The organism is Amycolatopsis sp. lyj-108 (assembly GCF_046549005.1).
In the GTDB taxonomy this organism is placed as follows: domain Bacteria; phylum Actinomycetota; class Actinomycetes; order Mycobacteriales; family Pseudonocardiaceae; genus Amycolatopsis.
Genome location: NZ_JAJPWQ010000002.1, coordinates 1 through 55,461, shown reverse-complemented (window position 1 = coordinate 55,461; position 55,461 = coordinate 1). Strand labels below are relative to the sequence as shown.

Annotated in this window: 55 protein-coding genes (1 of these 55 only partly in view); 21 read left to right on the top strand and 34 right to left on the bottom strand. The window is 68.7% G+C overall.

Annotated elements, in window-relative coordinates; genetic code table 11:
- On the top strand, positions 1 to 272 hold the 3' portion of the coding sequence (locus ACLJO0_RS06560; RefSeq protein ID WP_410577030.1) for a YciI family protein. It extends 136 nt beyond the left edge of the window; the window shows 272 of its 408 coding nt (coding positions 137–408); its start codon lies off the left edge, out of view; the stop codon is at positions 270 to 272.
- An 8-nt stretch (positions 273 to 280) separates the two neighbouring features.
- Positions 281 to 1,423 (top strand): RNA polymerase sigma factor, encoded by a 1,143-nt coding sequence (locus tag ACLJO0_RS06555; RefSeq protein WP_410577029.1) that lies wholly within the window; start codon positions 281 to 283, stop codon positions 1,421 to 1,423.
- On the opposite strand, the gene ACLJO0_RS06550 is transcribed toward ACLJO0_RS06555, so the two are convergent.
- Positions 1,413 to 1,916, bottom strand: a complete 504-nt coding sequence (locus ACLJO0_RS06550; RefSeq protein ID WP_410577028.1) for a MarR family winged helix-turn-helix transcriptional regulator — start codon at positions 1,914 to 1,916, stop codon at positions 1,413 to 1,415. The genes ACLJO0_RS06555 and ACLJO0_RS06550 overlap by 11 nt on opposite strands.
- Before the next feature lie 538 nt (positions 1,917 to 2,454).
- Here ACLJO0_RS06550 and ACLJO0_RS06545 point away from each other — a divergent pair.
- Positions 2,455 to 3,372 (top strand): neutral zinc metallopeptidase, encoded by a 918-nt coding sequence (locus ACLJO0_RS06545; protein ID WP_125790465.1) that lies wholly within the window; start codon positions 2,455 to 2,457, stop codon positions 3,370 to 3,372.
- Between the two features lie 83 nt (positions 3,373 to 3,455).
- Here ACLJO0_RS06545 and ACLJO0_RS06540 read toward each other — a convergent pair whose 3' ends face one another.
- A complete protein-coding gene (locus tag ACLJO0_RS06540) occupies positions 3,456 to 5,003 on the bottom strand; it encodes a M28 family metallopeptidase (RefSeq protein WP_410577027.1) in 1,548 nt (515 codons plus the stop codon).
- A gap of 80 nt (positions 5,004 to 5,083) precedes the next feature.
- On the opposite strand from ACLJO0_RS06540, the gene ACLJO0_RS06535 reads away from it, so the two are divergent.
- Positions 5,084 to 6,061 carry an NAD(P)H-quinone oxidoreductase gene (locus tag ACLJO0_RS06535; protein ID WP_410577026.1) on the top strand — a complete coding sequence of 326 codons (978 nt, stop codon included), beginning with the start codon at positions 5,084 to 5,086 and terminating at the stop codon, positions 6,059 to 6,061.
- Here ACLJO0_RS06535 and ACLJO0_RS06530 read toward each other — a convergent pair.
- The gene (locus ACLJO0_RS06530) at positions 6,058 to 7,257 is read right to left on the bottom strand and encodes a cysteine desulfurase-like protein (protein WP_034309809.1); all 1,200 of its coding nucleotides are present in this window, start codon (positions 7,255 to 7,257) and stop codon (positions 6,058 to 6,060) included. The genes ACLJO0_RS06535 and ACLJO0_RS06530 overlap by 4 nt on opposite strands.
- Before the next feature lie 134 nt (positions 7,258 to 7,391).
- On the opposite strand from ACLJO0_RS06530, the gene ACLJO0_RS06525 reads away from it, so the two are divergent.
- A complete protein-coding gene (locus tag ACLJO0_RS06525) occupies positions 7,392 to 7,997 on the top strand; it encodes a bacterial proteasome activator family protein (RefSeq protein WP_410577025.1) in 606 nt (201 codons plus the stop codon).
- A 69-nt stretch (positions 7,998 to 8,066) separates the two neighbouring features.
- Here ACLJO0_RS06525 and ACLJO0_RS06520 read toward each other — a convergent pair whose 3' ends face one another.
- From ACLJO0_RS06520 to ACLJO0_RS06505, 4 genes are read right to left on the bottom strand one after another with little or no spacing between them, the layout of a single operon-like run.
- Positions 8,067 to 9,221, bottom strand: coding sequence for an epoxide hydrolase family protein (locus ACLJO0_RS06520; protein WP_410577024.1), 1,155 nt, complete (start codon positions 9,219 to 9,221; stop codon positions 8,067 to 8,069).
- A gap of 39 nt (positions 9,222 to 9,260) precedes the next feature.
- Positions 9,261 to 10,838 carry a hypothetical protein gene (locus tag ACLJO0_RS06515; RefSeq protein ID WP_410577023.1) on the bottom strand — a complete coding sequence of 526 codons (1,578 nt, stop codon included), beginning with the start codon at positions 10,836 to 10,838 and terminating at the stop codon, positions 9,261 to 9,263.
- Positions 10,835 to 11,806: a spore coat protein gene (locus ACLJO0_RS06510; RefSeq protein WP_410577022.1), complete on the bottom strand. Its 972-nt coding sequence runs from the start codon at positions 11,804 to 11,806 to the stop codon at positions 10,835 to 10,837. Before ACLJO0_RS06510 ends, ACLJO0_RS06515 begins: the two co-directional genes overlap by 4 nt.
- Positions 11,803 to 12,549, bottom strand: coding sequence for a cytidylyltransferase domain-containing protein (locus tag ACLJO0_RS06505; protein WP_410577021.1), 747 nt, complete (start codon positions 12,547 to 12,549; stop codon positions 11,803 to 11,805). The genes ACLJO0_RS06510 and ACLJO0_RS06505 overlap by 4 nt, the downstream gene beginning before the upstream one ends.
- Before the next feature lie 49 nt (positions 12,550 to 12,598).
- Between ACLJO0_RS06505 and pseB the strand changes: the two genes are divergently transcribed.
- The gene (gene pseB / locus ACLJO0_RS06500; protein WP_038507572.1) at positions 12,599 to 13,582 is read left to right on the top strand and encodes a UDP-N-acetylglucosamine 4,6-dehydratase (inverting); all 984 of its coding nucleotides are present in this window, start codon (positions 12,599 to 12,601) and stop codon (positions 13,580 to 13,582) included.
- Positions 13,575 to 14,708: a DegT/DnrJ/EryC1/StrS family aminotransferase gene (locus ACLJO0_RS06495; protein ID WP_410577020.1), complete on the top strand. Its 1,134-nt coding sequence runs from the start codon at positions 13,575 to 13,577 to the stop codon at positions 14,706 to 14,708. The genes pseB and ACLJO0_RS06495 overlap by 8 nt, the downstream gene beginning before the upstream one ends.
- A gap of 80 nt (positions 14,709 to 14,788) precedes the next feature.
- Here ACLJO0_RS06495 and pseI read toward each other — a convergent pair whose 3' ends face one another.
- Genes pseI through ACLJO0_RS06475 form a run of 4 tightly spaced genes read right to left on the bottom strand, consistent with a single transcriptional unit; the run spans position 14,789 to position 17,437 of the window.
- Positions 14,789 to 15,844, bottom strand: a complete 1,056-nt coding sequence (gene pseI, locus ACLJO0_RS06490) for a pseudaminic acid synthase (protein WP_410577019.1) — start codon at positions 15,842 to 15,844, stop codon at positions 14,789 to 14,791.
- A 30-nt stretch (positions 15,845 to 15,874) separates the two neighbouring features.
- Positions 15,875 to 16,327 (bottom strand): GNAT family N-acetyltransferase, encoded by a 453-nt coding sequence (locus tag ACLJO0_RS06485; protein WP_410577018.1) that lies wholly within the window; start codon positions 16,325 to 16,327, stop codon positions 15,875 to 15,877.
- Between the two features lie 3 nt (positions 16,328 to 16,330).
- Positions 16,331 to 16,771 (bottom strand): hypothetical protein, encoded by a 441-nt coding sequence (locus ACLJO0_RS06480; protein ID WP_410577017.1) that lies wholly within the window; start codon positions 16,769 to 16,771, stop codon positions 16,331 to 16,333.
- Positions 16,772 to 16,807: 36 nt separating this feature from the next.
- A complete protein-coding gene (locus ACLJO0_RS06475; protein ID WP_410578179.1) occupies positions 16,808 to 17,437 on the bottom strand; it encodes a hypothetical protein in 630 nt (209 codons plus the stop codon).
- Between the two features lie 144 nt (positions 17,438 to 17,581).
- Here ACLJO0_RS06475 and ACLJO0_RS06470 point away from each other — a divergent pair, with 144 nt between their 5' ends.
- From ACLJO0_RS06470 to ACLJO0_RS06460, 3 genes are read left to right on the top strand one after another with little or no spacing between them, the layout of a single operon-like run.
- Positions 17,582 to 18,526 carry an ABC transporter permease gene (locus tag ACLJO0_RS06470; RefSeq protein WP_410577016.1) on the top strand — a complete coding sequence of 315 codons (945 nt, stop codon included), beginning with the start codon at positions 17,582 to 17,584 and terminating at the stop codon, positions 18,524 to 18,526.
- 3 nt (positions 18,527 to 18,529) lie between these two features.
- Positions 18,530 to 19,360 (top strand): ABC transporter ATP-binding protein, encoded by an 831-nt coding sequence (locus tag ACLJO0_RS06465; RefSeq protein WP_410577015.1) that lies wholly within the window; start codon positions 18,530 to 18,532, stop codon positions 19,358 to 19,360.
- A complete protein-coding gene (locus tag ACLJO0_RS06460; protein WP_410577014.1) occupies positions 19,357 to 20,265 on the top strand; it encodes a glycosyltransferase in 909 nt (302 codons plus the stop codon). Before ACLJO0_RS06465 ends, ACLJO0_RS06460 begins: the two co-directional genes overlap by 4 nt.
- Before the next feature lie 52 nt (positions 20,266 to 20,317).
- Here ACLJO0_RS06460 and ACLJO0_RS06455 read toward each other — a convergent pair whose 3' ends face one another.
- The 4 genes from ACLJO0_RS06455 to ACLJO0_RS06440 form a co-directional block, all read right to left on the bottom strand.
- Positions 20,318 to 21,781 carry a hypothetical protein gene (locus ACLJO0_RS06455; protein ID WP_410577013.1) on the bottom strand — a complete coding sequence of 488 codons (1,464 nt, stop codon included), beginning with the start codon at positions 21,779 to 21,781 and terminating at the stop codon, positions 20,318 to 20,320.
- Between the two features lie 9 nt (positions 21,782 to 21,790).
- Positions 21,791 to 22,342, bottom strand: a complete 552-nt coding sequence (locus ACLJO0_RS06450; protein ID WP_125790480.1) for a DUF3558 family protein — start codon at positions 22,340 to 22,342, stop codon at positions 21,791 to 21,793.
- Positions 22,343 to 22,348: 6 nt separating this feature from the next.
- Entirely contained in the window at positions 22,349 to 22,825 is a 477-nt protein-coding gene (locus tag ACLJO0_RS06445; RefSeq protein WP_233611257.1) for a hypothetical protein, read from the bottom strand.
- 139 nt (positions 22,826 to 22,964) lie between these two features.
- Complete coding sequence (locus tag ACLJO0_RS06440) at positions 22,965 to 23,729, bottom strand: ESX secretion-associated protein EspG (RefSeq protein ID WP_410577012.1); 765 nt, start codon at positions 23,727 to 23,729, stop codon at positions 22,965 to 22,967.
- Positions 23,730 to 23,844: 115 nt separating this feature from the next.
- On the opposite strand from ACLJO0_RS06440, the gene ACLJO0_RS06435 reads away from it, so the two are divergent.
- Positions 23,845 to 24,087, top strand: a complete 243-nt coding sequence (locus ACLJO0_RS06435) for a hypothetical protein (protein WP_016330689.1) — start codon at positions 23,845 to 23,847, stop codon at positions 24,085 to 24,087.
- Here ACLJO0_RS06435 and ACLJO0_RS06430 read toward each other — a convergent pair.
- The 3 genes from ACLJO0_RS06430 to ACLJO0_RS06420 form a co-directional block, all read right to left on the bottom strand.
- Positions 24,084 to 25,097, bottom strand: coding sequence for an acyl-CoA dehydrogenase family protein (locus tag ACLJO0_RS06430; RefSeq protein WP_410577011.1), 1,014 nt, complete (start codon positions 25,095 to 25,097; stop codon positions 24,084 to 24,086). The two genes, ACLJO0_RS06435 and ACLJO0_RS06430, sit on opposite strands and share 4 nt — an antisense overlap.
- Before the next feature lie 185 nt (positions 25,098 to 25,282).
- Positions 25,283 to 27,208 carry a glycosyltransferase gene (locus ACLJO0_RS06425; RefSeq protein ID WP_410577010.1) on the bottom strand — a complete coding sequence of 642 codons (1,926 nt, stop codon included), beginning with the start codon at positions 27,206 to 27,208 and terminating at the stop codon, positions 25,283 to 25,285.
- Positions 27,209 to 27,214: 6 nt separating this feature from the next.
- Entirely contained in the window at positions 27,215 to 27,706 is a 492-nt protein-coding gene (locus tag ACLJO0_RS06420) for a GtrA family protein (protein ID WP_410577009.1), read from the bottom strand.
- A gap of 101 nt (positions 27,707 to 27,807) precedes the next feature.
- Between ACLJO0_RS06420 and ACLJO0_RS06415 the strand changes: the two genes are divergently transcribed.
- The 4 genes from ACLJO0_RS06415 to ACLJO0_RS06400 are packed head-to-tail and all read left to right on the top strand — an operon-like array spanning position 27,808 to position 31,265.
- Positions 27,808 to 29,178, top strand: coding sequence for an FAD-binding oxidoreductase (locus tag ACLJO0_RS06415; protein WP_125780596.1), 1,371 nt, complete (start codon positions 27,808 to 27,810; stop codon positions 29,176 to 29,178).
- Complete coding sequence (locus tag ACLJO0_RS06410; RefSeq protein ID WP_410577008.1) at positions 29,175 to 29,930, top strand: decaprenylphospho-beta-D-erythro-pentofuranosid-2-ulose 2-reductase; 756 nt, start codon at positions 29,175 to 29,177, stop codon at positions 29,928 to 29,930. Before ACLJO0_RS06415 ends, ACLJO0_RS06410 begins: the two co-directional genes overlap by 4 nt.
- 46 nt (positions 29,931 to 29,976) lie before the next feature.
- The gene (locus tag ACLJO0_RS06405; protein ID WP_410577007.1) at positions 29,977 to 30,684 is read left to right on the top strand and encodes a hypothetical protein; all 708 of its coding nucleotides are present in this window, start codon (positions 29,977 to 29,979) and stop codon (positions 30,682 to 30,684) included.
- Positions 30,684 to 31,265 carry a hypothetical protein gene (locus tag ACLJO0_RS06400; protein ID WP_410577006.1) on the top strand — a complete coding sequence of 194 codons (582 nt, stop codon included), beginning with the start codon at positions 30,684 to 30,686 and terminating at the stop codon, positions 31,263 to 31,265. The genes ACLJO0_RS06405 and ACLJO0_RS06400 overlap by 1 nt, the downstream gene beginning before the upstream one ends.
- Before the next feature lie 75 nt (positions 31,266 to 31,340).
- Here ACLJO0_RS06400 and ACLJO0_RS06395 read toward each other — a convergent pair whose 3' ends face one another.
- The 5 genes from ACLJO0_RS06395 to glf form a co-directional block, all read right to left on the bottom strand.
- Positions 31,341 to 32,846, bottom strand: a complete 1,506-nt coding sequence (locus tag ACLJO0_RS06395) for a hypothetical protein (protein ID WP_410577005.1) — start codon at positions 32,844 to 32,846, stop codon at positions 31,341 to 31,343.
- 38 nt (positions 32,847 to 32,884) lie between these two features.
- Positions 32,885 to 33,277 (bottom strand): hypothetical protein, encoded by a 393-nt coding sequence (locus ACLJO0_RS06390; protein WP_410577004.1) that lies wholly within the window; start codon positions 33,275 to 33,277, stop codon positions 32,885 to 32,887.
- A 98-nt stretch (positions 33,278 to 33,375) separates the two neighbouring features.
- Complete coding sequence (locus tag ACLJO0_RS06385) at positions 33,376 to 34,335, bottom strand: decaprenyl-phosphate phosphoribosyltransferase (protein ID WP_410577003.1); 960 nt, start codon at positions 34,333 to 34,335, stop codon at positions 33,376 to 33,378.
- Positions 34,332 to 34,847, bottom strand: a complete 516-nt coding sequence (locus ACLJO0_RS06380; protein ID WP_005149609.1) for a phosphatase PAP2 family protein — start codon at positions 34,845 to 34,847, stop codon at positions 34,332 to 34,334. The genes ACLJO0_RS06385 and ACLJO0_RS06380 overlap by 4 nt, the downstream gene beginning before the upstream one ends.
- The gene (glf, locus tag ACLJO0_RS06375; RefSeq protein ID WP_410577002.1) at positions 34,840 to 36,066 is read right to left on the bottom strand and encodes a UDP-galactopyranose mutase; all 1,227 of its coding nucleotides are present in this window, start codon (positions 36,064 to 36,066) and stop codon (positions 34,840 to 34,842) included. The genes ACLJO0_RS06380 and glf overlap by 8 nt, the downstream gene beginning before the upstream one ends.
- Before the next feature lie 81 nt (positions 36,067 to 36,147).
- On the opposite strand from glf, the gene ACLJO0_RS06370 reads away from it, so the two are divergent.
- Positions 36,148 to 38,169 (top strand): DUF6541 family protein, encoded by a 2,022-nt coding sequence (locus ACLJO0_RS06370; RefSeq protein WP_410577001.1) that lies wholly within the window; start codon positions 36,148 to 36,150, stop codon positions 38,167 to 38,169.
- 278 nt (positions 38,170 to 38,447) lie between these two features.
- Here ACLJO0_RS06370 and ACLJO0_RS06365 read toward each other — a convergent pair whose 3' ends face one another.
- Complete coding sequence (locus ACLJO0_RS06365; RefSeq protein WP_410577000.1) at positions 38,448 to 39,341, bottom strand: LLM class flavin-dependent oxidoreductase; 894 nt, start codon at positions 39,339 to 39,341, stop codon at positions 38,448 to 38,450.
- A gap of 82 nt (positions 39,342 to 39,423) precedes the next feature.
- Here ACLJO0_RS06365 and ACLJO0_RS06360 point away from each other — a divergent pair, with 82 nt between their 5' ends.
- Positions 39,424 to 40,224 carry an HAD family hydrolase gene (locus ACLJO0_RS06360; protein WP_410578177.1) on the top strand — a complete coding sequence of 267 codons (801 nt, stop codon included), beginning with the start codon at positions 39,424 to 39,426 and terminating at the stop codon, positions 40,222 to 40,224.
- 17 nt (positions 40,225 to 40,241) lie between these two features.
- Here the strand turns inward: ACLJO0_RS06360 and ACLJO0_RS06355 are convergent, their stop codons facing one another.
- The 3 genes from ACLJO0_RS06355 to ACLJO0_RS06345 are packed head-to-tail and all read right to left on the bottom strand — an operon-like array spanning position 40,242 to position 44,076.
- The gene (locus tag ACLJO0_RS06355; RefSeq protein WP_410576999.1) at positions 40,242 to 40,976 is read right to left on the bottom strand and encodes a lysophospholipid acyltransferase family protein; all 735 of its coding nucleotides are present in this window, start codon (positions 40,974 to 40,976) and stop codon (positions 40,242 to 40,244) included.
- 53 nt (positions 40,977 to 41,029) lie between these two features.
- Complete coding sequence (locus ACLJO0_RS06350) at positions 41,030 to 42,475, bottom strand: hypothetical protein (RefSeq protein WP_410576998.1); 1,446 nt, start codon at positions 42,473 to 42,475, stop codon at positions 41,030 to 41,032.
- A complete protein-coding gene (locus tag ACLJO0_RS06345; RefSeq protein ID WP_410576997.1) occupies positions 42,472 to 44,076 on the bottom strand; it encodes a hypothetical protein in 1,605 nt (534 codons plus the stop codon). Before ACLJO0_RS06345 ends, ACLJO0_RS06350 begins: the two co-directional genes overlap by 4 nt.
- A gap of 262 nt (positions 44,077 to 44,338) precedes the next feature.
- On the opposite strand from ACLJO0_RS06345, the gene ACLJO0_RS06340 reads away from it, so the two are divergent.
- Both ACLJO0_RS06340 and ACLJO0_RS06335 read left to right on the top strand, forming a co-directional pair.
- A complete protein-coding gene (locus ACLJO0_RS06340; protein WP_410576996.1) occupies positions 44,339 to 46,276 on the top strand; it encodes a DUF6541 family protein in 1,938 nt (645 codons plus the stop codon).
- 117 nt (positions 46,277 to 46,393) lie between these two features.
- Positions 46,394 to 46,720 (top strand): hypothetical protein, encoded by a 327-nt coding sequence (locus ACLJO0_RS06335; RefSeq protein WP_410576995.1) that lies wholly within the window; start codon positions 46,394 to 46,396, stop codon positions 46,718 to 46,720.
- 25 nt (positions 46,721 to 46,745) lie between these two features.
- Here the strand turns inward: ACLJO0_RS06335 and ACLJO0_RS06330 are convergent, their stop codons facing one another.
- From ACLJO0_RS06330 to ACLJO0_RS06300, 7 genes are read right to left on the bottom strand one after another with little or no spacing between them, the layout of a single operon-like run.
- Complete coding sequence (locus tag ACLJO0_RS06330) at positions 46,746 to 47,714, bottom strand: lysylphosphatidylglycerol synthase transmembrane domain-containing protein (RefSeq protein WP_410576994.1); 969 nt, start codon at positions 47,712 to 47,714, stop codon at positions 46,746 to 46,748.
- Between the two features lie 35 nt (positions 47,715 to 47,749).
- Positions 47,750 to 48,991 carry an acyl-CoA reductase gene (locus tag ACLJO0_RS06325; protein ID WP_410576993.1) on the bottom strand — a complete coding sequence of 414 codons (1,242 nt, stop codon included), beginning with the start codon at positions 48,989 to 48,991 and terminating at the stop codon, positions 47,750 to 47,752.
- Positions 48,988 to 50,040, bottom strand: coding sequence for an acyl-protein synthetase (locus ACLJO0_RS06320; protein WP_410576992.1), 1,053 nt, complete (start codon positions 50,038 to 50,040; stop codon positions 48,988 to 48,990). Before ACLJO0_RS06320 ends, ACLJO0_RS06325 begins: the two co-directional genes overlap by 4 nt.
- Positions 50,037 to 51,434: an AMP-binding protein gene (locus ACLJO0_RS06315; protein WP_410576991.1), complete on the bottom strand. Its 1,398-nt coding sequence runs from the start codon at positions 51,432 to 51,434 to the stop codon at positions 50,037 to 50,039. Before ACLJO0_RS06315 ends, ACLJO0_RS06320 begins: the two co-directional genes overlap by 4 nt.
- Entirely contained in the window at positions 51,434 to 52,159 is a 726-nt protein-coding gene (locus ACLJO0_RS06310) for an SDR family NAD(P)-dependent oxidoreductase (protein WP_410576990.1), read from the bottom strand. Before ACLJO0_RS06310 ends, ACLJO0_RS06315 begins: the two co-directional genes overlap by 1 nt.
- The gene (locus ACLJO0_RS06305) at positions 52,159 to 52,401 is read right to left on the bottom strand and encodes an acyl carrier protein (protein WP_410576989.1); all 243 of its coding nucleotides are present in this window, start codon (positions 52,399 to 52,401) and stop codon (positions 52,159 to 52,161) included. Before ACLJO0_RS06305 ends, ACLJO0_RS06310 begins: the two co-directional genes overlap by 1 nt.
- Positions 52,402 to 52,417: 16 nt before the next feature.
- Positions 52,418 to 53,143, bottom strand: coding sequence for a UDP-N-acetylglucosamine acyltransferase (locus ACLJO0_RS06300; protein ID WP_410576988.1), 726 nt, complete (start codon positions 53,141 to 53,143; stop codon positions 52,418 to 52,420).
- Between the two features lie 157 nt (positions 53,144 to 53,300).
- Between ACLJO0_RS06300 and ACLJO0_RS06295 the strand changes: the two genes are divergently transcribed.
- Positions 53,301 to 54,407, top strand: a complete 1,107-nt coding sequence (locus tag ACLJO0_RS06295; RefSeq protein WP_410576987.1) for a DegT/DnrJ/EryC1/StrS family aminotransferase — start codon at positions 53,301 to 53,303, stop codon at positions 54,405 to 54,407.
- Positions 54,404 to 55,363: a Gfo/Idh/MocA family protein gene (locus ACLJO0_RS06290; protein ID WP_410576986.1), complete on the top strand. Its 960-nt coding sequence runs from the start codon at positions 54,404 to 54,406 to the stop codon at positions 55,361 to 55,363. Before ACLJO0_RS06295 ends, ACLJO0_RS06290 begins: the two co-directional genes overlap by 4 nt.
- Positions 55,364 to 55,461 lie beyond the last annotated feature (98 nt).

Here is a 55,461-nt window from a genome sequence, read left to right as displayed (position 1 = left end):
AGACCGGCGAGTTCGTCGGGGAACAGGCCCTGGCCCCCGAAGGCACCTTCGTACGGTACGACGGCGAAGGCAAGCCGCCGGTCACCGACGGCCCCTTCGCCGAGACCAAGGACCTCATCGCGGGTTGGATGATGATCGACGTCGACAGCTACGAGCGGGCGCTCGAACTGGCAGGCGAGCTGTCGGCCGCTCCGGGCGCCGGCGGGAAGCCGATCCACGAGTGGCTCGAACTGCGGCCGCTGTGGGGCGAGCCCCTCGTCATCACGGAGTGAACACCGAGATGGACGAGGCTCTCCTTCGCAGCCTCACACCGAACGTCCTCGGAATCCTCGTCCGCCGCGGAGCCGGCTTCGCGGCGGCCGAGGACGCCGTGCAGGAAGCGCTGATCGAGGCCGTCCGCGTCTGGCCAGGTGATCAGCCGAAGGATCCGAAGGGCTGGCTCGTCACCGTCGCCTGGCGCAAATTCCTCGATATGGCCCGATCGGACGCCGCTCGTCGCCGTCGCGAGGACGTCGTCGAAGAGGAACCGGAACCCGGGCCCGCCCCCGCGGTGGACGACACGCTGCAGCTCTACTTCCTGTGCGCCCACCCGTCGCTGACGCCGTCGTCGGCGGTCGCGCTCACCCTGCGCGCCGTCGGGGGGCTGACCACCCGGCAGATCGCCCAGGCGTACCTGGTGCCCGAAGCGACCATGGCGCAGCGCATCAGCCGGGCCAAACGCACCGTCTCCGAGGTGCGTTTCGACCAGGCGGGTGACGTCGCCACCGTGCTCCGCGTGCTCTACCTGGTGTTCAACGAGGGCTACTCCGGCGACGTCGACCTCGCCGCCGAAGCCATCCGGCTCACCCGGCGGCTCTCGGCCTCGATCGACCATCCCGAGGTGCGGGGCCTGCTCGCCCTCATGCTGCTCCACCACGCCCGGCGCGCCGCCAGGACGACTCCCGGCGGCGATCTGGTGCCGCTCGCCGAACAGGACCGCGGCGAATGGGACACGCGCCTGATCGCGGAGGGCGTCGAAATCCTGCAAGCGGCGCTGGCGCGCGACAGGCTGGGCGAGTTCCAGGCGCAGGCCGCCATCGCGGCGCTCCACGCCGACGCGCCCACCGCCGAGGAGACCGACTGGGTGCAGATCGTCGAGTGGTACGACGAGCTCGCGCGGCTGACCGGCAGTCCGGTCGTCCGGCTCAACCGCGCGGTGGCCGTCGGCGAGGCCGACGGACCGCGCGCGGGCCTGGCCGCGCTGGCGAAACTGGACGATTCACTGCCGCGGTACACGGCCGTGGCGGCGTACCTCCACGAGCGCGACGGCGACCTGGCGACGGCGGCGCGGCTGTACAGCGAGGCCGCCGAAAAGGCGGCCAACCTGGCCGAGCACGCCCACCTGACGCGTCAGGCCGCGCGGCTCAACGCCCTCAAGAAGTGACCGGCGGCAGCCGCGGGAGACCGTCGATCTCCGACAGGTGCTCCAGCACGCGGCCGAAAGCCTGCCCCAGCACCTGCTGCTCTTCGGGGCTCAGCAGGTCGATCAAATGCTCCCGGACGCCCTCGACATGCGTCGGCGCGGCACCCGCCAGCAGGTCCGCGCCGCGTCCGGTCATCTCCGCGACGACGCCGCGTTTGTCCGCCGGGTCACGGGTGCGGCGGATCAGCCCGTCGGCCTCCAGCCGGACCATCTGGTGCGAAAGCCTGCTCTTGGTCGAGCCGAGCATGCTCGCCAGCTCCGTCATCCGCATCCGGTTGTCGGGCTGGAGCGAAAGGCAGACCAGGACCTCGTAGTCGGCGAGCGTGACGTCGTGCCGCTCGGAGAGTTCGCGATGCAGACGTTGCCGCAGCCGCATGGTGGCGACGATGTACGAGCGCCAAGCGACCATCTCCGACTCGGACAGCCAGCGCACTTCCTTCTGCTCCACCGCCATCCACGCAGCGTAGAGCGTTGATCGCACAAGGCGCATACCCGCCGGTCACTTTTCGCTCGGTGAAAAACCCGGCGGGACATTCGCCCGAAGGAGGGTTACGAAAAGGTTGAGACTCGGCGCGAAAAGGCGCATTCTTCTTGTCAGCGGATGGTCGGGCAAGTATCGGGCGATCTCCACGGACGATCGCCGGACTCGCTCCCAGCCGGGAAGGGTCAAGGTGGTGGTATGGCGGGTGATTCTCGCGGTTGACCGCCTGCTGTGTCCCGCGACCGGAACGGAATGGACCGGGTCGGTCGCGACTGCGAACAGCGACGAACGCGGGCATCTCAGATGCGCACGACAATTCTCGCGCATTCGGCGTCACTCCGGCCTGTTTCGGGTTCGCGGCCTCTTCGACCGCCTCGGCAGTGCCCGGCGCCGGCCCGATGATCGCGGCCGACCGGCGACAAGTACAAGACAACCTCGGTAGTCCTGGGTGCGGCCGCGCTGCGTGGCCGCACCCAGGCATATCCGGCCTCTTCCGGCTACGCTTTCCCCCGTGCGATTCGACGAAGGCGCGGGCCTGGACACCTCCGAGGTCGAGGACCTGCGCGGTGGTGGCGGCGGTGGCGGTATCGGCGGCCGGGTGGCACTCGGCGGCGGCGGGCTCAGCGTGGTCGGCCTCGTCATCTACTTCCTGATGTCCCAGTTCGGCGGCGTGAGCCTGAACCCGTCGTCGAGCGGGCTCGGTGGTCTGGGCTCCGGGCAGCAGATGGACAACACGTCGCTGTCGCAGGAATGCAAGACCGGCGCGGACGCGAACCGCAACCACGACTGCGCGATCGTCGCCACCATCAACTCGATCCAGGACTACTGGGGGCAGGAGTTCCAGCGGTCCGGCTCCACGTATCGCAAGGCCGTCACCAACTTCTTCAACGGCGGCGTGAACACGGCCTGCGGCAGCGCGACTTCGGACGTCGGGCCGTTCTACTGCCCCGGCGACTCCGAGGTCTACATCGATCTCGCGTTCTTCAACGAACTCCGCACCCGGTTCGGCGCGCAGGGCGGGCCGTTCGCGGAGGCGTACGTGCTGGCCCACGAATACGGCCACCACGTGCAGAACCTCACCGGAGTGTCCAAAAAGGGCACCGGGAGCGGGCCGACGTCGGGCTCGGTGCGGCTCGAACTCCAGGCCGACTGCTACGCCGGCGTCTGGGCGAACCACGCCACGACCACGCCGACCGAGTCGGGGCGGCCACTGCTCACCGAGCTCACCCAGGAGGACATCAACTCCGCACTGGACACCGCTTCGCGGATCGGCGACGACTACATCCAGTCCAAACTCGGCAGCGGCCGGGTCGACGAGTCGCAGTTCAGCCACGGCACTTCGGCGCAGCGGAAGAAGTGGTTCACCACCGGCTTCCAGACCGGCCAGCCGGCGCGGTGCGACACCTTCGCGACCAACAGCCTGGGCTGAGCTCCCCTCCCCAGACGCTAGGAAAGGACCGTTCCTTGCAAATTTTGCAAGGAACGGTCCTTTCCTAGCACTCGAGAGAGCTACTACGCGGCGACGTGGCCGTGGTGGTCGTCAGCGTGAACGGAAGCAGTCATGCTCCGCTGCTGAGACCGCTCCGCGGCGCGAAGGGCCTTCGCCTTCGTGGCCGAGGCACCCGAGACACCGTTGATGTTCGCGGTGCTGGTCGCGTACACGCCCAGCGCCCAGGCGACGGCGTCCGAGTTGCGCTCGAGCGCGACGCGGTCGACGTTGCCGAGGTTGTCGCAGGCCTGGTGGTAGCACTTGTCGTAAGGAACGTTGGCGCTACCGCCCCACTTCGCGGCCTGTGCGGCGGTCTTCACGCCTTCGGCACCGGTGAACAGGCCGCCGGCCGGGATGCCGACCGCGATGAACTGGCCATAGTCGGAACGACCGGTGAAGTCCGTGCCCTCGACCGGGACACCCTTGCCCAGCTGCAGGTAGTCCACGAGCGTCTGCTCGAGCTGCGCCGAACCGTACGGGCCGGCGCCCGCGCCGACACCGTCGGAGTTGTCACCGTCGTAGGCGAAGTACGCCGCGTTCGGCGAGCCGATCATGTCGTAGTTGTAGTACAGCGCGATGTTGAGCTGCTCTTCGAAGCTCAGCGAGTTGACGTAGTGGGTCGAGCCGACGAGCCCGAACTCCTCGGCACTCCACCAGCCGAAGCGGACGGCATTGTTGGCCTTGGGCTTGCTGCCCAGCTGCAACGCGGTCTCCAGCAGCGCGGCGGAGCCGGTGCCGTTGTCGTTGATGCCGGGGCCCTCGGTGACGCTGTCGAGGTGGGCGCCGAGCATCACGACGTTGTCCTTGCGACCGGTCTTGGTCTCGGCGAGGACGTTGTAGCTGGTCCGCTCCTCCTGGAAGGCGCGCAGGTCGAGGGTGACCGAGGAGCCCGCCTTGCCGGCGAGCGCCTGGCCGTCGGCCTGGGTGATGCCGCCGGTCGGGATCTTGCCCGCGGCCGGGTCGCCGAGGGTGCCGTTGACCGGGCCCGGGACGTTGTTGTAGACGATCGCGCCGACAGCGCCCGCCTCGGCGGCGGTCGCCTGCTTCTGCGCGAAGGAGCAGCCACCGCGCTGGATCAGCGCGATCTTGCCGTCGACCCCGCCGGCGTAGTCCGTGGCCTCACAACCGCTGGTGGCGTCGACCGGGACCACGGCGAGCGGGGCGGTGATTCCACCCGCGGGCGTCGACGGGCTGTAGGACATGATGATGATCGGGACGTCGGCGCCAGCGACCGTCAGGCTCTCCGCGAGGGTCTCCGCGTAGGTGAACGGGAACTCCTGGCGCGTGACCGAGTACCCGGCCTGCTCCAGCTTGGTGGCGATGTATTCCGCGGACCTCTTGTGCCCTTCGGTGCTGGCGGCTCGGCGGCCGCCGGTCGCGTCCGAGATCCGCTGCATGGCGATCAGGTGCCGGTTGACGTTGTTCACGTCGACCTTGCCGACGAGCTGTTTGGCCAGCGCGGGGCCCTCGGGCCCGGTCGCGGCGGTCGCAGCGGGGACCACTCCGACCGTGAGCGCGGCGGTGGCCATCACCACGATCGAGGGAACAATGCTTCTTCGCGAATATGACATGGGCGTCACCTTTATGTGGTTTGCGCCACAGGTCAACCGACGTTCGGCGGACTTTATGACACCGGGATAGGGTCGCTTGTATGTACGCGATCACCATCCGTGAGCCCGGCGATCCCGATGTTCTCGAATGGACCGAGGTCCCCGATCCTGTAGCGGGTTCGGGCGAAGTCGTCATCGAGGTCGCCGCGAGCGCCGTAAACCGCGCTGACCTGCTGCAACGCCAGGGCAACTACCCGCCCCCGCCGGGGGCGAGCGAAATCCTCGGGCTCGAATGTTCGGGCACGATCGCCGAAATCGGCGAAGGCGTCGAGGGATGGCGAATCGGCGACGAAGTTTGTGCTTTGCTCGCCGGTGGCGGCTATGGGGAAAAGGTCGCCGTCCCGGCGGGACAACTGCTTCCGCTTCCCGCCGAAGTCGAATTGCTCGCGGCCGCCGGACTGCCCGAAGTCGCGTGCACGGTCTGGGCGAATGTGGTGATGCACGCCAAGCTGTCCGAAGGCGAGGTCCTGCTCGTCCACGGCGGGGCGGGCGGCATCGGCACGCACGCGATCCAGGTCGCCAAGGCGCTCGGCGCGACGGTCGCGGTGACGGCGGGTTCGGAGGACCGGCTGGAGAGCTGCCGCCAACTCGGCGCCGACATCGCGATCAACTACAAGGAACAGGATTTCGTCGAAGTCCTGCGCACCGAGACCGGCGGCGCGAACGTCATCCTCGACAACATGGGCGCCAAGTACCTCGACCGCAACGTCGACGCGCTCACGACGGACGGGCGCCTCGTGATCATCGGCATGCAGGGCGGGGTCAAGGGCGAGCTCAACATCGGCAAGCTGCTCGGCAAACGCGTGAGTGTCTACGCCGCGGGCCTGCGGTCGCGGCCGCTGGAGCAGAAGGCGGCGATCGTCGCCGACGTCCGCGAACGGCTGTGGCCGCTGGTGGAGCAGGGTTCGGTGCAGCCGATCGTCGGCCAGGTCCTCCCGATGGCCGAGGCCGCGTCCGCGCACCGCGCTTTGGAGGAAGGCACGGTTTTCGGCAAGGTTCTGTTGGCGGCGAAGTCCTAGCGGATCTCTTCCAGCACCCGGACGAGCTGATTGACCTCGAAGACGTTCGAGTAGTGCGCGAGACCGATGCGGACGGCGCCGCCGACTTCGGCGGCGCCGAGCGATCCGAAGACACCGCTCGTGCCGTCGTCGGCGAAGGCGCAGAGGCCCTGGGACGCCAGGTATTCGGCGACCTCGGGCGCCTTCTTGCCCGCGACGGCGAACGCGAGCGCGGGGATCCGGCGCATGGCGTCGCCGATGACCATGACATGCCGCAGCGACCGCAGTTCGGTGGACAGCTGCGCCAGGAGTCCCGCGTGGTACGACTTCGCCGAGCCCAGCGACGTCACCAGCTTCTCGCGCCGCGAGCCCATCGCCGCGTCGTCCAATCCGGCCAGATAGTCGATCGACGCGATCAACCCGGCCAGCAACGGATACGCGTGCGGCCCGAGCTCCATCCTGGCCGGACCGCGGGCGGCCGGGTCGAGCGAGACCGACGGCAGGCGTTCGAGCAGTTCGGGGTCGCGGAAGACCAGCGCCCCCACCGAGGGCCCGCCCCAGGCCTGCGCCGAAACGACCATCACGTCGGCGCCGAGCGCGTTGAGGTCCAGCGGCACGAACGGCGCCGCGTACGTCGCGTCGACGACGACCAGCGCGCCGACGCGTTTGGCGAACTCGATCACCGTCGGGACGTCGGGGCGCGTGCCGACCGAACCGGACGCCAGCGTGACCGCGACGGCCTTGGTGCGCGCGGACACGAGGTTCTCGTACTGCCACGCGGGCAGCTCGCAGGTCTCGATGTCGATCTCGCCCCAGCGCACGACCGCGCCGACCCGTTTCGCCGCGCGGCGCCACGGCGCGAGGTTGGCCTCTTCGTCGAGCCGGGACACGACGACCTCGTCGCCGATCGTCCAGCGATCGGCCATCGCGTCGACGAGACGGCGGATGAGGTCGGGCGCGTTGGGCCCGAGCACGACTCCGGCCGGGTCGGCGCCGACCAGGTCGGCGACCGCCCGGCGAGCGGCCGTGACAATGCTTTCCGCGCGCTGGGAGGCCGGAAACGCTCCGCCCGGTCCGGACACCGGAGCGCGCATGGCCGTGGATACGGCCGAAGCGACCTGTTCAGGTACGAGCATTCCGGCGGCGCCGTCGAAGTGAATCCAGCCGTCACCCAGCGCGGGAAACAACCCACGGATACGAGCGACGTCGAACGCCATGGGGACACCGTACGGAGGTGCGGTTCGGCGCTTTACCCGGGGTTGGCTGCCCGAACACGGGGTGCGACGATTCCCGCTACGCTCGGAGACGGCGCCGAAAACCACACTGCGCTTCGCGCCCGACGTAGGCCAGGATGGAGCACATGACCGACCCAGTTTCCCGCGAATCGAACACCCCCGGTGACGGCGGCGGAGACTCCTCACCCCACGTGGTGGTCGTCGGACCCGACGGCACTCCGGTCGGCACCGCGCGCCTCGCCTCCCCCGGCTCCGGCGAGGAGGCGGGCCAGGAGGAGTCGCTCGGCGACCTCGTCGAAGAACCCGCCAAGGTGATGCGCATCGGCACGATGATCAAACAGCTGCTCGAGGAGGTCCGCGCCGCACCGCTGGACGACGCGAGCCGCACACGCGTGCGCGAAATCCACCAGACCTCGATCCGTGAGCTGGAACAGGCGCTGGCGCCGGAGCTGCAGGACGAGCTGGAGCGGCTGGTGCGCCCGTTCACCGAGGACTCGACGCCGTCCGATGCCGAGCTGCGGATCGCGCAGGCCCAGCTGGTCGGCTGGCTGGAGGGGCTGTTCAGCGGCATCCAGACCGCGTTGTTCGCGCAGCAGATGGCCGCGCGGGTGCAGCTGGAGCAGATGCGGCGTGGGCTCCCTGCGGGTCCCTCCGCGGGCGGTGCCCTGGGCGGCCACGGAGCCGCCGGCGGCGACGCTCACGGGCCCGGCCAGTACCTCTGACGCGCTATGAAAGGTCCTTTCCTTGCAAATTTTGCAAGGAAAGGACCTTTCATAGCAGCCGGCAGGGGGTCAACGCAGCGGCCGGAAGAACGTCCGCAGGTCGCCGATGAGCAGGTCCGGCACCTCCAGTCCCGGGAAGTGACCCCCGCGGTCCGGAGTGGACCAGTGCACGATGTTGTCGGTGCGTTCGGCGAGATGCCGGATCGGGAGGCCGGTGTCCTTCGGGAACACGGCCACCCCGGTGGGCACTGTGGACTTCGGCGGTTCCTCGCCCCAAGCCGGTCCCAGCGCGGCGTAGATCCGCGAAGACGAGTTCGCGGTCCCGGTGAGCCAGTAGAGCATCACGCTGGTGAGCAGGTCGTCGCGGTCGATGGCGTCTTCCGGGACATCACGGGAGTCCGAATAGGACTTGAACTTCTCCACCAGCCACCCGAGCTGTCCGGCCGGTGAGTCGGTGAGCCCGTAGGCAAGCGTTTGCGGTTTGGTCGCCTGGATCATCGCGTAGCCCAGCTCGCCGGTCTGGAAGTCCCTTCCGCGCGCCAGCGCCGCCTCGCCCCGCGCGAGTTCGTCGCCGGTGAGCTCGGCGAGATCGTCCTCGGATTCCGGCACCGCGTGCGGCAGCATCGTCAGATGCGCGCCGATCACCCGCTCCGGGCATCGGACGCCCACGTCGCGCGACACGATCGCGCCCCAGTCGCCGCCGTGCAGCCCGAAGCGCTCGTACCCCAGTCGCGACATCAGCACTCCCCAGGCATCGGCGATCCGGCCGGTACCCCAGTTCGCGTCGGTCGTCGGCCCCGAGAAGCCGAACCCCGGCAGCGACGGCACGACGACGTGGAACGCGTCCCGGGGATCGCCGCCGTACGCACGCGGGTCCGAGAGAGGGCCGGCGACGTCGAGGAATTCCACAATGGACCCCGGCCAGCCGTGCGTGAGCACCAGCGGGATCGCGTCCGGCTCCGGTGACCGCGCGTGCAGGAAGTGGACGTTCGCGCCGTCGATGTTCGTCAGGAAACCGGGGAAGCCGTTGAGGCGTTCCTCGTGGGCGCGCCAGTCGTAGCGCAGGCGCCAGTACTCGGCGAGCTCCCGCAGGTATCCGAGCGGCGTTCCGAGCCCCCAGCCGACGCCGTCGAGCTCGTCCGGCCAGCGCGTGTTCGCCAGGCGGGCGGCGAGGTCGTCGAGGTCACGCTGGGGGACATCGATCCTGAACGGCGAGATGGTCATGCGGACGACGGTAGGAGCGATCGAGGACAGCCACGGTCCTCAGCCGCCCGGCAGTTGGGCACGCAGGCGATCGAGCCAGCGATCGACGGTGTCCTCGTACCGGCCGGGGTCGTTCCGGCGCTGCGCCTCGTCGACGGACGCTGCCACCGCCGCCCGGATCGACGCCGCGTGTTCGGGCAGCGCGAGGACCTCCTGGTAGTAGCCGTCGCGCATCTGGACGTCCGCCACCAGCTGGTAGTCCCTTGCCACTTCCGGGACGACGAGACCGTACGCCCAGCCGGGCGTCTGTCCCGGGCCGCGGGCGGTGACCACGATGACCGTGGGGCGCACGGCCTTGACGACGTCGTTCGGCGAGGCACCGTGGGCGATGGCCTCGTCGTTCAGTCCGATGTAGTCGATCGACTTCCAGCCGCTGTAGTACGGGATCGCCCCCGCGTCGGAGACCGCGAGACTGCGCGCCGACTCGGGCACCTTGGCGTTCGCGAGGCCCTTCCCGATGGCGACGTGGGCGCGTTGCAGATCGGGACCGTAGTTGGCGATCACCGGCAGATCCGCCGATTCCGCGCCGGTGACGGCGACCCAGCCGACCGCGACCGCGCCGGTCACGGCGGCGATCCACCGGCGGCCGAGCTGTGCCATGGCCAGCCCTGCGCCGAGACACAGCACGGGGAACGCGTGGAAGGCGAACCGGTGCAGGTAGTCCATGGTCGGTCCGGACACCGCGTAGGTCATCCCGGTCAGGAGCACGACCGAGCACAGCACCAGGCCCGCGCCCCGGCTCGCCTTCCGGAACAGCAGGAAAGCGGTCAGCACGAGCAGCGGGGCGACCAGCCAGGCGGTCGTCTCCAGCCACACCGAACCGGAGTCGAGATTGCCGAACTTGACGTAGAAGGTGTTCGGGAACGGGTGCCCGAAGTAGCTCCACCGCCAGCCGAAGTACGCGCCGCCGACGACGGCCACCCCGGCCACCAGCGCCCAGGTCCGGCCGCTCCTGCGGCCGAGCCAGCACCAGACGAGGAAGGCCGGGACGGTCGCGAGCACGCCCTCCGGCCGGATCATGCCGGCGAGGAGCAGCAGCACCGGCGGCTCCCACACCCGCACCGGACGGCCTTGGACCAGGTTCACCCCGACGATCGCGGCACGCAGTACGACGGCGGCGAACGCGATGGTCTCCAGGCCCGCGGTGACATGGAAGTAGGACGGCACGAAGAGCACCAGCGCGCCGCCCGCCACGAGCGCGCCGAGCAGGCCCGCGCCGCGGTGCCCCGCCCGGACCAGCATCACGAGGATGCCGATTCCCAAGACGAGCGACGTCACCTTCGCGACGGTCTCCAGCGGCACTCCGATGAGCGCGAAGGGCACGTGCCAGAGCATCCAGAGGAAGTTCGTGAAGCCTTCGATCGGGTCTTCGCCGACGTTCCACACCGGACCGTGGCCGTCGGCCATGTTCGCCGAGTACCGGAAGGTGATGAAGGCGTCGTCGATGGTGAGGAACCACGCCGCCCAGCAGCCGACGAGGAAAAGCGCTCCGAATCCGAGCAGGACGACGAGGAGGCCTCGGCGTCGCTTCGGTTCCGGGACGGCGTCGGCCTCGGTTCGCTCCGCCGTGGTCGTCATCCCGTCACCCTCGTCTTCTCCAGTCGGTCCAGCACCCGGTCCACCCCTCGCCCGTCCACAAGAGCCATCGAAGTCCCGGAGAGACCGTTACGCGCCGACGGGTCCGACATCAGTCCCGCGAGCGTCTCGGTGGCCTGGCCGTCGAGCGCGTCCGCGCCGCCCAGCCCGGCCGCCAGCCCGAGACCGAGTGCCGCCCGGTAGCCCGCGTCCTGGTTCGGGACGAGGCGGACGACCGCGGTGGGCACGCCGAGACAGCACAGTTCGAGGAGGGTCACCCCGGCCGCGCTGATCGCCAGATCCGTTTCCACCAGCAGGCCGAGCAACCCCGGTCCGGGCGGCGCGACCCGGAACTCCTGACCGGGCAGCGGTTCGGGCACGACGGGTTCACCGCGCACGAGCACGTCGGCTTCGAAAGGCAGCCGAGTGTCGCGAAGGGCGCTCAAGAGTTCGCTGACCGTTGCGGCCCATTCCGCGCCGCCGCCGAGCACCACGGTGACTCGCGGCCGTTCGCCACCGGATCGTCGCTCGGAACGCTTCTCCCTCGCCTGCACGACCGCTTCACGCAGCGGCGCGTAGACCACGCCCCTGAGCAACTCCCCCGATCCGTCGTCCGGCCTCGGCCCTGGCTCGAAGGCACAGTCGACGACGAGATCCGCCGCACGCCTGCCGAACACGTCGTCCTCGATGGACACCAGCAGCGCGCCCGCGGCGTTGACCTCTTCGCGCACTTCGCCGAGACCGTAGTGATCCACGACCACCGCGTCGAAACCCTCGAAGGGCACGGACGGCACCACCGGAACCGACAGCTCACCGAACCGCGCGGCCAGCCATTCGGCGTTGTCCACCCGGCCCGAGAACACGACCTCCCAGCCCCTCGCGACGGCGCGTTCGGCGTAGGCGACCATGCGCGAGACGTGGCCGGCGCCGATCGACGGCGAGGCGTCGGCCCGGAGCAGCAGCCGGGTCATCGGTCGACCTTCTTCTGCTCGACGTGCGCGTTGAGCTCCACCAGCTCCGGCCGTGCGCGGAGGATGGAGACCACCTCGCGCCAGTCGCCGACACGGTCGCCCAGTTCGGCCACGATCCCTTCGATGACAGCCCAGTCCTCGGGGGTGTCCAAGGTCACGCGCAGGTCGTCGGCCGGCGGGCTCACGACGATCCCGGCGCAGGAATACCGCTCCGGCTTCGTGTAGATGCCCGAAGTCACATGCTCGCGATCGGCGCCGCGGGCGGTTTCGACCTGTTCGACCAGCACCCCGGTGCGCACGAGTTCGGCGTCGAAGCCGCGCGGCAGGGTGCGCACCAGCACGGTGCTCAGATAGTCCAGCGACGGCTGCGCGCGCCACTGCGCGACGAGCTGCCCGATGAGCCCGGGGTCCAGCAGTGGGCAGTCCGCGGTGAGTCGCACCACCGCGTCGGCCGGGTACGACTCGACAGCCACCGCGAAGCGCGCGAGGACGTCGTCGAGCGGTCCCCTGGCGACCAGGGCGCCGTGCCGGGCAGCCTCCTCGGCCACCGCGTCGTCGCTGGCCTCGGTAGACGTCGCGACCACGACGTTGTCGATCCCCGGCGATGCCGCCGCCGCGCGGATGACCCAGCCGAGCACACTCCGGCCCGCCATCCGGCGGAGGACTTTGCCAGGTAGCCGGGTGGACGACGCGCGTGCCTGGATGACGGCGTTGACCACGTGGGCCCCGGGGTCTGCATCCATGGGTGACATGATGTCGTGCGGCAGTAGCACCGAAACGCGGAGGTCAACGATGTCCGAGCTGGATGGCTCCAGCATCCTGCTCACCGGCGGGACCGGTTCGTTCGGCAAGGCGTTCATCACCTACGCCCTGGCCGAGCTGAACCCGCGACGGCTGGTCGTGCTCTCCCGCGATGAGCTCAAGCAGTACGAAGCCCGGCAGCAGTTCGACAACGACCCGCGACTGCGCTGGTTCATCGGCGACATCCGGGACCGCCGCCGCCTCGAGCGCGCGATGCACGGCGTCGACTACGTGGTGCACGCCGCGGCGCTCAAGCAGGTCGACACGGGTGAGTACAACCCGTTCGAATTCGTGCAGACCAACGTCGTCGGCTCGCAGCACGTCATCGAGGCCGCGATCGACACGGGCGTCAAGAAGGTCGTCGCGCTGTCGACGGACAAGGCGTCCAGCCCGATCAACCTCTACGGCGCCACGAAGCTGTGCGCCGACCGGATGTTCATCAGCGCGAACCACTACGCCGCGACGCATCCGACCAGGTTCTCCGTGGTCCGCTACGGCAACGTGATGGGCTCGCGCGGCAGTGTGATCCCGTTCTTCCGCGCGCTCGCGGCCAAGGGCGAATCCCTGCCGATCACGCACAAGGAGATGACCCGCTTCTGGATCACGCTCCCGCAGGCCGTGCAGTTCGTGATCGATTCCTTCGACCAGATGAACGGCGGCGAGCTGTACGTGCCGCGCATCCCGAGTATGCGGCTGGTCGATCTCGCGCAGGCGATCGCGCCAGGTTCGCCGATGCACGAGGTCGGCATCCGGCCCGGCGAGAAGCTGCACGAAGAGATGATCGCGCCCGACGACGCACGCCGGACCGTGCGGCTCAGCGACCGGTACGTGGTGCAGCCGCATATCGCGGGCTGGGGCTACGAGCCGCCGACGGGCGGTGAGGCCGTGCCGGAGAACTTCGCCTACCGCTCGGACACCAACGACCTGTGGCTCGACGCGGACGAGCTGCGCGACCTGGTCGAGCAGTATGGGTGACTTCCTTCCCTACGGCCGTCAATCCGTTTCGGACGAGGACATCGCCGCCGTCACCGAGGTGCTGCGTGGTGACTGGCTGACCACCGGCCCCGCCGTCACGCGCTTCGAAGAGGACCTCGCCGAGCACACCGGCGGGATGCCCGCGGTGGCCGTCACCTCGGGCACGGCCGCACTGCACGTCGCGTACGCGGCGGCCGGGATCGGCCCCGGTGACGAGGTCGTCACGTCGCCGATGACGTTCGTCGCCACCGCCGCGACCGCGGTGCTGCTGGGTGGCAAGGTCGTGTTCGCCGACGTCGAGGCGGACACCGGCAACCTCGACCCGGCGGCGGCTTCGGCGGCCGTCACCTCGCGGACCAAGGTCGTCGCGGCCGTGGACTACGCCGGCCACCCGGCGGAACTGGACGAACTCGGCCGCATCGCCCGCGACAACGGCGCGCTGCTGCTGGAGGACGCCGCGCATTCCGTCGGCGGAAGCTCCCACGGCAGGCCGGTCGGTTCACTCGCCGACCTCACCACGTTCTCCTTCTTCCCCACCAAGAATCTCACCACGGCCGAGGGCGGCGCGGTCGTCGCCGCTTCGGACGAGCTGCTGGCGCGGGCCCGCGGTTTCCGCAATCACGGGCTGGTGCGGGACAAGGCGGCGCAGCGCTATCCGGACGAGGGCGCGTGGCATCAGGAGGTGCACGAGTTCGGCCTCAACTACCGGCTGCCGGATGTGTTGTGCGCCTTGGGAAGCAGCCAGCTCCGCAGGCTCGCCGAATTCAAGAAACGCCGCGCGGAGATCCACGCGCGCTACACCGCCGCACTGTCCTCTTTGGACGGCGTGCTGACGCCCGCGGTGCGCGAAGGCGCGGACCCGGTGTGGCACCTGTACCCGCTGCGAGTCCTCGAAGGACGCCGCCGCGCGATGTTCGATCACTTGCGCGGCAAGGGAATCGGCGTGCAGGTCAACTACATTCCGGTGTACTGGCACCCGGTGTTCGAGGACCTCGGCTACCGGCGCGGGATGTGCCCGAACGCGGAGCTGTACTACAGCCAGGAGCTTTCGCTGCCGCTGTTCCCGGCGCTGACCGACGCCGACGTGGACCGCGTCATCGACGAGGTCCACGCCTTTTTCGGCTAGCGCTGACCCCACAGAGCGAAGGCGTAACTCGCGTGTACGGCGTCCGATCACGCGAGTGCCGTGCCGCGTCACTCCAGTCCCTAGATCAGGCCCCAGGTGAGCGCGGTGCCCTTCGGGACGTCGGAGGCGAAGGTGCGGCCGAGTACGTTCACGATCTCGGCGGGCGCCAGCCCACCGGCGGGCCGGATCGAGCGCACGTTCTCCCGCGTCACGGTGTCCCCGGCGCGCACGTCCTCGACGACGTAAAGGGAACGCCGCAACCGCAGGCCTTCCTTCTCGCTCTCGCGCGGCCCGATCACCGCCGCGCCCAGCGCTTCCCAGGCGCGGTGCGATTCGGTGACCAGCGCGGCCAGTTCGGCGGGCTCCAGGGAGAACTCCGAGTCGACGCCGCCGTCGCTCCTGGCCAGGGTCACGTGCTTTTCGATGGCGACGGCGCCGAGCGCGACGGCCGCCAGCGGGGCGCCGATGCCGGGCGTGTGGTCCGACAGGCCGACGAGCGTCCCGGTCACGCCTGCCAGGACCGGCAGGCCACGCAGGTTGCTCTCGCTGGGCGACGCCGGGTAGCTGGCGGTGCAGCCGAGCACGATCAGCTGGTCGTTGCCCGCCTCACGCGCGGTCCGGACCGCCGCGTCGATCTCGGCGACGCTGGCCATGCCGGTCGAGATGATCAGCGGTTTGCCGGTTTTCGCGCACAGTTCGATCAGCGGCAGGTCGACGATCTCCGACGACGCGATCTTGTACGCGGGCGCGTCCAGCGACTCCAGCAGGTCGACGGCGGTGGGGTCGAAGGGGCTGGAGAAGATTTCGAGGCCATGGGCGCGGGCGCGCTCGAACAGCGGCTCGTGCCACTCCCACGGCGTGTGGGCACGCTCGTAGAGCTTGTAGAGGTTCTCGCCGCCCCACAGCGAATGCGAGTCGCTGACGCGGAAAGCGGGGGCGTCGACGTCGATGGTGATCGTGTCCGGCCGGTAGGTCTGGAGTTTGACCGCCTGCGCGCCGGTTCCGGCGATCGCGTCGACGATTTCGAGCGCCCGCTCCAGCTCACCGTTGTGGTTACCGGACATTTCGGCGATGACGAACGGCGGATGCCCGGCCCCGATGCGGTGCGCGCCGATCCGGACTTCCTGTGCTGACATGGACGAAACGCCTCCCTGACGACGGTCTGGTCAGGACACAGTCTTACGCAGCTTCCGGAAACCGTCGACGGCAGGCGCGGTCTCGGCGTACCCCGCCCGGTCGAAGAGCGCGGCCGACGCCGCGTTGTCCCGGTGCACCGCGGCCACGACGACCCGCACGGGATGACTCGCGGTCACGGCTCGTTCGCCTTCCGCCAGCACCGCGCCCGACAGCCCGCGCCCGCGGCTTTCCGGCGCGAGGGTGATGCTGACCTCCCAGACACCCTCGTCCTCGCGGTCGAACCGGACGGTGCCGACCGGGATGCCGTCGAATTCGACGACGTACAGCTCCCTGTCCGGTGACGCCAGCACCCCGCGCAGCCAGTCGGAATGCTCTTCGAGCGTGATCACGCCGGTCGAACGGGACGCCTGACGGGTGCGAGGGTCGTTCCGCCAGGCGAGCAGCAGCCCCGCGTCGGCTTCCGTGGCCTTTCGGGCCGGCACGGGTTACTGAGCCTGCTCGATGGTGTCGCGCTGGCGGTCTTCGATCCGGCGCAGCCGGTCCTCGTACCGGGCGATCCCGGCGAGCCGGACACGGATCTGGGCGTGCTGGCGCTGGATCTCCTGGATCAGGCTGCGCGCCTCGGCCAGTTCGGGCTTGTCGGCGTGCGCCGGCAGCGACAGCGACTCGCGCAGATCCTCCAGCTGGGCCTCCTGGGCCGCGACGCTCGGAATGAGGCGGTCGAGCTCGGCGCGGGTCCAGCGCAGATCGCCGCGCGCGTGCTCGAGGCCGCTCTCGGCGCCGTCGAGCCGACGCCGGTGGTCCGCGGTGGCGTGTTCGAGCTCGTTGACGCGCCCGTTGAGGTCGCGGAGCCGCTCGTCGATCCGGAAGTCGATGAGCCGGGCGATCCGGCCGATCACGCCGCTGCGGAGTTTCTGCACTGCCATGGGGTGGTTCCTTCTCGGAGTGGGCTGGCTGGGAGTTCAGCGCAGGAGTTCGGTGTCGCCGGTCTTCGTCCAGGAGTCCAGCAGCCTGCCCTCGGCGGCGATCTGGTGTTCGGGGCCGACGATGCAGGAGTCGCCCGCGGCGTGCTCCCAGTGTGTCTGGTCGGGGTTGTCGATGAACGAGAACCCGGACAGGACCAGATTGGCGTGCGGGAACGACGTCCGCGCGATCCAGGCGGCCAGCGTGCCGGTGGTCGACCACAGGCCCTGTTCGCGGCTAGGCAGGCCGAGCGCGTCCGAAAGCGGCAGGACGACCTCGCGGTTCGGCACCGGCACGTAACCGAGGTCCGCGGGCCACCAGCCAGGGATGTCTTCGGGCTCCCAGTGCATCCGGCCCGGCTCGACCAGCAGGTAGAGCCGCTTGCGGTAGTCACGGAAGACGTGCTTGGTGGCGCGGACGGCGCGGTTGAACACGACGACGTGCACCCGGCTGCCGACGGCCTCGGGGCCGCCCGGCTCGTCCACGACGAAGCCGTTGACGCGGATCACGAGGTCACAGGCGTCGATGGCCTTCGCCCGCTGGGGGTCCGGCGGCAGCGGCTGATTCCCGACCACGGCCACCGAACGAGGCTCCGGCCGGTCGGCGTACGCGGCGAGCAGATTGACCATCAGGCTCGCCTCGCCGAGTGCAGCAGTCATGAGGGCAGAAAGTACCAGCACACGCACCGCGTTCGGGTCGGAAGCCGACGGTAGCTTTCCGTGGTCGGGCGGGGCGGCCCAGGCTGCACCGGCCCCATCGGTACCCTCGTTCCCGTGCATGCCACCAGCACGGTTCACGCCGCAGACGGTGCTGCGCCGACCTCGGTTCCGCCGATTTCGGACAGCAAGACCTTTTCGCGCGCGTTCGCCGACATCAAGACCGGTTTCGCCGCCAAAGAGCTGTGGGGACACCTCGGCTGGCAGGACATCAAGCAGCGCTATCGCCGCTCGGTGATCGGCCCGTTCTGGATCACCATCAGCCAGGGCATCATCGCGCTGGGCCTCGGACTCCTGTACTCACAGTTGTTCAACCTGCCGACGGCGACGTTCCTGCCCTACATCAGCACCGGTTTCATCATCTGGGGCTTCATCAGCGGCTGCCTTTCCGAGGGCATGGAGACCTTCATCTCCAACGAGGGGCTGATCAAACAGCTGCCGGCACCGCTTTCGGTGTACGTGCTACGGACGGTCTGGCGCCAGACGCTGATGCTGGCGCACAACCTCATCGTCTACGTGATCGTGGTCGCGATCTTCTTCACCAGCCTGGACCAGCCGTACGCGATGAGCGGCGAATGCATCGGGCAGGTCCTGTGCCACCCCGGGCTCGGCTGGTACTCGTTCAGCGCGATCCCCGGCATCCTGGTGCTCGCACTGAACGCCGGCTGGGTGACCCTGCTGCTGGGCATCATCTCGACCCGCTACCGCGACATCCCGCAGGTGATCAACTCGCTGATCCAGCTGCTCTTCTACATGACGCCGATCGTCTGGCCGATCGACCAGCTGATGGCGGGCGGCGCCCGTGACGGCATTTCGGCGGCCCTGCCGTTCGTCTACGCCAACCCGCTCTTCCACTTCATCCAGATCGTGCGTGCCCCGATGATCGGGCAGGCCGTCAGCATCAACAGCTGGTACGTGGTGCTCGGCATCACCGTCGTCGGCTGGGGCCTCGCTCTGGTCGCGATGCGCAATTACCGTTCCCGCGTCTCTTATTGGGTGTGACAGATGGTCAGCATTGATGTGCACAACGCCTACGTCGACTTCCCCATTTTCGACGCGAAGACCCGCTCCATGAAGAAAAAGGTGCTGGGCAAGGTCGGCGGCAAGATCGGCACCGAGAGCAAGGTGCCGATCATCGAAGCCCTCCACGACGTGAACCTCCAGCTCCGCGAAGGCGACCGGGTCGGCCTCGTCGGCCACAACGGCGCCGGGAAGTCGACGCTGCTGCGTCTCCTGTCCGGCATCTACGAGCCCACCCGCGGCTCGGCGAGGATCACGGGCAAGATCGCGCCGGTCTTCGACCTCGGCATCGGCATGGACCCGGAGATCTCCGGGATGGAGAACATCATCATCCGCGGCCTGTTCCTCGGGATGACCGCGAAACAGATGGAAGCCCGCGTCGACGACATCGCGGAGTTCACCGAACTCGGCGACTATCTCCAGATGCCGCTGCGGACCTACTCGACCGGTATGCGGGTGCGCTTGGCGCTGGGCGTGGTCACCTCGATCGACCCGGAGATCCTGATCCTCGACGAGGGCATCGGCGCGGTCGACGCGGCGTTCCTCAACAAGGCGAAGGACCGGCTCAAGGATCTCGTGAAGCGGTCGGGCATCCTGGTGTTCGCCAGCCACTCGGACGAGTTCCTCTTCGAGCTCTGCGACTCCGCCATCTGGATGGACGAGGGGCACGTCAAGCAGCGCGGTTCGCTGCGCGAGGTGCTCACCGGCTACAAGGGGCGCGACCCGTTCGAGAACATGAGCAAGGAGACACTGGAGCGGTTCGGCGTCGAGGCCGACCCGGAGCCCGTGTCGCTGACGAACGGTGGCCAAGGATGACCAGCGAGACCCGGCAGTTGCCCGAAGGCGCCGTCGTCGGCGTCGTCGTCACGCGCCATCGGCGGGAACTGCTCGCGGACTCGCTCAAGGTGATCGCCGCGCAGACGCGGCCGATCGACCACCTCGTCGTGGTCGACAACGGGCCGGACAAGTCGGCGCGGGACATCGTCGAGAACTACCCGCTGCCCTTCACGTACCTGCCTTCGCACCGCAATCTCGGTGGCGCGGGCGGGTTCGCGCTCGGCATGCTGCACGCGCTTTCCCTCGGCGCGGACTGGATCTGGCTTGCCGACGACGACGGCCGCCCCGCCGACGAGAACGTCCTCGCGATCCTGCTGGACGAGGCCGAAAAGCGGGATCTGGCCGAGATCTCCCCCGTGGTGACCAACATCGACGCGCCGGACAAGCTCGCTTTCCCGTTGCGGCGAGGGCTGACCTGGAAGCGTTCGTCGGCGGAACTGGGCACCGACTTCCTGCCCGGTATCGCCTCGCTGATGAACGGCGCGTTGTTCCGCGCGTCCACTTTGGACGTCGTCGGCGTGCCCGATCTGCGGCTGTTCTTCCGCGGCGACGAGGTCGAACTGCACCGGCGCCTGGTGCGTTCGGGGCTGCCGTTCGGCACCTCGCTCAAGACCGCGTACCTGCACCCCGACGGCTCGGACGAGTTCAAGCCGATGCTGGGCGGCCGGTTCCACGCGCAGGACCCGGAGAACGAGGTCAAGCGCTACTACACCTACCGCAACCGCGGATACCTGCTGTCGCAGCCGGGTATGCGCAAGATCGGCGCGCTCGAAGTGGTGCGGTTCGGGCTGTACTTCATCGGGGTCAAACGGGACCCGAAGGCGTTCCTGCAGTGGCTCAAACTGGTGCGCCAGGGCCGCCAGGAGAAGTTCTACCGCTACTGAGCTTCATGAAAAGGGGCCCCTCGCTCGCGCGAGGGGCCCCTTTTTCGTCCGTCTATTCGCCGATGACCGGCGGCGCGGTGCGCATGTCGGTCCCGAAGACCTCGTCCGGGTCGCCCTCGACGAGGTACGTCGGACGCTGGTGCTCGGTGTCCTCGTCCCCGTCGGCCTGCTGACCGCGGCCGCCCATGCCGCCGCCCATCCCTGGCCCGCCACGACCGGCGGCGCCACCGCCGAGGCCGCCCATACCGCGGCCTGCCGCCGCTTCGGCGGCGCCGACACCACCGGGCCGGGCCGCGCCGGACGCGGAGCCAGAGCCGGGCGTGGAACCCGCGCCGCTACCGGGACCGAACCCGCTTCCGCCGCCACCGCGGCCGGTTCGGCTGTTGTGGTCCGAGTCGCCCATGCCACCGCCCATCATGGGCGGCGCCATCGGCATGGGGCTCATCGGCATCGCGGTGTTGTTGTTGGGACCCGGCGAGGTGATCGGCGCCGGCCCGTTCTGGAAGCCGGACGGCGTCGTGCTCGACGGGATGCTGCCCGAACCCGTGCTGCTGCCGGGGCCCGGGATGGACGAGCCGTAGCCGCCACCCCCGCCTCCACCGCCGCCGCCGTTGCCACCGCCGCCACTGCCGGGCGGGATGTAGGTGTTGCCGGGGTTGTTGGAGCCGGGATTGTTGGAGCCGGGCGGCACCTGATAGGGCAGCGGCCTCGGCGGGGGCTCTTCGATCCCGCCGCCGCCACCCGCACCGAACTTCGGCGGCTCGGCGAACACCGGCTGCTTCGACGCGGCCTCGTACAAGGACTTGTCGTAGCTGTTCATGGCGGAGGCCGCCTGAGTGTGGGCCTCCTGGCTGTCCTTCTGCTTCTGGATGGACTTGTCGATGTTCTCGCCCATGTTGAACGGGTTCGACGTCATCCAGCCCCCGACCTCTTCCTTCCAGCTGAAGGGGATCGGTTTGGGCATCGTGTTCTTCACGGTGGAAGCCGCGGTGCCCTGGTCGTAGATCGTTTCGGAGGCGAGCTTCGCGTTCTGGGAGTTCGTCTCCGACCACTTGCTGAGGCTCTTGAAATAGCCCTGCGCGCTGCCCGCCGCGTCGCCGTCCCAAGTGCCCTTCGACGCGGTGACGGCCTCGTCCATCGTCCTCGAGAACGTGTCGAAGGCCTTGTGGATCTCGTGGTACGCGGTCGAGACTTCGGAGACCTGTTCGACGTTCAGGTTGCTGTTGACGAACTGTTCGAGCTTCTGGTGGTCGTAGCCGAGGTAGTCGCCGTTCGGCGGCTCGAGCCCCTCGACGTACTTGACGTCCTTGTTCTTGGTCAGCTCGTCGACGGTCTTGTTCCCGACGTCTTCGGAATTCTGCTGGGCTTTGCCCTGGGCGATCAACCGCTGGAAGATCGCGAACGGACCGTCGCCGACCTCCCCGCTCGCCTTGTCCTGGTAGTACTGGTCCCGGGCTTGGGGCGAGAGTCCCGCGACGTACTCGTCCTCGGTCACATGATTCTTGTTCGTGGTCATCCTGTCCCCCTAGCCCTTCGGAAGCTTCGGTTCGACGATGTCGGCGATCTTCTCCGCCATCCCGCACGACTTCTCCGGATCCGAGGCGACGACCACGACGTCGGCCCGGGCCGAGGCGCCGATTTCGAGGGCCATCAGGCAGCCAGAGGGAGGTTTCGGGACGAGCACCGCTTTGCGGCCATTGACGTTGCCGGTGGTCTTGCCGTTCCCACCGTCGACGACACTGTCGACACCCTGCTTGTCACGGATGTCGACGCCGAGCGTGACAGCGTCCGCCGCCGTCTCGGCCTCCTTGGTGAAGTCGCAGCCACGGGCACCGCCGGCATCCTTGGGAACCGGCGCCTTGAAAGTGCCGTACGACGCGAGATCGGCCACGCCGAGGAGCGAACACGGATCGATCGACGCGGGGTCGGCACCACCGGTGGTCGCCGTCGGAGCGGTGGACTCGCCGCCTTGCGCGGGCGACGACGGCGCCGCGGAGGGGATGCCCGGCTTTTCGGTGGAACAGGCCACGAGCACGAACGCGGCCGCGGTCAGCGGTACGAGGAGCAGTTTCTTCATTCCGCCTCAGCTCTTGAGCCGATCGAGCGCCTCGACCGTGTCTTGTTCCTTCTTCTTGTACTGCCCTGAGGCACGCAACAGCGCTTCTTCGGTGTCCGCCACGACCTGCTTGAACTTGCCGAGCACCGCACTCGCCGAATTGGCCGACTGGGCGGCGCCCTTGTGGTCGTGGGCCGCGACGGCCCTGCCGTACGGGTGGTCGCCGAGCTGGGGCTCTTCGGAGAGCCGGATCGTCTGCCGCTCCAGTCTGGTGAGCTCGGTCCCCATGTCGCGCACCGCCTGGAGGAGCGGCTTGACGCCTTCCTCGGTGATCTTGAAGCCGCCGCTCTTGGCGGCCGAGACCAGCTTCTGGGTCTCCGCGCTGACCTGGGCGATGGCGGCCTGGTTCAGGCCACCCATCGCGACGTAGTTGGCCGCCGCGCCCATGGCGGAGCCGATCGAGAAGTCCGGTGCCGCCTGTCCGCCGTCCGCTTCGAAAGCCATCGCCCGCCCCACTGCATCGTCTGCTCGCCCGTATCGCCCGGCAGTCTACTAGCCGAGCACCCAGCGCAACGGTGATTCACCGATCACCGAAGATCTCCGGAACTGTGACGAAACGGGCGTCTGCCCGGTTCCCCACGATTCAGAACTGGCCTTCGAGCTGGGCGTACAGCTGCTGCGCGATCCTCGCGTTGTCGGCGGGAGCGTAAGTCAGCCAGCTTTGCCCGTCGGCTGCCTGGCGCGACGTCATCATGAACCGGCCGGCTTCGGTGTCGAACCACGCCAGCGGCGGGAACACCTGGCCGCCGCGGATGAACACGCTGAACTGGCCCACTCGCTTCATCGGCTTCTCGAAGATCCGCTCCACCTGCCGCTGCTGCGGATTCGACCCGTGGGAACGGGGACCGCTGACCTGGGCGAAGGGGTCGTACGCGTCGTCGTTCCGAGCACGCTTCGGCGCGCTGGCGGGCTTCGCGATGGTGACCGACTGGCCGGGGCCCGCCGGGGTGAGCGGCAGCAGGTCGACGATCGACGCGACGATCGCGGTCGGCCTGGTCTCCTCGAATACGAGCAGGTTCTCGTCCTGGCGCACGACGACCGCGAACTGCCCGTTCGTCGCCGCCCGCGCGAACAGCTGCTTGTCGTTGTCCATCTGCGCGACCGTCCAGACGGCCAGCTGCGGGCTGACGAACGTGGCGAGCGCGAGTTCGACGTCGGCGTCGAGCCTGCCGCCGCGCATCAGTCCGCGGCCTTCGAGATCGCGGAAGACGGCCTCGCGCACCATCGCGCGCTGATCGGTCGTCGTGCCCATGTGCGGGACTTCGAACGGGGCGGGCGCCGTCCCCAGCCGGCCGTATTCGAGCAGGATGTCCACCGCCGCCAGCGACAACGAGAACGAATGCGGCATCGCCATTTCCCCCCGCGGGTGTCTTGTCCGTCGGGGATGAACGTAGTCCACTGGCCCGCTACGCCCGCAGCGAACCCGCTTGCCCGGTTGTGATCAAGGCTGGTGCGATGGATTCATGGCAGACCAGAAACCCGCGCTCGTCCTCCATCTCGCCACCGGCGGAGAGCCGCTGCTCTTCGCGCTCACGACGGAAGAAACCGAACGGCTGACCAAAGATCTCTCGCATTTCGTCCGCACCGGTTCGGTGCAGACGATCCAGACGAGAGACGACTCCGAGGTGGCGATCAACTTCTCCCACGTCGCCGCCGCCTACATCGACGACCTGAACCGCAAGACCCGCGTGTTCGGTCTTCACTAGGTCCGGGAGAAAAGCTCCAGCAGACCGGTTTTGATCTCCGGACGGCTGGCGGCGACCAGCAGGAAGGTGGCTTCCCGGACGAGCCGCTGGGGGTGTCGTCCGGCGAGTACCGACGTGCTGCCGTTGGCCGCGACCAGCGCGCCCGCGGCCCGGAAGGCGAGCTCCGCGCCCGCCGCCCTGGCCGCGGGCAGCGACGGCGGATCGGCGAGCGCCGCGTCGAGCCGCCCGCGGACGGCGTCGATCTCGGCCCGGATCCCGGCGGCGACGTCGGCCTTGCCGAGGTCCTCGATGAGCCGGGCGGCGCGGGCGGCCAAGCCGAGGGGCGCGCAGCCGTTGAGCCGGGACGCGAAGGTGTTGCCCGCGACGAAGTCCGCGTGCGGGGTCTTCCCGTAGACGCGTTCGTCGGCGAGGAAGTAGCGGGTGAAGCCGAGGTGCACGGTCGACGTGCCCTGCGCCGCGACGAGGTCGAGCGGCCGGACCTCCAGCCGCTCCCCCGCCACCGGGTCGATGATCGCGCTGAGGACGGTGTCGCCGTCCCGCGCGCAGAGCTGGAGCAGGTCGATGACGCCCCAGCCGCTGACGAACGGGGCCTCGCCGTCGAGCAGGTAGCCGCCCTCGACGCGTTCCGCGCGCAGCCTGGGCGGGGTCGGGATCACCGCGGCGAACGCGGCGCCCGCCTTGAGTTCTCCGCTGATCAGCGCCGGGAGGTAGCGACCGCGCAGTTCGGGGCTGTCTGCTTGGCTCAGTGCCGCGACCAGGCCGTGGTGCTGGATCCAGGTGAACATCGTGCTGAGGCAGCCGCCCGCCATGACTTCGAGGACCTGGACGATCGTCGGGAGGTCGGCGCCCGGACCGCCTGCTTCCTTCGGCGCCGCGAGGCCGTAGAAGCCTTCGGCGGCGAGGGCGTCGAAGTGGCTTGAAGGGACTTCGCCCTTGGTGTCGACTTCGGTGGCTGCCGGGAAGAGGAGCTCATCGGCGAGAGCGTGGGCGCGGGCGACCAGATCCGTCATGCTGGTAAGGCTACCCTTACTTGAGCCTTCGTGAGTCTAGCGCCGCTAGGAAAGCTAGCGATACTAAAGGTCCCTTGCTCCTTTTTCGGGGGCATCAAGTGCCCGGGATGCTAGGAAAGGCTCTTTCATTGCAAAATTTGCAATGAAAGAGCCTTTCCTAGCACGCCAAGTGTGCGAAAGCGGGCCTACAGCTCGTAGAGCCGCTTCCAGTTCTCCCGCGAGGTGAGCTCGGGCATGGAGCGCTTGTACTGCTCCTGCACCGCCCCGCCTTCCTTGCGAAGCCGCTGGATCACCTTCGCGCCCCGACGCGCCAGGTCGAACATCTTCGCGCGGTCGTACGAGCGGACTCGCACGCCTTCCTGCGAAGCGTCGGTGACGACGGCGGTGTCGAAGGTCGCGACGTGCCACCAGTGGGCTTCGTCGATCGGGATCGCGCCGAGCGAGTGGCGGCTGCGGCCGAGCACCCGGTCGAGGATCCGCTTGATCAGCACCAGGCGCTGCATGCTGGGCCGCGGCGCGCTGTTGATGATGCCGATGTCGTTCGACGCGATGCCCGGGACGTCGGTGGCCTTGTGCCGTTTGGTCTCGGGGTACTCGTCGCGGATCCGGCGGATCTCCTTCATCGCGGCGACGCCGCCGTCACGCAGGACCTCCGGCCCCTCGAGGAAGTCCTCGACGGCCTTGATCAGCGTGGCGGACAGGCCGTACTGCATGCCGAGCAGGTACCGGACCAGCTGCGCGATGAGCACGCGCGAGAGCAGGTTCAGGTTGAACGGCGAGTGCAGCGCGGCGGTGATGATCGAGTTCCGCAGGTTGAAGTAGCGGTGCCACTCGTCCCAGTCCTTCCAGTGGAAGTCGGCGTGCCAGACGCCGGCGCCCGGAAGGGTGACCGTGGGGAAGCCGTGCGCGCGGGCGCGGTAGCTGTACTCCGCGTCGTCCCACTGGAAGAAGAACGGCAGCGGGTAGCCCGTGGCCTTGACGACCTCGTACGGGATCAGGCACGACCACCAGCCGTTGTACCCGGCGTCGAGGCGGCGTTCCTGGCGGTTCGGCTTGAGGGTCTCCTCGTCGACGCCGAGCAGGTCGGCGGTCGAGAGCGAGTGCTGCACCGGCTGGCCGGGTTCCAGCGTGTTCAGCCGGGCGTATTCGGCGCCGACGTGCAGCTGGTTCGGGTGCAGCAGGTTCAGCATCTGCCCGCCGACGATGACCGGGTTGACCGTGCGGTTGGAGAACGCGGTCATCCGGATCACCAGATCCGGCTCCAGCAGCACGTCGTCGTCCATGAACAGGACGTTCGCGTGCTCGGTCTCGGTGTGCCCGGCGACCTCGTAGAGGCCGCGGGTGAACCCGCCGGCGCCGCCGAGGTTCGGCTGCTTGATGTAGTGCAGTTTGTCGCCGAGGTCCTTGGTGACCTGCTCGAAGCCGTCGCGCGACTCGACGAGGTCGGTGCCCTGGTCGGCGACGTAGATCGCGTCGAGCGTCTCCAACGAGGAGACGTCGGCGGCGAGCGCCTGCAGGTTCGACAGGCAGTCGTCGGCACGGTTCATCGTGCAGATGGTCACCGCGGTCGGGCGGATCTTCTCCGGCGCTTCGACCGTCCAGCGGACGTTCTCGACGCGCAGCGACTGGCCGCCCTCGGTCTCGAGGTCGAGCCAGAGCGCGCCGCCGTCGTAGAACTTGTCGAGCTTCGCGGTGAGGGTCACCTTCAGCTGCTTCGCGCCCGTGACGATCTCGGCGGCGACCACGCGCGCGTCGCCCTCGATGTCGGAGGCACCGACGGACAGCTGGCCGTCACCGGTGACGACGGCCTCGACCTGGACCTCGGTCACGTCGGTCCAGCGCTGCCAGTAGCTCGCGGGGAAGCGCCCGAAATAGGTGTTGCCGGACACCTTCGACGCGGGCTCGATGGCGATGCCCGCGCGGTCGCGCACGGCGGTGCCCCATTCGAGCTCGGCGTAGAGGTCCTTGCTGACGATGGGGGCCGGGCCGGCGTAGAGCCCGCGCTGCGCGGTGAGACGGCCCTGCGGGGTGCGTTCCGCGAAGCGGGTGTCGTCGATAGTGCTCACCATGGCGCTCGGGGCCTCTCCGGTGACGGCGGCTTTACCGGGCATGAATCCTCAGTTCTCCTCTGTGCTTGTCAAGACTGGGCTGGTGGCGCGGGGCTCACGGAAGACGACCCACTTGAGCATGACGAAATTGATCACGGTCGCGGTTGCCTGCGAAACGACCCAACCGAGAGTGGCCTTCCAGTCCGACTCGGGCAGGACGTGCAGCATCGTGCGGTTGACGCCGACGGCGACGAGGAACGTCACGGCGTACAGGAGTACGAAGCTACCGATCTGACGTGCGCCCTCCTGGCGTCCACCGGCGAAGGTGAACTTGCGGTTCAGGAAGAAGGCGGTCGTGGTGCCCACGATGAAGCTGAGCGCGCGGGCGATGTCGACCCACGGCGTCGCGTCCATGCCGAGGGCACGGAGCCCCTGGTAAACACCGAAATCGACCAGGGCGCAGAAGCCGCCGATGAGGCCGAAGCGGATGAGCTGCCCGAGCAGCCCAGGGGAGGACGGCGCTGCTGCCGTCACGCCGGCTTTCGGGTCGGTCGCCACCACTGCTCTACCTCATAAACTGCTGGGGCTGATGCGCAAAGTGTAGAAGCGAGCACTTCAGGGTCACGTTCCGGGCATTGTTCGGCGTGGTTACCCTGGTCGGCGTGACCCAAGCACCCAAGACACAGCGGCAGACGCTCATGGGCTGGGCAAGGACGTCGCCGAGTATCGCGGACGTCCTGAGCACCCCCGACGTGGAGACCATCGCCCGCGCGGTGACGCAGGCCGGGGAACGCGGGGTCATCGCGCGCGGTCTCGGCCGGTCCTACGGTGACCCGGCGCAGAACGCGGGCGGCCTGGTCATCGACATGACCGCGCTGGACCGCATCCACTCGATCGACCCGGATTCGGGCATCGTCGACCTCGACGCGGGCGTCAGCCTCGACAAACTGATGCGCGAGGGCCTGCCGTACGGCCTGTGGGTGCCGGTGCTGCCGGGGACGCGCCAGGTGACCATCGGCGGCGCGATCGCGAACGACATCCACGGCAAGAACCACCACTCGGCGGGCAGCTTCGGCAACCACGTCGTTTCGCTGGACCTCGTCACCGCCGACGGCCAGGTGCGCACGCTGACCCCGGAGGGCCCGGACTCCGAGCTGTTCTGGGCGACCGTCGCGGGCATCGGCCTGACGGGCGTCATCGTCCGCGCCAAGATCCGGATGACGAAGACCGAGACGGCCTACTTCAAGGCCGACATCCAGCGCACGGCGAACCTCGACGAGACCCTGGCGCTGGTCACCGACGGCTCCGAGGACAACTACACGTACTCCTCGGGCTGGTTCGACTCGATCTCCCGGGGCGCGAAGCTCGGCCGCGCCGCCTTCCAGCGCGGCTCGCTCGCGAAGCTGGACGAACTGCCGCCCAAGCTGCGGGCGGATCCGCTCAAGTTCAACCCGGGCACCCTGGCGACCCTGCCGGACGTGTTCCCGAACGGGCTCGCGAACAAGCTGTCGTTCTCCGCGATCGGCGAGCTGTACTACCGCAAGACCGCGAAGAACGCGCGCGACCAGATCCAGAGCCTGACCGCCTTCTACCACCCGTTGGATCTCTTCGGGGAGTGGAACCGCGCGTACGGCTCCAAGGGTTTCCTGCAGTACCAGTTCAGCACGCCGCTGAACGCGCACGAGCCGCTGCGCCGGATCATCCAGAAGGTCGCGGACTCCGGGCACGTGTCGTTCCTCAACGTGTTCAAGCAGATGGGCGAGGGCAACGCGGCGCCGCTGTCGTTCCCGCACCCCGGCTGGATGGTCTGCCTCGACTTCCCGATCAAGGACGGGCTGAGCCGGTTCTGCCAGGAACTCGACGAGGACGTGCTCGCGATCGGCGGCCGTCTGTACACGGCGAAGGACTCGCGCACCTCGGCGGAGAACTTCGCGAAGATGTACCCGCGGCTCGAGGAATGGCGCAAGGTCCGCGCTTCCGTTGACCCCGAAGGCGTTTTCGCCTCTGACATGTCCCGAAGGTTGGAACTGTGATCGACGCTGTGGGCAACCCCCAGTCCCTGCTGCTGCTCGGCGGCACCTCCGACATCGCGCTCGCGATCGCGGAGAAGTACCTGGCCGAGAAGCCCCTCCGGGTCGTGCTGGCCGGACGTCAGTCGCCGCGACTCGACGCCGCCGCGCAGCGCCTGAAGGACAAGGGCGCCGAGGTGTCCACTGTGGACTTCGACGCCAAGGCCATGGACACCCACCCCGCCGTGCTGGACAAGGCGTTCGAGGGTGGCGACATCGACGTCACCGTCGTGGCGTTCGGCCTGCTCGGCGACCAGGAAGAGCTGTGGCAGGACCACGCGAAGGCCGTCGAGGCGGCGACCGTGAACTACACGGCCGCGGTTTCGGTGGGTGTCGCGCTTTCGAACAAGCTCAAGAAGCAGGGCCACGGCAAGGTCATCGCGCTGTCCTCGGTCGCCGGTGAGCGGGTCCGCCGGTCGAACTTCGTCTACGGCTCCACGAAGGCCGGGTTCGACGGCTTCTACCTTGGCCTCGGCGAGGCCCTGTCCGAGTTCGGCGTGCAGATCACCGTCGTCCGCCCCGGGCACGTGAAGACCAAGATGACCGAGGGTCTCAAGGACGCCCCGCTGGCGCAGACCGCCGAGCAGGTCGCCGAGATCGCCGTCAACGCCTCGCGCGCCGGCAAGGACCTGGTGTGGGCTCCCGCGCCGTTCCGACTGGTCATGTCGGCCCTGCGGCACGTGCCCCGGCCGATCTTCCGGAAACTGCCGATCTAGGGGACGAGCGCCGCGCGGCGACCGACAGAGGGTTCACGATCGAAGAATGAATCTCGCCTCCCCGCTCGGGGCCGCGTCACAAGCCCTGCCTTCGCTGCGTCAGGGCGAACGGTTGTTGTGGGCCGCGTACGGCCAGACGGTGAACTACGACGTACGCGGCCTCGATCCGTGGGGTGTGCCGAAGAAGAGCGTGCTGGGCAAATTCGGCTCGGGCGCCGCGAACTTCGCCGGCGACGTGGTCAGCGCGGCTCTGGGCGGGGCAGACGAAACGGGGTCGTCCGCCCCACCGTCGCCGCAGGTCGTCGTGCTCGGCGAGCAGGGTGGTCTGGCACATACGGCGCTGCGAGAGCTGCCCACGAGCGGCTCGCCTTCGCGGCTGTGGGCGCTGACCAGCGCACGGCTGCTGATGCTGGAGAAGGTCGTTCCGCCGGAAAAGCCCGCGGAGAAGTCGTTTCTCGGGAAGGCGATCGGCTTCGGCAAGGGCGTGGTCAAGACCGGCAAGGAGATCGCCACGATCATCACCACGAAGTCCTACGGCGACAACGCCGCGGGCGTCCCGATCGCGCGGCGCGAGATGGTGCTGTGCGCCGAGATCCCGCGTGACCGGATCGCCGGCTTCGCGGTGGCCGAGCACGGCAAGAAGCGGGTCCCTTGCCTTCGTACGTCCTTTGTGGACGGATCGGGTCTGGACTTCCTGTTCTACAGCGACGATCCCCGGCACTTCGCCTGGCTCTATTCGTTGACGGTGAGCTGATGGACACGGCGAAGTCCGTCGACGAGATCGTCGAACGGGAACTGCACCAGTTCTGGCTCGCGCCCGGCGAGCGTCTGATCATCGGCTGCCCGCCCGCACACGGGTACGTGGGAATGCTGCTGGACGGCAAGCTCACGCTGCCCTATTCGCCGTCGCGGGAAACCCCAGCGGTGACCGGGAAACCGCGGTGGCCGCTGCCCGCGTCAAACGTCCTCGAAGCCGACTGGACCGACGACCCGACGATCGCCTACTGGGTCGTCGCCCAGACCGCGGAGCAGACCGCCGCGCGGCTCGCGGACCACCTCGCCGGTGGCCACGGTGAGGCACGGCTGACGCTGTCCGACCGACGGCTGGCCGTCGTGTACCCGGCGCGGATGCTGGAGGGCGAGGATCCCGCGCAGCCGTTCCGGACCTTCGACGAGCTGCCGTCGGGGGTGGTGCGGTCGGTGTCCGCGCAGTTCGTGGGGCGGAGTTTCCCGCCGCGGCCGGTGCTCCGGTTCGCTTTCGCCGACGGCTCCGTGGTCTTCCAGCGCGACCTGCTGGCGGTCGACAAAGCGGCCCGGGCCGGCTCACGCCGCTGACCCTCGCAATTCGGCACCAGGTTGCGATAGTTCGCGATACCGACCAACGCAATTAGGTGCCGAATTGCGAGGGGGTCATCGCGCGGGGAGCAGGTAGAGCTGCTGCGTGCCCATCCAGGGCGAGCTGATCGTCCAGGTCGCCAGCGCGTTCGGTGGCGGCGCCTTCCGGGTGGTGGCCAGCACCAGATCCGGGGTCGCGGGCGGGACGCTGTGGTCGAAGAACCGGAAGTTCGCCTCCAGCAGGGCCTTCCCGAGATCGCTGCTGCGATTCTTCGTCTCGACGATGGCCGGGTCGACCGAGCCGCGGTCGGAGAACTGGTCGACGATGTCGCAATCGCAGGCGTAGGCGAGCGCGCCGACCTCGCCCGCGCTCTCCACCTTGCGTCCCTTGGTCAGTTCGCCCAGTTGCGCGCCGATCCGGCGGTACTCGTCGGACGCGGCGTGGTTGCTGGTGATGGGCGCGAACCGGCGCGGCAGCTCAGGAGCCGCGTACGCGAAGGCACTCACGAGCAGGAACGCACCGGCGAGAATCCCCGCGCCGAGCCGCGCGCGACCGGGCACGGCGCAGGCAGCCGCGGCGAGGAAGACCGTCGCGCCGGTGATGCTCGGCGCGTAATACCAGTGGTACGGCGGGACGTTCAGCCAGCAGTAGGCCAGATAGTGCGCCGCGCCGGCGATCGCGAGGGTCGCGAACGGCAGCAGCTGCTTCGCCCGTTCCGAACCACGCCGGAAATGGAACGTCCACAGTAGACCGGCGAGCCCGCCGATCACGAGTGGCAGAAAGGAAAGCGTCGCGGCGACCGGGAAGTTGCGCCAGTACAGCAGCGGGCCGTTGGTGAAGCTGAAATGGCCCCACGAACGCTGCATGATCTTGATGACCAGGGTGTCCGGCACCGCCGAACCCAGCACCAGCCAGCTGAACAGGAACCACGGCAGCATCACGGCGAGCGCGGCGAACGTCATCCGCCAGATGCCCACCCAGAACTCGCGGCGCGCGAGGAACAGGACGAAGGCGATCAGCAGCAGATCGATCCGGATCAGCGCGATCAGGCCGACCACCGCGCCCGCGGCGGCGGGATGGCGTTCGTGCAGGAACACCATCAGCCACACGACCGCGGTCGCGCCGAGGGCGACTTCGAGACCGACCGACGACAGCAGGAGCGGGTTCACCAGCAGCAGGCCCAGCCCCAGCGGGGCGAACCAGCCGGAAAGGCCGGTCGCGGTGCCGATGCGGCGCAGACCGAGGACGAGCGCCACCTGACTGGCGACGAAGACGATCCCGGCGGCGAAGACGGCGTCCCGGACGATGAAGGTGACGAGCGCCAGCACGAGGACGTTCAGCGGCGACGTCGCGGTGTTGGCGGTGCCCTCTTCGATCAGGCCCCAGTGGCCATGGAAGGCGAGGTTCTTCGCATACGACAGCGTGATGTACGTGTCGTCGATCAAATGCCCGCTGACCAGCACGAACACCAGTGCCGAAGCCACCGCCGCCCCGGCAGGGAGCACCCAGGGGCGGGTAAGGACGGCGGCTCCCGGCAGCGCACCGGGAGCCTGGGGCAGATCAGCGGAGGCGCTTCGCATCACGAACACCGTACACGGTGTCGTGATGATTCCGTTATCTACCCACCGTGGTTCTGGTCACGCCAGCCACGGTCACCGGGACCGTCACGGAAGTCGCGGTGCGCGCCGGGCCCGTCGTGACCGCGATGTTCACGGGAGAAACCGGGCCGGTCGCCGCCACGGGAGGCCACGCCGACGGCGGTGCCGATGATCCCGCCGCCGAGGATGAAGCCAAGGAGGCCGACCGCCACCAGCTGCGTCGCGCGGTGCCCGACGAAGCGGCGGAAACCGCCCTTCGCGGGCGAAGCCTGCTGTGCGGGCACCCAGCCGGGCGGTGGCCCGGTGGGGGCTGCGGCCGGAGTCTCAACGGGCTTCTTCGGGCTCTCGTCACCGACGGCGGGCTGCTCGACCGTCTTGTCTTCGTCTTCGGACGGCCGCTGCGGGTCGCTCATCTTTCGCTCCTGGAGTCGATGGGGGCGGGCGCAGTGCCCGCCCCCATCACCGAGGATGCGTGCGCATCCTGTGGATGCGCTGTGTCCGAGCTGTCGAATCAGAGATAGAACGACAGGAACAGCGTGACGACCCAGCTCGCGCCGAGCACCTGGAGCACGCGGTCCTTGAGCGCGATCTCCTCCGGCTCGCCCGCGTTGCCGCCGTCGACGTCGACGGCGTAGCGCAGCACGGCCACCACGAACGGGACCATCGAGACGACCGCCCAGACCGAGTCGTGCTCGACCTGGCGGATCTCGAACGCCCACAGGCAGTACGACATGATCAGGATCGCCGCGGACGTCGCCCAGACGAACCGCAGGTAGCTCGCCGAGTACTTCTTGAGCGAAGAACGGATCTTCGCCCCGGTGCGCTCGAAGAGCATGATCTCGGCGTAGCGCTTGCCCGCCACCATGAACAGCGAGCCGAACGCGGTGACCAGCAGGAACCACTGCGAAAGCGCGATCCCCGCGGCCACGCCACCGGCGATCGACCGCATCAGGAAGCCCGAACCGACGATGGCCAGGTCGACCACCGGCTGGTGCTTGAGGCCGAAGCAGTAGCCGAGCTGGACGGCCTCGTAGACCGCGAGCACGACCGCGAGCTGCCAGCTGGCGAGGAACGAGATGCCGAGGCCCGCGGCGAAGAAGAAGCCGGCCGCGACGAAGGCCACCGGCACCGGCACGATCCCGGCCGCGATCGGCCGGTTCCGCTTGGTCGGGTGGGCCTTGTCCGCCTCGACGTCGATCGCGTCGTTGATGAGGTAGACCGAGGAGGCCACCAGCGAGAACGCCGCGAAGGCGATCAGCGCGGCGATCAGCAGGCCGGTCCGGTCCGTCGACTTCGAAAAGGCGAAGAACGGTGCGGCGAACACCAGCACGTTCTTCACCCACTGGCGCGGGCGTGCCGTCTTGATGATGCCGCCGACGAGACCGCCGGCGACCTTCTTCGGTTCGGCGGCCCCGGCCACGGGTTCTACGTCGTCAGGCTTGGAATCGGCCTTCTCGGTCGTTTCACTCATCGTCGCTTCAGCTTCCTACGTATCAAGCCGCCGACTACGCCCCCAAGGGCCGCTCCGGCCAGAACGTCGGTCGGGTAATGGACGCCGAGCACGAGCCGGGAGGCCAGCATCGGCGGTACCAGGGCCGGGACCAGGTTACGCCCGGTCAATCCGGAGTAGAGCACCGCCGCCGCCGTCGTGGAGGTCGCGTGCGAGGACGGGAAGCTCAGCTTGCTCGGCGTGGAGACCAGGACCTCGACGCTCGGGTGGTCCGGTCGCGGCCGCCTGACCACGCGTTTCACCGCGATGGACGCGGCGTGGGCGCCGACGACGCCTGCCGCCGCGACCAGCCAGTCCTTGCGGCGCTTCTTGTCGACCGCGGCCCCGACGAGCCCCAGCGCGAACCATCCCGCGCTGTGCTCGCCGAAGTGCGAAAGACCGCGTGCCGCCTTCACCGTGATGTCGCTCTTCAGGACACCCTGCGCCTTCGCGAGAACCGCCACCTCGCCGGTGGGAGCGCCCTTCTCAAGCATCGAGGGACCCGTCGAGAGGCGCGCCATCGGTCAGGTGCGGCGCGATCTTGTTGTCGAACGCGGTCAGCGCGGAGCCGATCGCCATGTGCATGTCGAGGTACTTGTAGGTACCGAGACGGCCGCCGAACAGGACGTTGCGCTCCTTGGCCTCGGTCTTCGCCAGCTCGCGGTAGGCCTCGAGCTTCTCGCGGTTGTCCGGGGTGTTGATCGGGTAGTACGGCTCGTCGGCCTCACCGGCGAACCGGGAGTACTCGCGGAACACGACCGTCTTGTCGTTCGGGTAGTGCTTCCGCTCCGGGTGGAAGTGCCGGAACTCGATGATCCGGGTGTACGGCACTTCTTCGTCGTTGTAGTTGACCACCGAGGTGCCCTGGAAATCGCCCGTCTCGACGACCTCGGACTCGAAGTCCACCGTGCGCCAGCTGAACCGGCCCGCGGAGTAGTCGAAGTAGCGGTCCAGCGGACCCGTGTAGACGGTCGGGGTGCCGGCCGGGATGTGCTCGCGGACGTCGAAGTAGTCGACGTTCAGCCGGACCTCGATGTTCTCGTGCTCGGCCATCTTCTCCAGCCACGCGGTGTAGCCGTTGACGGGCAGACCCTCGTAGGCGTCGTTGAAGTACCGGTTGTCGAAGGTGTAGCGGACCGGGAGCCGGGTGATGATGTCGGCGCCGAGGTTCTTCGGGTCGTTCTCCCACTGCTTGGCGGTGTAGCCGCGGATGAACGCCTCGTACAGCGGGCGGCCGACCAGCGAGATCGCCTTCTCTTCGAGGTTCTGCGCGTTCGCGGTCTCGAACTCCGACGCCTGCTTGGCGATCAGCTCGCGGGCCTCGTCCGGGGTGTGCGACTTGCCGAAGAACTGGTTGATCAGCGCCAGGTTCATCGGGAAGGAGTAGACCTGGTCCTTGACCTTGGCGAAGACCCGGTGCTGGTAGTTCGTGAACTCGGTGAAGCGGTTGACGTACTCCCACACCCGCTTGTTCGAGGTGTGGAACAGGTGCGCACCGTAACGGTGCACCTCGATCCCGGTCTCGGGCTCGGCTTCGGAGTAGGCGTTGCCACCGATGTGGTGGCGCCGCTCCAGCACGAGGACCTTCTTGCCGAGCTCGGCCGCGGCCCGTTCGGCAACGGTCAACCCGAAGAAACCGGACCCGACCACGATGAGGTCGTAGCCGGTGAAATCGGCTTCAGTAATCTTGTCGGGGTTCGTGTGCGCGCTCACGGGCGTCGAGGGTACGCACGTCGCCAGCGCGCCCTGCAGCGAGCACCGGTTTTCACCTTCGACAGATACATTTAGGAAGCAGTGCCTACTCCGGACACCTTCTGGTCGTACTTCGGTGCGACCCTGACCTACCTGGCCGTTCTGGCGATCCCCGGCGGGCTCGTCGGCCGGGCCGCGGGCCTGCGTGGCTGGGCCCTGGCAGGCCTGGCCCCGCTGCTGTCCTACACGGTAACCGGACTGGCCGGTCCGTGGCTGGCACTCGCCGGTGTGTCGTACAACCCGCTGACCGTGGCGGGCGTCACGGCCGTGCTCGCCGGACTGGGCTTCGGCCTGCGGCTGTGTGTCCGAAAGCAGGGCCAGGCACGCGGCTGGATCAAGCCGGGCGCCGAGGAGCCGCCGACGAAGTGGCACCCGCGCGCGCACTACGCCGTCGCCGCCTGCGTCGCGCTGGCCATCGGGATCTCGATCCTCGTGGTGCTCTCCGCCCGCGGCGGCACGACGGCGGTGTTCCAGCGCTGGGACACCGTGTTCCACGCGAACGGCATCCGCTACATCGCCGAGACCGGCGACGGCTCGCTGACCGGCATGGGCACCGTCAACTGGTACCCGGACGGCTCGTTCTACCCGAACGCGTATCACCTGGTCGGCTCGCTCGTGTACTCGATTTCGGGGACGACGATCCCGGTCACGCTGAACGCCATCACCATGCCGGTCGCCGGGATCTTCGCGCTGTCGATGGTCGCGCTGATCCGCCAGCTCGGCGGGCGCGCGGTGTTCGCGGGCTGCACCGCGCTGGTGGCCGCCGCGGCCACCACCGGCGCGTACGAATCGGTGTCCAGCGGGTTGCTGCCGTTCGCGCTGGGGATCGTGCTGACGCCGCTGGCCGTGGTCGCGCTGGCCCGCTTCCTCGCGCGGCCCGGCCTCGACACCGGCTACGTGCTCGCGCTGACCGCCGTCGGCCTGCTCGCGGCGCACTCGTCGGCACTGTTCGGCGCGCTGCTGTTCGCCTTCCCGCTGGTGGTGCAGCGCTGGTACCGCGCGCTGCGGCACAAACGGCTCGACGGCGTGCCGGAAGGCCGCGGCGGCTGGCGCGTCATCGGCGGCGACGTCGTCAAGATGGTGCCGGTGATGGCAGGGAGCGCGCTGCTCGCCGCCCCGCACATCCTCGGCGCCCTGAAATTCACTTCGGGTTCATACCCTTATTACGCGTGGGGCTCCGACCTGCCGGTGGTGAAGTCGCTGGGCCTGCTGGTGACCTTCCGGCAGGTGCTGAGCGCGCCACAGGTCTGGCTGACGGTGTTGCTGGTCATCGGCGTCCTGAGCCTGTTCCGGCTCGGGCGGATGCGCTGGATCGGGCTCGCCGCGCTGGGCTTCTCGGCGCTGTTCGTGCTGGTCGCCTCGTTCGGCGCCGAACCGTGGGTGATCTCGCTGTCGCGGCCGTGGTGGAACGACCGCTACCGCCTGATGGCGCTCGCCGCGATCCCGCTCTGCCTGCTGGCCGGGCACGGGATGGCGGAACTACAGCGCTGGTTCGCCAAGTGGGCGAGCGGCCGGTCCTGGGTCAAGAGCAGGCCCGCCCTGCCCGCCCGGCTCGGGCTGGCGACCGCCGTGTTCATCGTCGCCGCGTCGGCCGTGCTGACCAAGGGCTTCTACACCGAGTCGAACGCGCACGCGGTGTCGTTCCTGTACTACAACGGGCCGGAGGGCGAGGTCACGCCGCCGGTCAGCGCCGACGAACTGGCCGCGATGAACGAGCTGACCAAGATGAACATCGGACCGGACGAGAAGGTGCTCAACGAGCGCTTCGACGGGACGGCCTGGCTGTACGCGATCACCGGCATCCACCCGGTCGCCGGGCACTACGACCCGGGCGTGCCGCCGCCGGACGCGAAGTACCTGGCGCTGCACTTCCGCGACTACGACACCGACCCCGAGGTGCGGGCGGCGGTCAGGCGGCTGAACATCAAGCACGTGCTGATCGGGAGCACGCCGATCAAGATCGGCGAGCCGCCGGCGCCGGGGCTGCGTGACCTGGACGGGCTGAACTTCCTGCGCAAGGACTTCGGCAACGCGGGCGCGTCGATCTACACGCTGACGCGCTGACGGCAGCTTCGCGCGGCCGGCGCGTGCAATGAAAGGTCCTTTCCTTGCAAATTTTGCGAGGAAAGGACCTTTCATTGCATCGGGCGGGTCCACAGATAACGGCTCGCGTGGTCGCGGACTGCCCCTGCCGCGACCACGCGAGCCTCAGTCCCCCATTCACCCCCGGGGTGACCCATGAGGGGCAACCGTTCGCGGTCGCACCCACTCGCTGTACTTGTCTGTCAGACGACCATGGGGCGGAAGTGGTTTACCCGGCCCGCTAACGTCACCCGATCGGCCTAAGAGCTTCTTCCCTGGAGTACCGGGAGTACGTCGCTGACGACCGCTTCGAGCGTCGACTCGTGGCCGACGTAGTAGTCGCCGGACCGCGGCCAGTGCGTGACGATGTCGGTGAACCCGAGGTCCCCGGCCCGGCCGGCCGCGTCGCTGAACGCCTCCACGCTGGACAGGGAGAACACCGGCGCCGAGTCGAGGCTCAGGAACCGCTGCACGCTCGCCTTGTCCCTGCCCACGGCGTCGAGCCGCTCGTCGAAGGTCTTCACGAGTTCCGCGACGCCCTTCCACCACTCGTCCTGGGTGTCCGCCTTGATGCCGGTGGTGGCCCAGCCCGCGCCGAACCGCGCGGCGAGCGTCATCGTGCGCGGGCCGTTCGCGGCCACCAGGAACGGCAGCCGCGGCCGCTGCACGCAGCCGGGGAGGTTCCGCGCGCCTTTGGCCCGGTAGTACTCGCCCTCGAAGTCGAAGCCGTCGGTCATCAGCAGCCCGTCGAGCGCTTCGACGAACTCGGTGAAGCGGTCCGTGCGCTCCTTGACCGACAGCTCGGGGCCGTCGAGGACGGTCGCGTCGTAATTGGTGTTCGGGACGCCGGCGCCCACGCCGAGGATGAAGCGGCCGTCGGAGATGTCGTCGAGGGTGGTCAGCTCGCGGGTGAACGGCACTGGGTGCCGCGCGACCGGCGAAGCCACGAAGGTGCCCAGTCTGATCCGCGACGTCACCATCGCGGCCGCCGTCAACGTTGGCATCGCACTGAACCACGGGCCGTCGACGAGGTTCCGCCAGCCGAGGTGGTCGTACGTCCAAGCGTGGTCGAAGCCGTATTCCTCGGCGGCCCGCCATTTCGGCTCGGCCGCCCACCAACGATCTTCCGGAAGGATCACGATGCCTACGCGCACACCCGGGAAGGTACTGGTCCAGACCGACACTTCGCCCGATGGGCGGATCATCGGGGACAATGCGCCGGTGGACAAACCCCTCTTGATCGCCTCCGACGTCGACGGCACCCTGCTCGGTCCGCTGGAGACCCTGTCCGAACGCACGATCGACATCGTCCGGCGGGTCACCGAGGACGGAGTGCCGTTCGTGCTGGTCAGCGGCCGCCCGCCGCGATGGATCGCCCCGATCGCGAACCCGCTGGACCTGACCGGGTACGCGGTATGCGCGAACGGCGCGGTGCTGTACGAGATCGGGACGGACCGGATCGTCGCGGTCCACGGCCTCCTCGAACCCCAGCTGCTGCACGACACCGTCAGTGCTCTTGATCACGCTCTTCCCGGCTGCCGGTACGCCGCGGAACGGGTCGGCGAGTCAGCGCAGGATCCGGGCACGCGCAGTTTCGTGATCGAGCCGGACTACCACAATCCGTGGGGAAACCACGAGGGCGCGGAGGCGCCGAGGGCCGAGGTGCTCGGACATCCGGCGATCAAACTCCTGATCAGCAGGCGCGGCATGAGCTCCGACGAGATGGCGCGGGCGGCGCGCGAGGTGCTCGACGGCTCGGTCGACATCACCTACTCGACCAACAGCGGGCTCATCGAGGTCGCCGCGCACGGCATCACGAAGGCGACCGGGCTGGCCGAGGTCGCCCAGCGGCTGGGCGTCCCGGCCGAACGGGTGATCGCGTTCGGTGACATGCCCAACGACGTCGAGATGCTCGGCTGGGCCGGGCACGGCGTCGCGATGGCCAACGGGCACCGTTACGTGCTGGACGTCGCCGACGAGGTGACCGCGCCGAACTCGGAGGACGGCGTCGCGCAGGTGCTCGAGCGCTGGTTCTAGGACGGCACGCGGCCGGACTAGCGGCCTTCGCGGTCGAGCTTCGCGGCCTCTTCCGGGGTCGGCGCGGTGCCGCCGAGGTGCGCGGGCAGCCACCAGCGCTCGTCGTCGGAGTCCGGCTTGGCCGGGTAGCCGGCCTGGGCGCGGTCCACGAGGGCGGACATCCGCACGCGAAGGTCCTTCGAAAGGACTTCGGCGTCCTCGTCGGCCTTCGGGTGCATGGGCTCGCCGACGAGGATCGAGATCGGCACGTGGCGCTTCGTGAGGTCCTTCGGACGGCCCTTGGTCCACAGCCGCTGCGTGCCCCACAGCGCCATCGGCACGACGGGGACACCCGCCTCGGCGGCCATCCGGACGGCGCCGGACTTGATGTCCTTCACGGTGAACGATCGGCTGATCGTGGCTTCGGGGAACACGCCGACGACTTCGCCGGCCTTCAGGCGCTCGACGGCTTCCCGATACGACGCGAGACCGGCGCCGCGATCGACGGAGATGTGGTGCATCCCGCGCATGAGCGGTCCGGCGATTCGGTTGGCGAAGATCTCCTTTTTCGCCATGAACCTGACCAGGCGTTTCGCCGGCTGCGCGCCGAGCCCGCAGAAGATGAAATCGAGGTAGCTCACGTGGTTGCAGGCGATGACCGCCCCGCCCGTCGACGGGATGTGCTCGGTCCCCTCCACCCGGATGCGGTTGTCCAGCACCCGGAACATCAGCTTCGCCGCCATGATGACGGGCGGGTAAACGAGCTCAGCCATTGGTCCAGGTTACGCTACCGTAGGGTAACCAACCTACGGTCGCGTAGGTCACATCACTCAGAGCGCTCTCGCCGCGCGAAGGTCACCAGCGCCAGGGCGACGCCGAGCACCGTGCAGAACAACGCGATCACCTGGTGCTTGACGTTCTCCAAGCCGTCACCCAGCGCGGCCAGCGCGAACTGCCCGACGGCGACCGCGAGCAGGAAGCCCAGCGTGACGCCCAGCGCCTCGCGCCGCGTCTTCCAGCCGCGCCACGCGATCAGCGCCCATATCGGCAGCAACGCGAAGAAACCCAGTGGCGACAGCAGTTTCGTCACGGTCGAAACGATCGGGACGCGATATTCCTGCGTTTCCGGGGCGAAGCCCGCCGACCGGTCGAAGCTGCCGAGGTAGGGCGGCCGCGCGGTGAGCAGGTCGCCCGCCGCGCGATTCAGGATTTCCGTGGTGCGCAAGGGATGTGCCGCGAAGTACTCGACGACGTTGCGCCGGCTGATCTGTTCGCGGTACTTCGGGTATTCCGGATCCAGCGTCGCGGGCTTCGGATGCCACCAGCCGTTGCCCGCGTACTGGCCGAACGAGGCGGGCAGTCCCAGCGCGGCGAGGTCGGCTTGGGTGTCGTGCCGACCGTCCACAATGGTCAGGAAGATCGTGTTGAACATGTTGATCTCACGCGAATCGTCGCCCGGCCTCGCGGCGAGAGAGCCGTCGGGCAGCTTCGCCGGTTCGACGGTCTGCTGCGCGTAGGCCGTACCTCCGGCGAGCGCGCCGATGACGAACACCACGGGAAGCCAGCGCTTCAGGCCGCGGACACCCGCCGGGCGGACGAGCAGTGCGGCGAGCGCGAGCAACGGCAGGATCATCAGCGTCTGGACCTTGGCGTTGACCGCGATCACGCCGCCGAACAGCAACACGGCGAGGCCCGCGTAACGCCACCAGCCGGGCCTCGCGGCCACCAGCAAGCCGCCGACGGCGAGCAGAAGACCGACGAACGCCGCACCTTCGCCGAGCACAGAGGCGAAGTAACCGAAGAACGCGGAGTCCGCGACGACCAGCAGCAGCCCCACGGCCGCGAAACCGCGGACGCGGCGCGAGTACGGCAGCCCGACGACGATCAACGCGACCGCCGCGGCGGCGAGGACGCTGGTGAGCACGCCGAGAACGACCAGGCTCAGCGTCGATTCGAGGCCGAGCACGCCGCCGATCGACCGCGCGATCCGCGCGAACCAGCTCTGGGTCAGGAGATAGGTGGCGTCACATTCGCCGGCCGGGACCGTGTAGGCGAGGTGGACGAACCCCTCCGGCTTGCCCTTCCACGGGATGCCCGCGCCGCACAGCACGCGGAAGCCGTCGCCGTTGTCGGCCATCCCGACCGGCCGCGGCACGAGGAAACGAACCAGCAGCACGGTGAGCGCGGCGGCGAACACGGAGAGGCCGAACAGACGCGACGATGCTTCGAGCGCTGCTGGTCGGCTAGGGGAAACGCGTTCGTCGACACTCACGAAGGGCACGGTACGTGGCGGAAATCGGGTGACCGGTCGAGGGCCGATCTGACCGACCGCTCGACGTCCGCCCGCAGGAACACGGTCAGCCACGACGAGGTTCCTTCACGCGCGAAGGTCGCGACGCGGTACCTCGCCGCGTACGCCGGGTCGATCACGCACGACTGCTTCGCGGAGTAACCGCTGTCGGTGATGACGGCGATCGTCGGATGCCGCCGTGAGACGACGGCCTCGCCCGCTTCCTCGGCCTGGCCACGGACGCCGACGATCTGCAGTTGCGTCCCGGCGTGGTACGACAGCACACCGGGCGCGGACGTGCTCACCACCGAACCGGGCGGCAGATAGCCGTCGAGCCAGCGGCCGATCTCCTCCATCTGCGCGCCGTGGTCGTGCCAGGCACGCACGCGGGCGAGCATTTCCGGGCTGAACACCGAGACCAGCACCGCGAGCCCGGACAACGCCACCGCGGCGGCGGGCATCAGCCGCTGGACCGGCAGCCGCGGGCGGGGAGTCGGTTTCGCGGCCGCGGTGAGCACGCCGTAGACCGACACCGCCGCCACCGACAGCAGCGGCGGGATCGGCGCCAGCAGTCGCCAGGCCGGCGCGGCGTCGCCGCCGAAGAACACCACGAAAGCGGTGAGCGCGACGGCTGTGACGAGCATGAGCCAGGTCAGCGACCTGGCCTCGGCCTCGTGCGGCGTCTTCCCGGTGCGGCGCAGGAGCAGCGCCACCGCCGCGATCAGGCCGAGCAGCAGGAACCCCTGGTGGGCCACCGAGAAGCCCGACAAGTACTGCCAACCGTGAGAGGATGACCACCGTTCGTCGATGGGGACGAGAACCGACGTCGGCAGGACGTGGTCGTAGTAGGTGACCCGCCACGCCGTCCACGGCACGACGAAGACCAGCCCGCCGAGCAGCCAGCCCGCCGGCGACCACCAGGTGTAGCGGCCGCGGAAAGCGGCGATGACCAGCCAGATCCCGGCCACGACCGCGAGCAGGAGCCCGGCCGGTCGCGTCATCATCGCGAACGCGACGAGCACCCCCGCGACCACCGGACGCCGGGCCGCGAGCGAGGCGAAGACACCGAACACGAGCAGTACGAACAACGGCGTCTCGGTGCCGGATCCGCCGTACGCGGCAAGGCCCCCCGCGCCCGCGACGAGCACGGCGGCGGCCACTCCATAGGCGGGCCGCGGCTCGCCTATGGCCCTCGCGACCACCCGGTTCACCGTCACGTACGCGAGCAGGACGGCGCCGAGGGCGGAGAGGATGCTGAGCACTCTCGCGGAGGTCTCGATATCGGCCCCGAAAGCCGCCTTCGGCAACGCGATGAGGATCATCCAGAGGAAATTCGCGTAACCCTCGATCCGCTCGCCGGTGTTGAACACCGGGCCATTGCCGTCGGCGATGTGCTCGGCGTACCGGAAGGTGACGTACGCGTCTTCCGCGATGGTCGAGAACACCAGCTGATGCAGCAGCGAGAAAACGAGGGTGAGCGTCAGCGCGGCGGCACGCCAGCCGCGGTCGATGCCGATCTTCGGCCAGGCCACCATCACGAAAAGCGCGACCACGAACCAGGCGACGACGAGCGCGATCACCACCTGATCCCCACCCTCCCGGGCCGAGCCACTCCCCTAGCGAAAGACTACGGTCAAGTATCGATCACCGCGCCCCTGTGTTTCTTTCGGCGCAGTCAATTGACACGAACGGTCCAGCAAGTGTGCACAAAGTAGGCAACCTTCCGCCGTTTTCCCCGTCGGGATGTGACTCCTTCGGGTAACGGCCCTCGGTCGTTAATCTGGCTTCCCATTCCGTTCCGCACCACGGGGGTTCTGTGCGGATTCCCCACCCCCGAGGAAGCCCGTGCCCACCCACACCGCCCTGTCGGCCGACGTCCTCACAGTGATCGTCGCGCTGCTCGTCATCGGCCTCCCCGGCCTGTTCACCGGCCTCGCCGCCGGCCTGCGCGGCTGGGTGCTCGCGGGGATGACGCCGTTGCTGAGCTACGCGATCGGTGGTCTCGCCGGGCCATGGGCGGCCGCGCTGGGACTCCCGTTCACCCCCGTGACGTACGCGGTGGCGACGGCCTTGTTCGCCGGAGTCGCGTACGGCCTGCGACGGCTCACCGTGCGCAAATGGCCGCCCGCGCCGGAGGAACCGCTGTGGGGACGGGCCGGGCACCTCGCCGTCGGGGCGTGCGTGCTGCTCGCGGCCGCCGTCGGGATGTACGCGGCGGTGCGCGGGATGGGCAGACTGGACGCCATCCCGCAGGGGTTCGACGCCGTGTACCACGCGAACGGCGTCCGGCAGATCGCCGAAACCGGGGACGGGAGCCTGTTCGGCACCGGCGAGGTCAACTGGTACGGCGACGCGGCACCGGTGTTCTACCCCAACGCGTACCACCTGCTCGCGTCCGTCGTGTACCTGCTCAGCCCGGCGACCATCCCGCTGACCCTCGACGCGAACACCGCGCTGCTGCCGGCGTTGCTGGCGTTGTCGCTGGTCACGATGGTGCGCGTGTTCCGGGGGCGCGCGGTGTTCGCGGGCGCCGTCGCCCTGGTCTCCATCGCGCCGGTGATGGGCCTGTACGAATCGATGAGCAGGGGACCTTTGCTCCCGTTCCTGCTCGGCCTCGCGTTGACCCCGCTGGCCGCCGTCGCGGTGAAGCGATATCTCGACCGGCCGGCGCCCGACACCGGCTTCGTGCTGCTGGTGAGCGCCGTCGGACTGCTGTGCGTGCACTCGTCCGCGTTGTTCGGCGCGATCCTGTTCGCCGGTCCGCTGCTGCTGCAACGCTGGCTCGCGCCCGGTGAACGGTGGCTGCGGATCGGCCGGGACCTGCGCGCGCTGGCGATCGTCGGTGCCGTCGCGGTCGTCGTGGCATGGCTGCAACTGTTCGGCGCGATCGGGCTCGCGAGCGGCGACGTGCCCTACCGCAGCTGGCCGGTCGAATGGCGGGCGACGACGGCACTCGGCGCGCTGCTGGGGTTCCAGCACTACGAGCCCTACCCGCAGATCTGGCTTTCGGTCGCGTTGTTCCTGGGCTTCATCTTCTTCTCGCGCGCGGGCGCGCTGCGCTGGATCGGCGTGACGGCGTTGCTCACCGGGCTCGCCTACATCGCGGTGACGTCTTCGGAGCACCCTCTCGTGCTGGCGCTGTCGCGGCCGTGGTGGAACGACCCGTACCGGTTCATGTCGATGGCGGCGATCCCGCTGTCGATCATCGCGGCGCACGGCCTCGCCGAGTCGCAGGCGTGGCTGCGGGACAACGTGGCACACCGCAAGGTGCCCGCGTTCGTCGTCGCGGTGGTGGTCTTCGGCGGGTTCGCCTTCCTGAGCAACGGTTTCTACGCGCCGTCCAACGCGGAAAAAGTCGCACCCGGCTACGCGAACACGCCCGGCGTCGACCCGCACAAACTGCCGGTGAGCCCGGACGAGGTCGTCGCGATGGAGAAGCTCGCCGAGTTCGCGAAACCCGGCGAGCGCGCGGTGAACGACCGGCTGGACGGGACGGTGTGGACCTACGCGCTCTCCGGCGTCCGCACGACTTCCGGGCATTTCGACGAGACGCTGGCACCGTCGGACGCGCGGCTGCTGGAACGGCACTTCCGCGAGTACCCGTCGAACGCCCAGGTGCGGGCGGCCGTGGCGCGGCTGAACGTGCGGTGGGTGATCCTCGGGCAGTACGGCTACCCGACCGGCGCCCCGCGCCAGGCCGGGCTGCGCGATCTGGACGGGCTGAACTTCCTGACCGAGGTGTACCGCAACTCCGACGCCGTCGTCTACCGGCTGAACCCCTGACCCCCGCAATTAGTCACCTACTTGCGGCCGTCACCCGCGCGACCAGCGCGAGGTGCTAGACCGCAAGTAGGTGACTAATTGCGGGGGTCTTGGCGTCTCTCAGTGCATGCTGTGTCCGTGACGCAGTGGATCCGCTATTTCTGGGCCGACGACGACACCGTGACTTTCCTGGAGATCGACGAAGACGGCTGGGCGCGACGGCAGGTGATCCTTCAAGGCGAGCTTCGCCTCCCGGTGTCGGCCGCGACTCTTGATGAGGTCATGCACCTCCGTGACCACGGCACGCTCGCGGACATGACCGCCTACGAAAATCGCTACGGCGTACTGGCCGAGGGCGACGTCCGAGACTGGGAGGACACCGACCAGGTCGTCGAGATCACCCGAGCGGAATTCGACCGGGTTTGGGTACCGGCGCGGGAAACCCTCGCGCGTTTCGTCCTCTGAATGCGCAAAGACCGCAAGTAGGTGACTAATTGCGGTCGACGAGGCGGGCGGAGAGGGCGGCGGCGCCGGCGGTGATCAGGTCGGCGACGGTGAACATGACCCGCGAAGCGATGGCGAAAGCCGTCGCCTGGACGACGGTGAGACCCGACGCGGTGAGCACGGCGACCTGCGCGACCTCGCGGACGCCGACCCCGCTTGGCAGGATGAACGCGAACGTCCCGACGGTCATCGCGACGGCCATCGCGCCGACACACAGCACGAAACCGCTGAAACCGGGTGTGCCGACGGAGTTCGCCAGCAACCACAGGTGCACGCCCTGGAGCGCCCACGCCGCCGTCGACGAGCCGAAGACCTTCCCGACGACCGACCAGCTCAGCCGGTGGTCCAGCGGCGGACGGCGCAGGATCCGCAGCACCAGCGACGTGCCCCAGGTGAGCACGCGCGGGTGCAGCATCGCCAGGCCGACCGGGATCAGCACGAACAGCCACAGCGCCCGCGGGCTGTTGCTGAACACCGCGGGGGCCGCGAGCAGCGAGACGACCAGCGCCGACACCACGCCGACGCCGAGCTGGATCAGCGAGCCGGTGAAGATCCGCGCCCTGGCGAGCCCGGCCTTGCGCCCCAGTTCCATCTGCAGCAGGTACGCCCACACCGAACCCGGCACGTATTTGCCGAGCGAGCCGACGAGGCAGATCTGCGCGCCGCGGGCGTAGCCGATCGGCTTGCCGAGGTCGTCGACCATGACCTGCCAGCCGTAGGTCGACACCATGATCGCGGCGATGAGCGCGAGCAGGCTCAACGTGGAGGATTCCCAGGCGACCTCGGACAGCGTGCGCCAGAATTCACCCCAATTGGTGACCAGGGTCTTCGCCGCGAATCCGACGACCAGCAGGATCGCGACCCAGCGGACGACGTCGAGGATCTTCGCCTTGGTGGATTTCGGCTGCTTTACCGCAACCGGAGACTCCTCCTCGGGCGTTTCGACTGTCGTCACTGAACCTCCTCTGCTGAAACCTCTGTCGCCGCAGGTCAGGCCTGTACGGTCACCAGGCGGCTGAACTCGGTCAGCAGATCGTAGCCGTCCCAAATCGCGGAGAACGTCAGGGCCGATCCGAAAGGAACGACACGGTCGACGCCGCGGCCCGCCAATTCCGTCACGAATTCCGTCAATTCTTCTTTGGTGAAGCCGAATTGACCGACGGTTTGATCTTTGCGGAGCACGATCGGGACGAGGTCGGAAAGCGTGTCGACCCGCGCGTTGGCGAAAGTGCCCGCGCCGAGCCATTCGCGTGGCAAGACAGCGGGGTCGGCCAGTTCGAGCGTCGCGATGCCGTTGCCCTGGAACTCGATGCCGTTGACGAGCCCGTCGACGGCCGCGCCGTACGCGGAAACCCGCTTCTGCACGGCCATGGCGGGCTCGGTGACGTGCTGTTTCGTCGCCAGCACCTCGGCGAGCAGCTTCCGGAATTCCTGTCCGGCTTCGCGGGCGCCCGCTTCGTCGCCGACCCAGAACACCGCGCGCGGCGACGAACAGGCGGCCTGGTCGAACCAGTACGAGTCGTTGTAGAAGCCCTCGGCCGCGCCGCGGCGCTCGGCTTCGGAGGCGTTCTGCCAGCCGCGCACCGACGCGACCGCGAACGACGACCGGTCCGGGAAGGTCAGGTCGCGCGCGTGCGGGGCCAGCGGGTACTTGCGCAGGGCCGCGACCGAGGCGTCGCCGCCCCAGATGACCCGCAGATCCGCGGCGACCGACAGCGCACCGCTGATCGCGTCGCTGCGGTCGTAGGTGACCATGCGCTGCGTCGCGGTGATCGCGGCGGCGGTGTCGGCGTCCACTTCGGACAGTGCGGCGTTCAGCGCCTCCAGCACCGTTTCGGCGGCGCCGGCCGAACGCGACGACACGCGGACGACGTTGTGGTTACCCGCCAGCGCGGAAAGCGCCCACGAATACACGAAGATCGTGTCGACGTTGGCGGGCGGCACGTGGAAGACGAGCCCGCGCGGGAAGCGCAGCGCGTCGCCGGAAGTCTCCAAAGTGGACAGTGCCTTGGCGATCTCTCCCTTGCGTAGGAAGAAACCGAGCGACGCCAGCTCCGGGAACCGACGTGCGGTCGCGGGCGCGAGCAGCTTGCGCGCGAACTTCGTCAGGAACTCGACGACCCGCGGGTCACCGACGCGCAACCGCCCGCCGACGGGCTCGGCACGCAGTTCCTCGACCAGCGAGGAGACCTCGATCGGGTCCGATAGCGGGAAACGCTGATCGAGAGTCATGCCGCCGCTCCCTGGAAGGTGTCCGAGCAGCCGCGGGCCTCGGCCTTGGGCAGCCTGCCCATGACCGAGAAGTGCTTGCCAGGCCAGTCGCCGTCGTCGATTCCGTTGTAGACACCGAGGTCTTCGGTGAGCAGGACGTGGCCAGGGTACGAGTGCGGCAGCGTGCTGATGACCTCGATCACGCCGGGTTCGCCGACCGGCTGTTCTTCCCAGGTCTCCGGGTTCCGGATCACGACGTCCGCGAAATCGGGGCAGTACAACGAGTTCCCGGACGGACCTTCGAGGAACACGGTGCCGATCTGCTCGATCATCCCGTAGTAGTTGTGGATCCGGGCGAGCCCGGTGTCCTCTTTGAAGCGACGGCGGAACTCGGTGTTGTCGACCGCGCGGTCGATCAGCTTCTTCCAGCCGCCGGAGTGGATCAGGATTCCGTTGGACAGATCCAGCTTGTGCTCGCGCGCGACCTCGTACAGGTACTGCCACACCATGAAGGTGAAGCCGAAGATGAGGAACGGCTTGTCGCCGTAGGTCGCGAGGAAGGTCTTGACCGCCTCGACGTCCGGCTGGTCGTTCTCGTCGAGCACGTAGGTGTGCTTGCGGCCGAAGTTGGCCATGCCCAGCACGCCCGCGCCGCGGGCGGAGAACGAGCGGCGGTTCTTGATGATGCCGATGGTGTCGACCATCAGCATCGGCAGCCGCTCGCCGCCGAGAACCTCCTGAAGGGTGGCGCCGAGCTGCTTGGTCTGCGCACCGGCCGCGGCCTTGTCCAGGTAGATCCGGGACGCGCCCGCGCCAGTGGTGCCAGAAGACGTCAGCGTCTTGAAGATCTCGGACTCGGGGATGCTGCGCAGGTCGTGCGTCTTGAACATCCGCACCGGCAGCCACGGCAGGTCCGCGATGGAGGCGAACTCCGCGTCCCGCGCGATGCCGAGTGACGAAAGGATGCGCTCGTACCCTTCGGAGTTCTCGCGGTGGTGCGCGGTGAGCTCGGCGAGCTGCGGAAGCAGGTGCTTCTCGCGCTCGGCCTGAGACAACGTAAAGACGCTCATACCTGGGCCTCCAGCGACCGGTAGTCGATCTTGCCGCTGGCCAGCAGCGGCACGGTGTCGCATGCGCGGACGTCGAATCCGCTGGTGTGCAGGTGGAGCCGCTCGGACAGCGCCTTCGCGGCGTCCTTGCACATATCTTTGTCAGCCCCTTCCGCGAACAGGACGACCTTGTCCCCGGCCGGGACGGCGGCGACGACGTCGATCCCCACCGAGGCAGAACGCACGGCGTGCTCGAGATCATCCAGGCTGACCCGGTTGCCGAAGACCTTGCCGATCCGCTTGAGGCGTCCGGTGATGTAGAGGAACCCGTCCTCGTCGAGGTAGCCGAGGTCGCCGGTGGCCAGCACGCCGCCGTACTCGTCGCCCGCGGCCAGCCCGGCTTCGTCGTCGGCGTAGCCCATCATCACGTTGGGCCCGCGGTAGACGACCTCGCCGACGATCTTCGGATGCTTGGTCTCGGAACCGTCCTCGCGCCGGATCGCGAACGCGCCGCCGGGCAGCGCGGGCCCGGCCGAGCCGAGCTTCTCCGCGAGCCGTTCCGCCGGGACGGTGGTCATCCGCGGGGCGGCCTCGGTCTGCCCGTACATCACGAACATCCGTCCGCCGACCTCGCGGATCTTGTCGTTGAACTGGGCGACGAGCTCGTCGCGGAGTTTGCCGCCAGCCTGGGTCAGCGTGCGCAGCGTCGGGTACTTCGCCGGGTCGAACTTGAGTCGCCGCAACATCTCGTAGTGGTACGGGACCCCGGCGAGCGAAGTCACCTTGTGCTCGTTGACCGCGTCCCAGAACCCGCGCCCGAGCACGCCCGAGGGCTCGATGACCACGGTCGCGCCGCGGACGAGATGCGAGTTCAGCACGGACAGGCCGTAGCTGTAGTGCAGCGGGAGGCTGGTCGGCGCGACCTCGTCGCGGTCGATGCCGAGCACCTCGGCGATCGCGTCGGCGTTCGCGTAGACAGCATTGCGCGCGAGCCGGACCAGCTTCGGGTTGCCGGTGGAACCGCTGGTCGGAAGCAGAACCGCCAGGTGGGGATGCGGCTCGACGCCCTCGGCGGATTTCCGGACCCAGTGCCCGTCGGAAACGCCGTAACCCTCGGGTGCGGGCGCGTCCGGCGCGGACAGCACGGCGGCCGGGCGGAACCGCTCGATGAGCCCCGCCAGCACGTCGGCGTCCAGCGCCGGGTCGATCAGCGCGATCGCACGGCCGGCCTCGAACGCGCCGAGGTAGTTCAGCACGCTTTCGAGGTCCACCGACATCCGCGCGAACAGCGCGCCCGGCGGCAGCTCCGACAACGCGGCACCCACGCGGGTGACCTCGGCGTCGAGTTCCTCGCCCGCGAGCGTTTTGCCGCTGGTGACGTCGATCAGTCGTGCACCCACACCCAAAAGGGTCATCAGAGAACTAATCCTCCATCGATGCCCAGCACCTGCCCGGTGATGAACGAGGCGTCATCACTGACGAGGAACCGGATCGCGTTCGCCACGTCTTCGGGCGTGCCGAGCCGCCCGAGCGGGGTCTTGCCGATGTTCTCGGCCTTGGCGTCTTCGGTGAGACCCGAGGTCAGGTCGGTGTCGATGACGCCGGGCGCCACCGCGTTGACCCGGATCCCGGACCGGCCGAGCTCCTTCGCGGCCGAACGCGCGATGTTCGCCACCGCCGCCTTCGAGGCCGCGTACACCGTCTGACCGGCGCTTCCGTGCTCGCCGACGATCGAAGCCAGCACCACGATCGATCCGGTCTTCTTGCGCATCATCGCCCTGGCCGCGGCCTGGACGGTGTGCAGCGTGCCGGCGACGTTCGTGCTCAGCGTGGTGTCGACCAGTTCCTCGCGGATCATGCCGAGGAGCGCGTCCTCCATGATCCCGGCGTTGGCGACCACGATGTCGAGCTTGCCGTGCTCCTTGGCCACCCCGCGGACCAGCGTCGACACGGCCTTGGCGTCGGTGACGTCCAGGGCGAGCCCGCTCGCGGCCCCCGCCGCGGCCGCCGCTTCCTTGGCCTTCGACTCGTCGCGGCCGGTCAGGACGACGGTGGCGCCCGCCTCGGCGAGCGCCCGCGCGGTGGCCAGCCCGATGCCCCGGGTACCCCCGGTGACCAGGGCGATCCTGCCTTCCAGCATCACTTGGACTGGAGGTCGGTCACCATGTCGACGGCGACCTTGAAGCTGGACATGTCGATCACCTGGTCGGTGTCGAATTCCACATCGAACTCGTCCTCGATGGCCGCGACGAGCGCCATGTGACCGACCGAGTCCCACGCCTCGATGTCGCGGTACTTCAGGTTTTCAATGTCAACACTGTCGACGTCTAGATCCAGCGCCTCGACGAAGACCTCACGCAGCTTGCCGGCGACTTCCGCCATCTTCAGACTCCTAGTGTCACTCGCGCGGACGGGCGTCCCACGCCTTCACCAAGGTAGAGAGGTCGCCGGGCAGCCGGTCGGCCAGCCCGTCCTCAGGGAGACCGGCCTTACCCTTCAGCCACGGTCCCAGCGCCTCGATGGCCGCCTCGTCCAGGCCTCGGCGAGACAGGCCCACGGTGTTGACGCCGGTCACCCGAGCGGGGTTGCCCACGGCGATGGTGAACGCGCCCACCTCCTTGCGGACCGCGGAGCTCATCCCGACCATCGCGCCGGGGCCGACGACGACCCGCTGGTGCAGGATCGCGCCCATGCCCAGGTTCGCCCCGGACCAGATGTGGCAGTGGCCGCCGGTGATGACGTTCGAAGCGACCGTGACGGCGTCTTCGACGATGCAGTCGTGGGCGATGTGGGAGCCGCGAAGGAAGTAGCCGCCGTCGCCGATGGTGGTGGTGCGCCAGGTGCCCTGGTGGACGCTCACGTACTCGCGGATCCGGTTGCGGCTGCCGATGACGACGCCGTGGCCGTCGTGATCGGGATCACCGTTCGGTGCGGTTTCCCAGGCGGCGGGATGCTCGCGGCCGCGGTCCTCGCCGGGGGTCCCGATGGTGACGTGCGGACCGATCCAGTTGCCGTCCCCGATCCGCGTGGGGCCCACGATGACGGTGAACGGTCCGATGACGTTGTCTTCACCGAGCTCGACACCCTCGCCGATGACTGCTGTCGGGTGGATGCGGTTCACCACGTGAGTTCCGTTCGTTGTGGCTGGAGGCAGCCTGGGGTAATGGGCGCTTCGGCGGTCCCGGTAACGTGTGGCCCGCGCCAGAGAGGGCGGCCGGGCGCAGAACCGGCGGCTCACTGTACCGGACGCACCAGAACGCCCAGTCGAGAGAGACTTGCAGATGATCCCCATTACCGTGGTCGACGTCCGTGACGCGGAGGACCTCGTCGTCGAGGTGCTGCGATCCGGCGCCATCGCACAGGGACCGATGGTCAAGCGCTTCGAGGACGCGTTCGCGAGCGTTTCCGGCACGAAGCACGCGATCGCCGTCAACAACGGCACCACCGCGCTGGTCGCCGCCATCCAGGCGCTCGACCTTCAGCCGGGCGACGAGGTCGTCACCTCGCCGTTCACCTTCGTGGCGACGCTGAACGCGATCCTGGAAGCCGGCGCGACCGTCCGCTTCGCCGACATCCGGCGCGACGACTTCGCGATCGACCCGGACGCCGTCGCCGCCGCGATCACCGACCGCACCAAGGTCCTGATGCCCGTGCACCTCTACGGGCAGACCGCGGACATGGGCAAGCTCGCGCCGCTGGCCGCCGAGCACGGTCTCAAGGTCATCGAGGACTCCGCGCAGGCCGTCGGCGCGTCGTTCCAGGGCAAGCCGTCCGGCTCCTTCGGGATCGGCTGCTTCTCCTTGTACGCCACCAAGAACGTCACCACCGCCGAGGGCGGCGTGATCACCACGGACGACGACAAGCTGGCCGACGCGTTGCGTGTGCTGCGCAACCAGGGCATGCGCGCCCGGTACCAGTACGAGGTCGCCGGGCACAACTACCGGATGACCGACCTGCACGCCGCCGTCGGCATCCCGCAGCTGGAGAAGCTCGACCAGCTCACCGCCGCGCGCCAGGCCAACGCGAAGCGCCTCACCGACGGCCTCGCCGGCACCCCGGGTCTCGACCTCCCGCAGGTCCTGCCGGGCCGCGAGCACGTGTGGCACCAGTACACCGTGCTGGTCGGCCCGCACGCCTTCCTTTCGCGTGACGAACTCGCCGCCGCCCTCACCGAGCGCGGTATCGGCAACGGGATCTACTACCCGAAGATCGTCTTCGACTACGACTGCTACCGGGACAACCCGCTGATCCCCGACGCGAAGGTCGAGGACTTCCCGGTGGCCGCTTCCGTCGCCGCGCAGGCGCTTTCCCTGCCGGTGCACCCGCACCTTTCCGAGTCCGACCTGGACACCATCATCGAAACGGTTCGCGAGGTACTCGGCGCATGACCACGCACAAGATCGCCCTCATCGGCACCGGGAACATGGGTTCGCTGCACGCCCGTGTCCTCGCCGCGAACGAGCGCGTGGACCTCGTCCGCGTGATCGACCCGCGCGAAGAGGCGGGCCGCAAGGTCGCCGAACGCTACGAAACCCAGTGGACGCCCGAAATCGGCTCACTGTCCGATGTGGACGCCGTCGTGCTCGCTTCGGCGACCGAGGCGCATTACGAGCTGGCGCAGGAGATCCTGGGCCAGGGCAAGCCGATGCTGGTCGAGAAGCCGGTGTGCAACAGCTTCGAGTTCTCCCAGGAGATCGTCGGGCTTTCGGCGAAGAAGGACGTCCCGCTGATGTGCGGGCTCCTGGAGCGCTACAACCCGGCCGTGATGACCGCGCGGGCGCTGGTCAACGAGCCGATCCACCTGATGGCCCGCCGCCACGGCCCGTACGCGCCGCGCATCAAGACCGGTGTCGCGTGGGACCTGCTGGTGCACGACGTCGACCTGGCGATCCAGTTCTTCGGCGGCGCGACCCCGCAGCGGGTCGCCTCCGGTGCCGGCTACTTCCACCCGAACTCGGTCGAAGGCGCCGAAGACACCATCGAGACGGTGCTGTCGTTCGAGTCCGGGCTCGCCACGGTCTCCGCGTCGCGCCTCGGCCAGCGCAAGGTCCGCTCGCTCTGGGTGTCCGAACTGGACCGCATGATCGAGATCGACCTGCTCCGCCGCGACGTCACCATCTACCGGCACGTCTCGCACGACTCGGTCACCGAGGACGGCCTCGGCTACCGGCAGCAGACCGTCATCGAGATCCCGGAACTGGTCACCGCGCGCGAACCCCTCGCGACCCAGCTGGACCGGTTCGTCGACCTGCTCGAAGGCAAGATCGACGCCGACACCGAGCGGGACCTGATCCTGCCTTCGCACGCCGTTGTCGACCAGGTGCCGAATTGCGTTATTTGGTGAGGCGCTGGCCCTTCGCGTCGTAGGCGACGAGCGGGGTCAGCACTCCCGCCGACTCCACCTGAGCGCCGTCGAACCAGAAGAGGACGATCGACGGGTCC

Bases quoted from the DNA above. Each gene is read 5' to 3' on its own strand.
- ACLJO0_RS06555 (WP_410577029.1), top strand. From the start codon at position 281: ATGGACGAGGCTCTCCTTCGCAGCCTCACACCGAACGTCCTCGGAATC.
- ACLJO0_RS06550 (WP_410577028.1), bottom strand. From the start codon at position 1,916: ATGGCGGTGGAGCAGAAGGAAGTGCGCTGGCTGTCCGAGTCGGAGATG.
- ACLJO0_RS06540 (WP_410577027.1), bottom strand. From the start codon at position 5,003: ATGTCATATTCGCGAAGAAGCATTGTTCCCTCGATCGTGGTGATGGCC.
- ACLJO0_RS06535 (WP_410577026.1), top strand. From the start codon at position 5,084: ATGTACGCGATCACCATCCGTGAGCCCGGCGATCCCGATGTTCTCGAA.
- ACLJO0_RS06530 (WP_034309809.1), bottom strand. From the start codon at position 7,257: ATGGCGTTCGACGTCGCTCGTATCCGTGGGTTGTTTCCCGCGCTGGGT.
- ACLJO0_RS06525 (WP_410577025.1), top strand. From the start codon at position 7,392: ATGGAGCACATGACCGACCCAGTTTCCCGCGAATCGAACACCCCCGGT.
- ACLJO0_RS06520 (WP_410577024.1), bottom strand. From the start codon at position 9,221: ATGACCATCTCGCCGTTCAGGATCGATGTCCCCCAGCGTGACCTCGAC.
- ACLJO0_RS06515 (WP_410577023.1), bottom strand. From the start codon at position 10,838: ATGACGACCACGGCGGAGCGAACCGAGGCCGACGCCGTCCCGGAACCG.
- ACLJO0_RS06510 (WP_410577022.1), bottom strand. From the start codon at position 11,806: ATGACCCGGCTGCTGCTCCGGGCCGACGCCTCGCCGTCGATCGGCGCC.
- ACLJO0_RS06505 (WP_410577021.1), bottom strand. From the start codon at position 12,549: ATGGATGCAGACCCCGGGGCCCACGTGGTCAACGCCGTCATCCAGGCA.
- pseB (WP_038507572.1), top strand. From the start codon at position 12,599: ATGTCCGAGCTGGATGGCTCCAGCATCCTGCTCACCGGCGGGACCGGT.
- ACLJO0_RS06495 (WP_410577020.1), top strand. From the start codon at position 13,575: ATGGGTGACTTCCTTCCCTACGGCCGTCAATCCGTTTCGGACGAGGAC.
- pseI (WP_410577019.1), bottom strand. From the start codon at position 15,844: ATGTCAGCACAGGAAGTCCGGATCGGCGCGCACCGCATCGGGGCCGGG.
- ACLJO0_RS06480 (WP_410577017.1), bottom strand. From the start codon at position 16,771: ATGGCAGTGCAGAAACTCCGCAGCGGCGTGATCGGCCGGATCGCCCGG.
- ACLJO0_RS06475 (WP_410578179.1), bottom strand. From the start codon at position 17,437: ATGGTCAATCTGCTCGCCGCGTACGCCGACCGGCCGGAGCCTCGTTCG.
- ACLJO0_RS06465 (WP_410577015.1), top strand. From the start codon at position 18,530: ATGGTCAGCATTGATGTGCACAACGCCTACGTCGACTTCCCCATTTTC.
- ACLJO0_RS06460 (WP_410577014.1), top strand. From the start codon at position 19,357: ATGACCAGCGAGACCCGGCAGTTGCCCGAAGGCGCCGTCGTCGGCGTC.
- ACLJO0_RS06455 (WP_410577013.1), bottom strand. From the start codon at position 21,781: ATGACCACGAACAAGAATCATGTGACCGAGGACGAGTACGTCGCGGGA.
- ACLJO0_RS06450 (WP_125790480.1), bottom strand. From the start codon at position 22,342: ATGAAGAAACTGCTCCTCGTACCGCTGACCGCGGCCGCGTTCGTGCTC.
- ACLJO0_RS06445 (WP_233611257.1), bottom strand. From the start codon at position 22,825: ATGGCTTTCGAAGCGGACGGCGGACAGGCGGCACCGGACTTCTCGATC.
- ACLJO0_RS06440 (WP_410577012.1), bottom strand. From the start codon at position 23,729: ATGCCGCATTCGTTCTCGTTGTCGCTGGCGGCGGTGGACATCCTGCTC.
- ACLJO0_RS06435 (WP_016330689.1), top strand. From the start codon at position 23,845: ATGGCAGACCAGAAACCCGCGCTCGTCCTCCATCTCGCCACCGGCGGA.
- ACLJO0_RS06430 (WP_410577011.1), bottom strand. From the start codon at position 25,097: ATGACGGATCTGGTCGCCCGCGCCCACGCTCTCGCCGATGAGCTCCTC.
- ACLJO0_RS06425 (WP_410577010.1), bottom strand. From the start codon at position 27,208: ATGCCCGGTAAAGCCGCCGTCACCGGAGAGGCCCCGAGCGCCATGGTG.
- ACLJO0_RS06405 (WP_410577007.1), top strand. From the start codon at position 29,977: ATGAATCTCGCCTCCCCGCTCGGGGCCGCGTCACAAGCCCTGCCTTCG.
- ACLJO0_RS06400 (WP_410577006.1), top strand. From the start codon at position 30,684: ATGGACACGGCGAAGTCCGTCGACGAGATCGTCGAACGGGAACTGCAC.
- ACLJO0_RS06395 (WP_410577005.1), bottom strand. From the start codon at position 32,846: ATGCGAAGCGCCTCCGCTGATCTGCCCCAGGCTCCCGGTGCGCTGCCG.
- ACLJO0_RS06390 (WP_410577004.1), bottom strand. From the start codon at position 33,277: ATGAGCGACCCGCAGCGGCCGTCCGAAGACGAAGACAAGACGGTCGAG.
- ACLJO0_RS06385 (WP_410577003.1), bottom strand. From the start codon at position 34,335: ATGAGTGAAACGACCGAGAAGGCCGATTCCAAGCCTGACGACGTAGAA.
- ACLJO0_RS06380 (WP_005149609.1), bottom strand. From the start codon at position 34,847: ATGCTTGAGAAGGGCGCTCCCACCGGCGAGGTGGCGGTTCTCGCGAAG.
- ACLJO0_RS06355 (WP_410576999.1), bottom strand. From the start codon at position 40,976: ATGGCTGAGCTCGTTTACCCGCCCGTCATCATGGCGGCGAAGCTGATG.
- ACLJO0_RS06325 (WP_410576993.1), bottom strand. From the start codon at position 48,991: ATGACTCTCGATCAGCGTTTCCCGCTATCGGACCCGATCGAGGTCTCC.
- ACLJO0_RS06320 (WP_410576992.1), bottom strand. From the start codon at position 50,040: ATGAGCGTCTTTACGTTGTCTCAGGCCGAGCGCGAGAAGCACCTGCTT.
- ACLJO0_RS06315 (WP_410576991.1), bottom strand. From the start codon at position 51,434: ATGACCCTTTTGGGTGTGGGTGCACGACTGATCGACGTCACCAGCGGC.
- ACLJO0_RS06310 (WP_410576990.1), bottom strand. From the start codon at position 52,159: ATGCTGGAAGGCAGGATCGCCCTGGTCACCGGGGGTACCCGGGGCATC.
- ACLJO0_RS06305 (WP_410576989.1), bottom strand. From the start codon at position 52,401: ATGGCGGAAGTCGCCGGCAAGCTGCGTGAGGTCTTCGTCGAGGCGCTG.
- ACLJO0_RS06295 (WP_410576987.1), top strand. From the start codon at position 53,301: ATGATCCCCATTACCGTGGTCGACGTCCGTGACGCGGAGGACCTCGTC.
- ACLJO0_RS06290 (WP_410576986.1), top strand. From the start codon at position 54,404: ATGACCACGCACAAGATCGCCCTCATCGGCACCGGGAACATGGGTTCG.